General features: G+C 40.9%; 51 protein-coding genes and 1 tRNA gene (2 of these 52 cut by a window edge). 32 read left to right on the top strand and 20 right to left on the bottom strand.

Going from position 1 to position 57,671, the window contains the following annotated elements:
- Nucleotides 1-175 carry the start of a hypothetical protein gene (locus FEK29_RS05145; protein ID WP_240042665.1) on the bottom strand. The gene continues 563 nt to the left of window position 1, outside the view, so the window shows 175 of its 738 coding nt (coding positions 1-175); the start codon lies at nucleotides 173-175; the stop codon falls past the left edge of the window.
- Between the two features lie 12 nt (nucleotides 176-187).
- The gene (locus FEK29_RS05140; RefSeq protein ID WP_138257293.1) at nucleotides 188-343 is read right to left on the bottom strand and encodes a YqaE/Pmp3 family membrane protein; all 156 of its coding nucleotides are present in this window, start codon (nucleotides 341-343) and stop codon (nucleotides 188-190) included.
- Between the two features lie 187 nt (nucleotides 344-530).
- Here FEK29_RS05140 and FEK29_RS05135 point away from each other — a divergent pair, with 187 nt between their 5' ends.
- The 10 genes from FEK29_RS05135 to FEK29_RS05090 all read left to right on the top strand — a co-directional run bounded on the left by FEK29_RS05135 (nucleotide 531) and on the right by FEK29_RS05090 (nucleotide 12,037).
- Nucleotides 531-1,241 (top strand): SGNH/GDSL hydrolase family protein, encoded by a 711-nt coding sequence (locus tag FEK29_RS05135; protein ID WP_138257292.1) that lies wholly within the window; start codon nucleotides 531-533, stop codon nucleotides 1,239-1,241.
- A gap of 39 nt (nucleotides 1,242-1,280) precedes the next feature.
- Nucleotides 1,281-2,972, top strand: a complete 1,692-nt coding sequence (gene lysS / locus FEK29_RS05130) for a lysine--tRNA ligase (protein ID WP_138257291.1) — start codon at nucleotides 1,281-1,283, stop codon at nucleotides 2,970-2,972.
- A 92-nt stretch (nucleotides 2,973-3,064) separates the two neighbouring features.
- Nucleotides 3,065-4,495 carry an SLC13 family permease gene (locus FEK29_RS05125; protein WP_138257290.1) on the top strand — a complete coding sequence of 477 codons (1,431 nt, stop codon included), beginning with the start codon at nucleotides 3,065-3,067 and terminating at the stop codon, nucleotides 4,493-4,495.
- A 402-nt stretch (nucleotides 4,496-4,897) separates the two neighbouring features.
- Complete coding sequence (locus FEK29_RS05120; protein ID WP_138257289.1) at nucleotides 4,898-7,387, top strand: zinc-dependent metalloprotease; 2,490 nt, start codon at nucleotides 4,898-4,900, stop codon at nucleotides 7,385-7,387.
- Nucleotides 7,388-7,559: 172 nt separating this feature from the next.
- Entirely contained in the window at nucleotides 7,560-7,739 is a 180-nt protein-coding gene (locus FEK29_RS05115; RefSeq protein WP_138257288.1) for a hypothetical protein, read from the top strand.
- Between the two features lie 159 nt (nucleotides 7,740-7,898).
- Nucleotides 7,899-8,339: a hypothetical protein gene (locus FEK29_RS05110; RefSeq protein WP_138257287.1), complete on the top strand. Its 441-nt coding sequence runs from the start codon at nucleotides 7,899-7,901 to the stop codon at nucleotides 8,337-8,339.
- A 240-nt stretch (nucleotides 8,340-8,579) separates the two neighbouring features.
- Nucleotides 8,580-9,089, top strand: a complete 510-nt coding sequence (locus tag FEK29_RS05105) for a hypothetical protein (RefSeq protein WP_138257286.1) — start codon at nucleotides 8,580-8,582, stop codon at nucleotides 9,087-9,089.
- 24 nt (nucleotides 9,090-9,113) lie between these two features.
- On the top strand, nucleotides 9,114-10,070 hold the full coding sequence (locus FEK29_RS05100) for an NAD(P)-dependent alcohol dehydrogenase (RefSeq protein WP_240042664.1): 957 nt from the start codon (nucleotides 9,114-9,116) through the stop codon (nucleotides 10,068-10,070).
- Nucleotides 10,071-10,158: 88 nt separating this feature from the next.
- Nucleotides 10,159-11,256, top strand: coding sequence for an adenylate/guanylate cyclase domain-containing protein (locus tag FEK29_RS05095; protein ID WP_240042663.1), 1,098 nt, complete (start codon nucleotides 10,159-10,161; stop codon nucleotides 11,254-11,256).
- Nucleotides 11,257-11,266: 10 nt separating this feature from the next.
- The gene (locus tag FEK29_RS05090) at nucleotides 11,267-12,037 is read left to right on the top strand and encodes a DUF6090 family protein (protein WP_138257285.1); all 771 of its coding nucleotides are present in this window, start codon (nucleotides 11,267-11,269) and stop codon (nucleotides 12,035-12,037) included.
- Between the two features lie 4 nt (nucleotides 12,038-12,041).
- Here FEK29_RS05090 and hemL read toward each other — a convergent pair whose 3' ends face one another.
- From hemL to FEK29_RS05070, 4 genes are all read right to left on the bottom strand, one after another.
- Entirely contained in the window at nucleotides 12,042-13,325 is a 1,284-nt protein-coding gene (hemL, locus tag FEK29_RS05085) for a glutamate-1-semialdehyde 2,1-aminomutase (RefSeq protein WP_138257284.1), read from the bottom strand.
- Between the two features lie 3 nt (nucleotides 13,326-13,328).
- Nucleotides 13,329-14,174 carry a glucosaminidase domain-containing protein gene (locus FEK29_RS05080; protein ID WP_240042662.1) on the bottom strand — a complete coding sequence of 282 codons (846 nt, stop codon included), beginning with the start codon at nucleotides 14,172-14,174 and terminating at the stop codon, nucleotides 13,329-13,331.
- A gap of 86 nt (nucleotides 14,175-14,260) precedes the next feature.
- A complete protein-coding gene (locus FEK29_RS05075; protein WP_138257282.1) occupies nucleotides 14,261-15,166 on the bottom strand; it encodes a 1-aminocyclopropane-1-carboxylate deaminase/D-cysteine desulfhydrase in 906 nt (301 codons plus the stop codon).
- A 9-nt stretch (nucleotides 15,167-15,175) separates the two neighbouring features.
- A complete protein-coding gene (locus FEK29_RS05070; protein WP_138257281.1) occupies nucleotides 15,176-15,508 on the bottom strand; it encodes a hypothetical protein in 333 nt (110 codons plus the stop codon).
- 229 nt (nucleotides 15,509-15,737) lie between these two features.
- Between FEK29_RS05070 and FEK29_RS17900 the strand changes: the two genes are divergently transcribed.
- Nucleotides 15,738-15,896, top strand: a complete 159-nt coding sequence (locus FEK29_RS17900; RefSeq protein WP_161595316.1) for a DUF5522 domain-containing protein — start codon at nucleotides 15,738-15,740, stop codon at nucleotides 15,894-15,896.
- 71 nt (nucleotides 15,897-15,967) lie between these two features.
- Nucleotides 15,968-16,552, top strand: a complete 585-nt coding sequence (locus FEK29_RS05065) for a DUF4136 domain-containing protein (protein WP_138257280.1) — start codon at nucleotides 15,968-15,970, stop codon at nucleotides 16,550-16,552.
- Between the two features lie 112 nt (nucleotides 16,553-16,664).
- On the opposite strand, the gene FEK29_RS05060 is transcribed toward FEK29_RS05065, so the two are convergent.
- Nucleotides 16,665-17,129, bottom strand: a complete 465-nt coding sequence (locus FEK29_RS05060; protein ID WP_240042661.1) for an Lrp/AsnC family transcriptional regulator — start codon at nucleotides 17,127-17,129, stop codon at nucleotides 16,665-16,667.
- A 172-nt stretch (nucleotides 17,130-17,301) separates the two neighbouring features.
- Here FEK29_RS05060 and FEK29_RS05055 point away from each other — a divergent pair, with 172 nt between their 5' ends.
- Nucleotides 17,302-19,053: an aromatic amino acid hydroxylase gene (locus FEK29_RS05055; protein WP_138257278.1), complete on the top strand. Its 1,752-nt coding sequence runs from the start codon at nucleotides 17,302-17,304 to the stop codon at nucleotides 19,051-19,053.
- 147 nt (nucleotides 19,054-19,200) lie between these two features.
- Here FEK29_RS05055 and FEK29_RS05050 read toward each other — a convergent pair whose 3' ends face one another.
- From FEK29_RS05050 to alaS, 6 genes are all read right to left on the bottom strand, one after another.
- Nucleotides 19,201-20,091: a PorP/SprF family type IX secretion system membrane protein gene (locus FEK29_RS05050; protein ID WP_138257277.1), complete on the bottom strand. Its 891-nt coding sequence runs from the start codon at nucleotides 20,089-20,091 to the stop codon at nucleotides 19,201-19,203.
- Nucleotides 20,092-20,109: 18 nt separating this feature from the next.
- Nucleotides 20,110-25,215 carry a T9SS type B sorting domain-containing protein gene (locus tag FEK29_RS05045; RefSeq protein WP_161595315.1) on the bottom strand — a complete coding sequence of 1,702 codons (5,106 nt, stop codon included), beginning with the start codon at nucleotides 25,213-25,215 and terminating at the stop codon, nucleotides 20,110-20,112.
- Nucleotides 25,216-26,065: 850 nt separating this feature from the next.
- Entirely contained in the window at nucleotides 26,066-26,677 is a 612-nt protein-coding gene (locus FEK29_RS05040) for a DUF4230 domain-containing protein (RefSeq protein ID WP_138257275.1), read from the bottom strand.
- Nucleotides 26,674-27,645, bottom strand: a complete 972-nt coding sequence (locus tag FEK29_RS05035) for a GSCFA domain-containing protein (protein ID WP_138257274.1) — start codon at nucleotides 27,643-27,645, stop codon at nucleotides 26,674-26,676. The genes FEK29_RS05040 and FEK29_RS05035 overlap by 4 nt, the downstream gene beginning before the upstream one ends.
- A 77-nt stretch (nucleotides 27,646-27,722) precedes the next feature.
- On the bottom strand, nucleotides 27,723-28,580 hold the full coding sequence (locus FEK29_RS05030; protein ID WP_138257273.1) for a tetratricopeptide repeat protein: 858 nt from the start codon (nucleotides 28,578-28,580) through the stop codon (nucleotides 27,723-27,725).
- Between the two features lie 161 nt (nucleotides 28,581-28,741).
- A complete protein-coding gene (alaS, locus tag FEK29_RS05025) occupies nucleotides 28,742-31,357 on the bottom strand; it encodes an alanine--tRNA ligase (protein ID WP_138257272.1) in 2,616 nt (871 codons plus the stop codon).
- A 103-nt stretch (nucleotides 31,358-31,460) separates the two neighbouring features.
- On the opposite strand from alaS, the gene FEK29_RS05020 reads away from it, so the two are divergent.
- From FEK29_RS05020 to FEK29_RS05000, 5 genes are all read left to right on the top strand, one after another.
- Nucleotides 31,461-32,438, top strand: a complete 978-nt coding sequence (locus FEK29_RS05020; RefSeq protein WP_138257271.1) for a M23 family metallopeptidase — start codon at nucleotides 31,461-31,463, stop codon at nucleotides 32,436-32,438.
- Nucleotides 32,438-32,767, top strand: a complete 330-nt coding sequence (locus FEK29_RS05015) for a MerR family transcriptional regulator (RefSeq protein WP_125222500.1) — start codon at nucleotides 32,438-32,440, stop codon at nucleotides 32,765-32,767. The genes FEK29_RS05020 and FEK29_RS05015 overlap by 1 nt, the downstream gene beginning before the upstream one ends.
- A gap of 68 nt (nucleotides 32,768-32,835) precedes the next feature.
- A complete protein-coding gene (locus FEK29_RS05010) occupies nucleotides 32,836-33,435 on the top strand; it encodes a LemA family protein (RefSeq protein WP_138257270.1) in 600 nt (199 codons plus the stop codon).
- 6 nt (nucleotides 33,436-33,441) lie between these two features.
- Nucleotides 33,442-33,879, top strand: coding sequence for a TPM domain-containing protein (locus tag FEK29_RS05005; RefSeq protein ID WP_138257269.1), 438 nt, complete (start codon nucleotides 33,442-33,444; stop codon nucleotides 33,877-33,879).
- Complete coding sequence (locus FEK29_RS05000) at nucleotides 33,860-34,729, top strand: TPM domain-containing protein (RefSeq protein WP_138257268.1); 870 nt, start codon at nucleotides 33,860-33,862, stop codon at nucleotides 34,727-34,729. The genes FEK29_RS05005 and FEK29_RS05000 overlap by 20 nt, the downstream gene beginning before the upstream one ends.
- A 250-nt stretch (nucleotides 34,730-34,979) precedes the next feature.
- Here FEK29_RS05000 and der read toward each other — a convergent pair whose 3' ends face one another.
- From der to FEK29_RS04985, 3 genes are all read right to left on the bottom strand, one after another.
- A complete protein-coding gene (gene der / locus FEK29_RS04995) occupies nucleotides 34,980-36,284 on the bottom strand; it encodes a ribosome biogenesis GTPase Der (RefSeq protein ID WP_138257267.1) in 1,305 nt (434 codons plus the stop codon).
- A gap of 70 nt (nucleotides 36,285-36,354) precedes the next feature.
- Entirely contained in the window at nucleotides 36,355-37,239 is an 885-nt protein-coding gene (gene era / locus FEK29_RS04990) for a GTPase Era (RefSeq protein WP_138257266.1), read from the bottom strand.
- Complete coding sequence (locus FEK29_RS04985; protein ID WP_138257265.1) at nucleotides 37,226-38,590, bottom strand: alanine/glycine:cation symporter family protein; 1,365 nt, start codon at nucleotides 38,588-38,590, stop codon at nucleotides 37,226-37,228. Before FEK29_RS04985 ends, era begins: the two co-directional genes overlap by 14 nt.
- Before the next feature lie 156 nt (nucleotides 38,591-38,746).
- Here FEK29_RS04985 and FEK29_RS04980 point away from each other — a divergent pair.
- From FEK29_RS04980 to FEK29_RS04915, 14 genes are all read left to right on the top strand, one after another.
- Nucleotides 38,747-38,819 (top strand) — tRNA-Met (locus FEK29_RS04980).
- A 54-nt stretch (nucleotides 38,820-38,873) separates the two neighbouring features.
- The gene (locus FEK29_RS04975) at nucleotides 38,874-40,211 is read left to right on the top strand and encodes a tyrosine-type recombinase/integrase (RefSeq protein WP_138257264.1); all 1,338 of its coding nucleotides are present in this window, start codon (nucleotides 38,874-38,876) and stop codon (nucleotides 40,209-40,211) included.
- Nucleotides 40,212-41,174, top strand: a complete 963-nt coding sequence (locus FEK29_RS04970) for a hypothetical protein (RefSeq protein ID WP_138257263.1) — start codon at nucleotides 40,212-40,214, stop codon at nucleotides 41,172-41,174.
- A gap of 138 nt (nucleotides 41,175-41,312) precedes the next feature.
- Nucleotides 41,313-41,828: a ribbon-helix-helix protein, CopG family gene (locus FEK29_RS04965; protein ID WP_138257262.1), complete on the top strand. Its 516-nt coding sequence runs from the start codon at nucleotides 41,313-41,315 to the stop codon at nucleotides 41,826-41,828.
- On the top strand, nucleotides 41,821-42,867 hold the full coding sequence (locus tag FEK29_RS04960) for an AAA family ATPase (protein ID WP_138257261.1): 1,047 nt from the start codon (nucleotides 41,821-41,823) through the stop codon (nucleotides 42,865-42,867). The genes FEK29_RS04965 and FEK29_RS04960 overlap by 8 nt, the downstream gene beginning before the upstream one ends.
- A gap of 2 nt (nucleotides 42,868-42,869) precedes the next feature.
- On the top strand, nucleotides 42,870-43,055 hold the full coding sequence (locus tag FEK29_RS04955) for a hypothetical protein (protein ID WP_138257260.1): 186 nt from the start codon (nucleotides 42,870-42,872) through the stop codon (nucleotides 43,053-43,055).
- 53 nt (nucleotides 43,056-43,108) lie between these two features.
- Nucleotides 43,109-43,966, top strand: coding sequence for a DUF6371 domain-containing protein (locus FEK29_RS04950; RefSeq protein ID WP_138257259.1), 858 nt, complete (start codon nucleotides 43,109-43,111; stop codon nucleotides 43,964-43,966).
- A 118-nt stretch (nucleotides 43,967-44,084) separates the two neighbouring features.
- Nucleotides 44,085-45,677: a type I restriction-modification system subunit M gene (locus tag FEK29_RS04945; RefSeq protein ID WP_138257258.1), complete on the top strand. Its 1,593-nt coding sequence runs from the start codon at nucleotides 44,085-44,087 to the stop codon at nucleotides 45,675-45,677.
- 104 nt (nucleotides 45,678-45,781) lie between these two features.
- Nucleotides 45,782-46,801: a type IV toxin-antitoxin system AbiEi family antitoxin gene (locus tag FEK29_RS04940; protein WP_138257257.1), complete on the top strand. Its 1,020-nt coding sequence runs from the start codon at nucleotides 45,782-45,784 to the stop codon at nucleotides 46,799-46,801.
- The gene (locus tag FEK29_RS04935; protein ID WP_138257256.1) at nucleotides 46,776-47,633 is read left to right on the top strand and encodes a nucleotidyl transferase AbiEii/AbiGii toxin family protein; all 858 of its coding nucleotides are present in this window, start codon (nucleotides 46,776-46,778) and stop codon (nucleotides 47,631-47,633) included. Before FEK29_RS04940 ends, FEK29_RS04935 begins: the two co-directional genes overlap by 26 nt.
- 145 nt (nucleotides 47,634-47,778) lie before the next feature.
- Nucleotides 47,779-48,909 (top strand): restriction endonuclease subunit S, encoded by a 1,131-nt coding sequence (locus FEK29_RS04930; RefSeq protein WP_138257255.1) that lies wholly within the window; start codon nucleotides 47,779-47,781, stop codon nucleotides 48,907-48,909.
- Nucleotides 48,906-51,908, top strand: coding sequence for a type I restriction endonuclease subunit R (locus tag FEK29_RS04925; RefSeq protein ID WP_138257254.1), 3,003 nt, complete (start codon nucleotides 48,906-48,908; stop codon nucleotides 51,906-51,908). The genes FEK29_RS04930 and FEK29_RS04925 overlap by 4 nt, the downstream gene beginning before the upstream one ends.
- Before the next feature lie 24 nt (nucleotides 51,909-51,932).
- Nucleotides 51,933-52,088 carry a winged helix-turn-helix domain-containing protein gene (locus tag FEK29_RS04920; protein ID WP_138257253.1) on the top strand — a complete coding sequence of 52 codons (156 nt, stop codon included), beginning with the start codon at nucleotides 51,933-51,935 and terminating at the stop codon, nucleotides 52,086-52,088.
- A gap of 207 nt (nucleotides 52,089-52,295) precedes the next feature.
- Nucleotides 52,296-52,664 carry a hypothetical protein gene (locus FEK29_RS04915; protein ID WP_138257252.1) on the top strand — a complete coding sequence of 123 codons (369 nt, stop codon included), beginning with the start codon at nucleotides 52,296-52,298 and terminating at the stop codon, nucleotides 52,662-52,664.
- Nucleotides 52,665-52,763: 99 nt separating this feature from the next.
- Here FEK29_RS04915 and FEK29_RS04910 read toward each other — a convergent pair whose 3' ends face one another.
- The 4 genes in view from FEK29_RS04910 to FEK29_RS04895 are tightly spaced (at most 49 nt apart) and all read right to left on the bottom strand, a layout consistent with a single transcriptional unit that may run on beyond the window.
- Nucleotides 52,764-54,263 (bottom strand): sodium:solute symporter, encoded by a 1,500-nt coding sequence (locus FEK29_RS04910; RefSeq protein ID WP_138257251.1) that lies wholly within the window; start codon nucleotides 54,261-54,263, stop codon nucleotides 52,764-52,766.
- Nucleotides 54,264-54,312: 49 nt separating this feature from the next.
- Nucleotides 54,313-55,233, bottom strand: coding sequence for a dihydrodipicolinate synthase family protein (locus FEK29_RS04905; protein ID WP_138257250.1), 921 nt, complete (start codon nucleotides 55,231-55,233; stop codon nucleotides 54,313-54,315).
- 15 nt (nucleotides 55,234-55,248) lie between these two features.
- Nucleotides 55,249-56,418, bottom strand: coding sequence for a sialidase family protein (locus FEK29_RS04900; protein ID WP_205123389.1), 1,170 nt, complete (start codon nucleotides 56,416-56,418; stop codon nucleotides 55,249-55,251).
- Between the two features lie 19 nt (nucleotides 56,419-56,437).
- On the bottom strand, nucleotides 56,438-57,671 hold the 3' portion of the coding sequence (locus FEK29_RS04895) for a sulfatase-like hydrolase/transferase (protein ID WP_205123388.1). 158 nt of this gene lie beyond the right edge of the window; the window shows 1,234 of its 1,392 coding nt (coding positions 159-1,392); its start codon lies beyond the right edge, outside the window; its stop codon occupies nucleotides 56,438-56,440.

Here is a 57,671-nt window from a genome sequence, read left to right as displayed (position 1 = left end):
CCTCCTCCATTTTTAGGCTATCGTTATCGGGTAACATGGACATCATTTCGCTTCCATCAAAACCGATACTCATTTTCCCGGAGCCGTCCGCATTGAAATAAATTTCTTCGGTAAAATTACAGGCAACGAACAGGACCATTATCATAACTGACCACAATACCCTTCTTGCTCCCATATAAAGAAAGTTTTAGTTTGGATTGTTTAAGATAACCAATGCAGCGATAACCCCTGGTACCCAGCCACAAAAAGTTAATAACAGCACTATTAAAAAGGATCCGCAACCCTTTCCCAGAACGGCCAAGGGCGGAAAAAGAATGGCCAATAAAACCCTAATTAAACTCATTTTACTTTTTGATTTTTGATTGATGTACCTATTAGTTGCTAAATTATCAGAATTGTTACGATCGCGTACCCACCCTTTTGAATCAAAAAGGATGATACCTATTAGATTTAAATATTTGATTCCGATTTAAGTGAAACCATAACCCAAATATTTCGTAACTAGTATATTAAAAATATAAATTAGCAAAATGAATACTTTCAAGATTATAGCGCTCATTCTATTATTTTTCAATTGCACATCGAGCGAAAGTGAATTTCTTACGGGCTCCGAAGAAATACGTTCAGAGTATCAAAAAGAATTCAAATATTTGGCTTTGGGCGATAGCTATACGGTTGGAGAAAGTGTTGCGTCAAATCAAAACTTTCCTATGCAACTATCAGAAAGACTTGAAAGCGAATTAAATACAAGTGTCGAAACAAAGATAATTGCGAGAACCGGTTGGAGAACAGATGACCTTCAAAACGGTATTTCGAATACAAGAATAGACAAGCCTCAAGATCTGGTCACCCTCTTGATTGGCGTCAACAATCAATACCAAGACAAACCTTTTGAACAATACGAAAAGGAGTTTCCAGAACTGCTGGGCATTGCCCTTAACTTTGTGGAAGGTAATGCTGAAAAGGTGTTGGTCATCTCCATCCCGGATTATGCGTTTACCCCATTTGGCCAATCTAGGGATGTGGACAAAATATCAAGGGAAATTGATATGTATAACGAGTTTGCCAGGTCCATTGCAGTTGAAAATAAGGTTCGCTTTGTTGAAATTACGGATATTACCAGAATGGGCTTGGAGCAGCCCCAACTTGTGGCCAGTGACGGTCTTCATCCCTCCGGGGAGGCATATAGTAAATTTGTAGATCGCATCCTGCCTTTGGTGGAGGAACGTTTTAAAGATTAGCGCATTCTTACCTATATTTGCGCCTTTAAATAAATCGAAATGCAATTATCCGAACAAGAGGTCATTCGAAGAGAGAAATTGGGGAAATTAAGGGAATTGGGCATCAATCCATATCCCGCCGAGTTATATCCTGTTGACTCCACATCCAAGGGAATCAAAAATGACTATGAGGAAGGCAAGAAGGTGACCATTGCGGGTAGATTGATGTCGCGACGGATACAAGGAAAAGCTTCCTTTGCCGAAATTCAGGACAGTGAAGGTCGCATACAGGTCTACTTCAACAGGGATGAAATTTGTACCGGGGAGGATAAGACCCTATACAACGAGGTTTACAAGAAACTGTTGGACATAGGTGATATCATTGGTATAGAAGGGGAACTTTTTACCACCCAAGTGGGCGAGAAAACGGTCATGGTCAAGAACTTTAAAATGTTAAGCAAGGCCCTTAGACCCCTTCCCCTTCCAAAACAGGATTCCGAAGGAAAGGTGTACGACGAATTCAATGATCCCGAATTGCGCTACCGCCAGCGCTACGTGGATTTGGTCGTAAATCCCAAAGTGAAGGAAACCTTCATTAAACGGACCAAGATTACCAACAGCATTCGGGAGTTTTATAACAGTAGAGGTTATTTGGAGGTGGAAACGCCCATTTTACAACCTATACCAGGCGGTGCGGCCGCAAGGCCATTTTTGACCCACCACAATGCGCTAAACATACCTTTATATTTACGTATTGCCAACGAATTGTATTTAAAGCGACTGATCGTTGGTGGCTTTGATGGAGTGTACGAGTTTTCCAAGGATTTTAGGAACGAGGGTATGGACCGTACGCACAATCCAGAATTTACCGTGATGGAATTGTATGTGGCCTACAAGGATTACAATTGGATGATGGATACTACGGAGCAATTGCTGGAAAAAGTAGCCATGGATGCCAATGGGTCCACAAAAGTTACAGTGGGTAATCACGAAATCGAATTTAAGGCGCCGTATCCCAGAGTGCCTATTTTGGAAGCGATAAAAATCCACACAGGAGTCGATGTTTCCCAAATGGAGGAGAACGAATTGAGGGAAACTGCCAAAAAAATGGGCATTGAAGTGGATGACACCATGGGTGTTGGTAAATTGATCGATGAGATTTTTGGCGAAAAATGTGAGCACCACTATATACAGCCCACTTTTATTACGGATTATCCCAAGGAAATGAGCCCGTTGACCAAGGAGCATAGAACAAATCCTAGACTTACGGAGCGTTTTGAGCTGATGGTAAACGGTAAGGAATTGGCCAATGCCTATTCTGAGCTGAACGATCCAATCGATCAGCGCGAACGCTTTGAAGATCAATTGCGACTCTCTGAAAAAGGGGACGATGAGGCGATGTTCATTGACCAGGATTTTCTAAGGGCCTTGGAGTACGGAATGCCCCCTACTTCAGGTATTGGAATTGGTATTGATCGGTTGGTCATGTTGATGACCAATAATTCCTCCATACAAGAAGTACTGTTCTTTCCACAGATGCGGCCGGAGAAAAAAGCCGTTCAACTTTCCGATAATGAAAAGGCCATATACGATATCCTTAAAAAGGAAAAAAGTATGTCCCTGGATAGCCTAAAGACCCAATCCGGGTTAAGCAACAAGGCATGGGACAAGGGAATCAAGGGTTTGACAAGTCAAAAATTGGCGAAGGTCCAAAAGGAAAACGACGCGCTATTGGTGTCCTTAATGGAATAAGAGTTTTTATTTTATAATGTAAATTCTTCGGAACAATTATTCTTAATAATTCACATAAAAAATCATAGTTTAGACCCAACTTGAGAAAACCCATGGGACTAAGCAAAAAATGGGGGCTTTTTCTAGGCCCCCTACTTTTTCTACTTCTGATCAACCTTCCCGTTATTTTGATTTCAGAACGGGCGGATGCTGTAATAGCCGTAGCCCTTTGGATGATCGTGTGGTGGATTACCGAAGCGGTTTCCATATCCGTCACGGCACTACTCCCATTGTTATTGTTCCCTATCCTTAAAATCATACCCATGGAGGATGTTGGCGCCAATTACGGGAGTCCGATCGTATTCCTATTTTTTGGGGGATTCGTCATGGCCCTGGCCCTGGAAAAAGTAAACCTTCATAAACGCATTGCTCTTTCCATCATCCGTATCACGGGCACCACACCCAACAAAGTTATTTTAGGTTTTATGATCGCCACGGCCACCTTGAGCATGTGGATTAGCAATACGGCCACTACCGTGGTCATGTTGCCCATTGCCATGTCCGTTATACAACTATTGATAGATGATGCCGACGGATTTACAAAAAGCGACCGCAATTTTGCCCTAAGCGTGATGTTGGGTATTGCATTCTCCGCAAATGCAGGCGGCATAGCCACGGTCATTGGAACCCCACCCAATTCGGTACTCATCGGGTTGTTGGAAAATGAATACCATATTGAAATATCTTTTTTGAAATGGATGGTCATCGGGCTACCCTTTTCGGTGATTATGATAACCCTTTGCTATTTGGTTTTGGTAAAATTCATGTTCCCCAATGGGGCCCTGAAATTCAATGCCTCCAAAAGCATTATTGATCAGGAACTGAAAAAACTGGGGCCTACTTCGGCAAAGGAAAAAATGGTTTTGGTCATTTTTGGCATTACGGTTTTCCTTTGGGTTTTTAGGACCGTCATCAATTCCATTTTTCCATTTTTAGGCCTGTCCGATGCCATGATCAGTCTGTTCACCGCTATTTCACTTTTTGCGATCCCCTTCAATGTGAGAAAAGGCGATTTCATTTTGGAATGGAAGGATACCCAGAAACTGGCTTGGGGCATACTCATACTATTTGGTGGGGGATTGGCCCTGGCGGAGGCCATGTCCGTTACGGGGATTGTGGACCTTGTAGCGGGAACCATCGCCGAAAGTGAGATCAGTGCACTCTTTACTGCCGCCCTATTGATATTTTTGATGTTGTTCATGACGGAACTGATGAGCAACGTAGCCCTTGTTGCCGTCTTGGCACCTGTGGTTGCGGGCATTGCCCTTGGCTTGGGAATACCTATCGTACATTTATTGATACCCATTACCATAGCGAGCAGTTGCGCCTTCATGCTCCCCATGGCCACGCCTCCCAATGCCATCGTTTTTGCCAGTGGCTATATTAAGGTGCATGAAATGGCCAAAGCAGGCGTAATCCTTAATCTGATTGCTGTGGTACTTTTAATAGGACTGTTCCAATTTATCCTCCCTTTACTTTTCTGATTTGCAAAATAAAGTGGTGCATAGACCTGTAGAACACCACAAAAAGATAAAGCCCCTGCTGGCGCAGAGGCTTTATACCTAACTAATTCAGTCCCGATTGCTATCCGGGTAAAAATGATATTCCTACATAACAGACGCTGAAAAATCCAGAATGTTACAATTTATACCAATTCAATTTTCAAAACCATCTAAAGAAAATGAATTGTTTTCTTGGATTACGAAAAAGAAAAAGGTTGCGCAGCCGTAATTGCGGAACTTTATTATTTTGAAGTAAGGCGAGAAAAGAAACTTTTTATCTGATGGGATTGAATGTTGAATTGGTATTCGGCTTATGATTTCGTTAACAAGTCGTTAAAATAATTTTTCGGTTCTTTGAAAAATTGACCAAATTCAAAAAAATAGATGCATAAAAAATTACTTTTCCCGCTACTAGCGATAGCATGTTTATTAAGTTACCAAACTACCGAAGCCCAAATTTTCAAAAAGAAAAAAAAGAAGACAGAAACCGCTGCGGAAAAACCCAATAAGGACAAAATTCAACCGTATGACAAAGTCATCACCAAGGAGGCAAAAACTGATGCTGGGCTCTTCGATGTCCATATAGTTGACGACAAGCATTACTATGAAATCCCGGATTCACTCTTCAATAGGGAAATGTTAATGGTGAGCCGCATTTCAAAAACAGCTTCTGAAATAGGTTTTGGTGGCGGAAAGATTAATACCCAAGTCCTAAGATGGGAGAAAAAGGACAAGAAAGTACTGCTACGCGTTGTATCCCACGATGTCGTCGCGGCCGATTCCCTTCCGGTACATGAAGCCGTCGTAAATTCAAATTTTGAGCCGGTCCTTTACGCATTTGACATCAAGGCCTTTAAAAAGGATTCGCTGAGTCCGGCTACGGTCATTGAAGTGGATGATATATTCACTAAGGACACCAAAGCCTTTGGAATGCCGGAAACCTACCGAAAACGATACAAGGTTTCACGTTTGGATGATGGCAGAAGCTTTATTGAAAGCATAAAAAGTTATCCCTTGAACGTTGAGGCCAGGCATGTAAAGACCTATTTGGCCGGGGAACCGCCCAGTAATGGTAGCCTGGGATCCATATCGATAGAAATCAACAATTCCATGGTACTCTTACCAAAGGAACCAATGAAAAGACGCTATTTTGACCGAAGGGTGGGGTGGTTCGCCAGGGGCCAGGTCGATTATGGCCTGGATGCCCAGGAAAGCAAAACGATTACCTTTTTGGACCGATGGAGACTGGAAGTGAAAGATGAGGATTTGGAAAAGTTCAAAAACGGGGAACTAGTAGAACCTAAAAAGCAGATTGTCTATTATGTGGATAGGGCAACGCCCAAGCAATGGGTGCCGTACATAAAGCAAGGTATCGAAGATTGGCAAGTGGCCTTTGAGGAAGCGGGTTTCAAAAATGCCATCATTGCCAAGGACCCTCCAACTCCGGAAGAAGATCCGGAATGGTCCCCGGAGGATGTCCGTTATTCCGTGGTTCGGTATTTGGCATCCCCAATTCCCAATGCCAACGGTCCGCACGTGAGCGATCCGCGCAGTGGAGAAATATTGGAATCGGACATCAACTGGTACCACAACGTTATGAGCCTTTTACGCAACTGGTTCTTTGTACAGACAGCGGCGATAAATCCGTCCGCACAAGGAGTGCAGTTTGATGAGGAAGTGATGGGCAGGTTGATCCGTTTTGTCTCTTCGCACGAAGTGGGTCATACATTAGGTTTGCCCCATAATATGGGTAGTAGTGTTGCCTATCCTGTGGATTCATTGCGTTCGGCAAGTTTTACTAAAAAATTTGGTACGGCCCCTTCGATCATGGACTATGCCCGTTTTAATTATATCGCCCAACCCGGTGATGAGGGCGTTGCTTTGATGCCGGACATCGGTGTATATGACAAATATGCCATTAAATGGGGATACAGGCCTATTTTGGATAAATCAGCGAAAGAAGAAAAACCCATCTTGGACCAATGGATTTTAGAGCATGCGGGAGACCCACTGTACCGATTTGGCCATCAACAGGTGGGCGACATCGTAGATCCCAGCTCCCAAACGGAAGATTTGGGCGATAATGCCATAAAGGCAAGCGAATACGGCATTGCCAATTTGCAAAGAATCGTTCCTAAATTGATTGAATGGACCCAGGAAGACGGTAAAAACTACGATGACCTTGAAACCCTCTACGGACAAGTCGTTGCTCAGTACAACCGCTATATGGGCCATGTGTCGAACAACATTGGAGGGGTCTATGAATACCATAAAACCTATGATCAGCAAGGTGCCGTGTACACGCATGTAGATGCCGAACATCAGGAAAACTGTATGGAGTTTCTCCAGGAACAACTGTTCCAAACCCCGGAATGGTTATTGGATCAGGATATTTTTGGGAGAATCCAATATTCCGGTTTTGTGGAGCGTATCCGTTCGATACAGGAGCGTACCTTGAACAATATCATGAGCCTAGGAAAAATGGCGCGTTTGGTCGAAAACGAGGTGGCCAACGGTACCGAGGCCTATACTTTGGTGGAAATGATGGACGATTTAAGGAAGGGAATTTGGTCCGAATTGTCCTCCGGAAGAAAAATCGATACGTACCGAAGAAACCTTCAAAAAGCCTATGTGGATCGTTTGGCCTATTTGATGACCGCGGAGGACCAGAAAAAACTACCCGACTTTGGTGGCTATAGAAAATCGACCGCGGTGAATACGAGTCAGTCGGACATTCGTTCCGTGGCCAGGGCAGAATTGAATCTATTAAAAAGGGATGTAAGAAATGCCATTGGCAGGACTTCCGATAGAATGAGCAGGTATCATCTACAGGATGTGGAAGAGCGAATTGACCACATTTTGGACCCTGAGTAAAACATTGGGTTTTTCGCCTTCATCGACGAAATACCAAAAAATCCGACGAAATTATTCGTTTTACAACATTTAAACATTATTTGACATCAAAAAAAGCCCGTTTCACAACAATGGGCTTTTTCGTACGTTACTATTTTATAGTTTAGATCAAAATTATTAAAACCCCCAAATCATGAATAATAAAGTCAAAAGCCTAATCTACCTAAGTTGTTTTATCATTGCAGCCGTATTCTATCATTTTCAGATCAACGGGGAATCCAGTCAATTGCTCCCAAAAAATGCAGAAATGGCCAAAGCGGATATCGTTGTAGAACCGTTTACCGAAAATATGGCAACGGAAGCCGTACAATAAGAACACCTCAAAATACTATAAAAGCGCGACTTTTCCAGTCGCGCTTTTTTTATGCCCGATCTGGACCCATGTAGTTAAATTCCTCTTAAATATCTTCTCCAGTTTAAACCTTTGCCACTGCCTTAGGTCTTAATACTAAAACCCATAAAATGTAACGTGATGAGAAAATTAGTATTGGTAGCCTTTTTAATTATTGGCATTACCGCAATGGCACAGGAGAAAAATAGAAAAGAAGGCAGGAGACACATGGCCGATTTCACTCCAGAGCAAATGGCAACCTTGCAGACCAAAAGAATGACCTTGGCCTTGGACCTCACAGCAGATCAACAATCCAAGCTACAGGAAATGTTCACAAAAAATGCAGCGGAGAGAAAGGCCAAGATGGAAGCCCATAAAGTCCGAAGGGAAAGCGGGGAATCTTTATCAGACGATGAGAAGTTCGCCCTACAAAACGAACGTCTGGATAACCAGATTGCCCATAAGGAGGAAATGAAAGCGATCCTTGATGACGCACAATATGCCAAATGGGAAAAAATGCGTGCGAAAAGGGGAAAACATACAAAAGGAAAGGACCGCCAGCATAGAGCGGAAAAGAAATAGGTTGTTTAGTTAGTTGATTGTTAGGAAAAGACCTTGTTTTAATAGCAGGGTCTTTTTTTATGTGGATATTGAAAATCTATGGTTTGCGATAGTTCGAGACTGATTTAAAATCACTTTTAAAAAGAACTAGGTTTCTTATGGAAGCTAAAACTAGGTCATAGGTTTTTCAAAAATGTAACAAAATGGCTTAGTGTGCGTCCTATCGTCAATTACATTCATCAATCAACCAATCGAACAATCATGATATTCACAAGAAAAAACAAGTCCAAGATAATTCTTGGAGCACTGATTTTTACTTCTTTATGTGTGCTATGGGAACACTTGAATGGTGGTGTGATCACGCACCATATACTTGCACGGGAAGATATGCCAGGAATGTCCAATTGGTGGGGATTATTGACCCTTCCCTTATTAACGTGGATTTCCTTCTCCCTAATCCATAAACGACAGCGGCAAAATCCAGAACTCGAAAAAACCATTATCAGTAGGTTTTTTGCCGCATTCGTTTTTGGGCTGATAGCATCCATATTATGGGAATTGAATTTAGATGAAATTCTCCCATTTTACATCCTTTTGCCTCTGCCCATTGCATTCTTCATACCACTTCATCGACTGGAATATCTACTGGGTTTTGTTCTTGGCATGCTTTTCACTTTTGGTGGTATACTTCCTATTTTGGTAGGCTTGGTCTTAACATTCCTGTGTTTTTTCCTTTATAATCTTGTACGGATTCTAAAATCATTACTTTGAAAGTAGGAGCCCTAAAATATCTGTATGAACAAAAAAGACAGAATGATGAAAGCAATAATCTGCCCTAAATACGGCCCACCGGAAGTTCTGAAAATCTCGACTCTTGCCAAGCCAATCCCAAAGAAAAATGAAGTCCTGGTCAAAATAATGGCAACTACCGTTAATTCCGCCGATGTAAGGATACGGGGTTTTAAAGTTGAGGGTCTTATGAAGTTGGTCATGCGTTTGGTTCTTGGTTTAAACAAACCCAGAAAACCGATCCTCGGAACCGTTTTTTCAGGAATCATAGAGCACATTGGAACAAATGTCAATAATTTCAAGGTAGGCGATAACGTCTTTGGAATGACCGGATTAAAGTTCGGTACCAATGCCGAGTATATCGCCATCAGTGAAAAAGCCAATATAACTTGGGCCCCCATGAATGCGACGTATGAAGAGTCCGCTGCCATTATTTTTGGCGGGCAATCTGCCATTTATTTTTTGGAGAAAGCGGGCATTGCGAAGAAACCGAATGTAAAAGTACTAATATATGGAGCCACGGGTTCCGTAGGTGCGGCGGCCGTTCAAATCGCAAAATCACATAATGCCCACATTACGGCGGTGTGTAGCACCCGGGGTTCCGAACTTATGGAAAGACTCGGTATTACCAATGTTCTTTTTTATGATAAAGGGCAATTCGAAGAACATCGATCCAAGTACGATATTGTCTTCGATGCCGTGGGCAAGGCTTCAAAAAAACAGTGCAAATCCCTACTCAAAGAAGATGGGGTGTTCAAGACCGTTGAGGGTATGGAAGTGGCATCCGAATCAAAAAGGCAACTGGAAATACTTAGGGAACTATTTGAAAACGGCAGCTATGATGCAACGATAGACAAGGTGTTTCCCATGGACCAAGTGGTGTCAGCCCACCACTATGTAGATCAGGGCAGTAAAAAGGGCAATGTGGTCCTTACCATTGGTACGAACGATGCCAATTCTTAAATCATAAAATGGAGTATTCACTATTCGGAAAGAATCATTACATTGAAAGGGATAACGGTTTTACCAAACACCTCCTAAATTACCCGATTTGCTTTCTCACAAAACCAAACGAAAATTTAGCAAAATTCTATCATTTGGTATTATTTGGACCCTTTTGGGGTGGCTCTTCATGTTCATTGAACAAACTGCGATTATTGGAGCAGGTGTCACTCAAAAGGAAGCCATTAGTGTAAATTTTCAAGTTTTCCTATTTGCGACCGTCGCGGTTTTCTTGGTCGGTTGTTTTGTTGGATATCTGGAGCTGACCTTCTTGAACAAGTTGTTCATCAAAAAACCCTTCTACAAAAAGGTCTTGTTCAAGCTTGTTTTTTACCTGATCTTATTTTCCGCAATCATGATGGTACTGTATCCCATTGCCTCCAGTATCGAATTACGGATCCCCTTATTTTCAGGAGAAATTTGGCAACGCTATTTGGATTTTTTAGCAAGTACGGTGCATTTGAGCACCCTGGTCCAACTATCGGCCTCTCTATTTTTTTCCCTTATTTATGCCGAAATAAGCGATAATTTAGGGCATGGTGTCCTTCGAAACTTCATCATAGGCAAATATCATCGACCCAAGGAAGAACATCGCATTTTCCTGTTTACCGATATGAAAGACTCCACCGCCATAGCGGAACAATTGGGGACCAAAATGTACTTTTTATTTTTAAGGGAGTACTACAAATCCCTTGAAGATGCCATAATACAATTTGGAGGGGACGTTTATCAGTACATTGGCGATGAGATCGTCATCACTTGGAAATTGAACATCGGTATACAGAACAACAACTGTCTGCATACTTTTTTCGAAATGAAAAATGCCTTGCAACATAAGGCCGATTTTTTCCTGAAAACCTACGGATTTGCACCCAAATTTAAGGGAGGAATGCATTTTGGGGAGGTCACTACCGGGGAAATTGGGGCGTTAAAAAAGGAAATTGTCTTCTCTGGGGATGTTTTGAACACTTCGGCCAGAATACAATCGGCCTGCAACGCCTTTAAAACCGATTTCCTTGTTTCCGATAGTCTGATCAAAAAACTGCACATTGACGAAAATTTTGTTGTATCGGAAATTGGGGAGGTTACCTTACGGGGAAAGGATGCGTCCCTGTCCTTGGTGAAAGTTGATAGCAATAACAAATAAAACATCAGCCATGATAAAATTCTTTAGAAGAACAAGACAAAAACTATTGGCCGAAAAAAAAGTGGGTCGGTATTTAGCATATGCCTTGGGGGAGATCGTCCTGGTGGTCATTGGAATCCTGATTGCCCTTGCTATAAACAACCGAAACCAGCGGAACATTGACGCCAAAAATGAGCAAACCTATCTCTTGGGGCTACAGGAGGAATTCAATATTAGTAAAAACAAATTGACCGAACTCATAGCCGTGAACAGGGCGAATATAGAAAGTGCCGAAAAAATAATAGGGCTGATGAACCAAAAGGACTCCCTACCCTTAGAAGAGGATTTATCCCAATTGCTATTGAATACGTTCATTTCGGATGTTGCCTTTAACCCGAACAATTCCTTGTTATTGGAAATTATCAACTCCGGAAACCTAAAGAATATTTCCAATCCTGATTTAAGAATCATGCTCACAAACTGGATCGCCACCATGGAGGATATTTCCAGACAGGAAGAGGATTTGCGCCATGAACGCGAAAACCTCCTCGATATTTTTAGAACGGACCAGTTTAGCATCAAGACCGTACTGCAACAAACAGACGTCCTAACAAGTCTTAAGACACCTACAGACGGTGAGAGGGTCAGTAATTTAGGGGTGCTGTCCTCACAGGAATTCGAGAATAAGCTGCTTCTGTTTATTGTGACCTGTCATGCTACGGAAGACAACCATTATTCGCCACTGATGGGGTATATAGACGACATCTTAGAATCCATATCGTCCGAAATTCAGGAGAAATGATCAATTAATCCAATTGTAATTTTTCCACCGCCTCTATAGTTTCGTCCAAGTCCTCATAGGACAAGGCATCGTTCAGAAAATAACTTTCAAAAGCGGACGGTGGCAGATAGATCCCCTGGTCCAACATTCCATGGAAGTACTTTTTAAACGTTTCGTTGTTTCCAGTGGCCGAAGATGCAAAATCCATCACCGGGCGGTCCGTAAAATGTACCGAAATCATGCTGCCAAAACGATTGATCTGATAGGGAATTCCTTTTTTATCAAGCGCTTTGGAAAGACCGATGTGCAAATGGGCCGTTTTTTCCTGAAGGCTGGTAAATATCGCTGGATTGTTATTGAGTTCGGTCAACATGGCCAAGCCGGCACTCATGGCCAACGGATTTCCACTTAAGGTACCGGCTTGATACACCGGTCCTTCGGGGGCCAAATACCCCATGATTTTGGTACTCGCAGCAAAGGCACCAACGGGAAGTCCGCCACCAATTACCTTTCCAAAACACAAAATATCCGCCTTGATTCCCAAGGCTTCCTGGGCTCCTCCCCTTCCAAGCCTAAAACCGGTCATGACCTCATCAAAGATCAAAAGGATATCATTTTGGGTACAGAGTTCCCGCAATCCACGGATAAAACCATCGGTTGGGATAATGCAGCCCATATTTCCGGCCACGGGCTCAATGATGACCGCCGCTATTTCTCCTTTATTGGCCTCTATAAGCTGAGTAACACTTTCCAAGTCATTATATGAGGCCAATAGGGTATCCTTGGCCGTACCTTGAGTAACACCGGGACTATTAGGACTTCCAAAAGTAACCGCACCGCTCCCTGCCTGAATCAAAAAGGAATCGGAATGGCCGTGGTAGCAACCGGTGAATTTGATGATCTTGTCCTTGCCCGTATAACCCCTTGCCAAACGAACGGCGCTCATACAGGCCTCCGTTCCACTATTTACAAATCGGATTTTATCGATATTGGGAACCATGGAAACGGCCAACTTTGCCAGTTCGGTCTCAATTTCGGTAGGCATACCAAAGGAAGTCCCTTTTTTTGCCTTCTCAATAATGGCATTTAAAACAGGCTCATGCGCATGTCCCAAAATCAAGGGACCCCAAGATGCTATGTAATCTATGAGTCGGTTTCCATCTACATCGTATAAATAGGCACCTTTGGCCTCCTTCACAAAAATTGGGTCGCCGCCTACGGCCTTAAAAGCCCTTACCGGTGAATTTACACCACCAGGTATTAATTGTTTGGCCTCTGCAAAAAGGGCACTACTTCTTTTGTAAATCATATTCTATCTATTTACGGAGGTGGACTTTACCAAGAGCTTTTGGCCAATGGACAGACCGGAGTCCCTTAAATTGTTCATGCGCATCAATTCGTCCACGGAAACATAGTATCTTTTTGAAAGGGAATACAGGGTGTCCCCTTTTTTCACAATATGAACGGCTTCACCTTCGGTAAGAACCACACGATCTTCGTCCTGGCCCGTATCCAAAACACCTCCGTCATATTTATATAGCTGATGTTTTTCTATCAAATAAATCAGTTTCTGAGGATAACGCTTATCCGTTGCATAACCCGCCTTTCTAAGACCGTGGGCCCACTTGCGATAGTCCGTTACCTTATAATCAAAAAGAAACGCGTACCGACTCCGAGTGGTCAAAAATATACTATGGTCCCTGAAGGAATACATGGGATGATTGTATTTTCTAAAACATTCGCCCTTGGCATCGTCATCGTGGAAATCATAGTCTCCCTGCCATCCGGTATGGCATTTTATACCAAAATGATTGTTGGTCTTCATGGCCAATTCCCCTTTACCATAGCCACTTTCCAAGAGCCCTTGGGCCAAGGTGATGCTGGCGGGAATTCCATAGGCCTTCATTTCCAGTTGGGCGATTTCTGAAAAAGTAGCGATGTATTCATCAATAGTTTCAATCCGAAACTTTACGAACTCACCCGAATCCTCTGGCATGCTCGGGTCCCTATTTGCAGCTGCCCTTGAGGATGTTCCTTGGCCTCTTCTACTTTCGGCTTGCACCTGTTGGGTACGGTTTTTATCGGATAAAGATTTCTTGGATTTACACCCAACAACCCCAACGAGCAACAAAAAGAGTATTACAATTTTCCTTCTCAAAATAAAATTAAGTTCAATTTTTTTAGGTTTAAACATTGTTCTTCATAGAAGTAGTAAGCTTGCCGTACAAAATCCCCAAAGGAGGGTCATACATCCAACAAAGGTAAATTTTTCTTATGCAACACAAGGTTCATTCCAAAAATGCCCTGCAAGCCTCCGGTATGTATGGCCAAGATTCGCGTTCCCGGTGCAAAATTATCATTCCTTACCATATCCAACAACCCGTACATCATTTTTCCCGTATACACGGGGTCAAGGGGGATGCCCGTTTGTTGTTTAAACCGATTAATAAAATGTACCAATTCTTCATTTATCTTGGCATATCCACCAAAGTGATACGTTGGGTTCAAGCTCCAATTCTCCTTTCTGGACAGCTTTTTTAATTCGGTCGATAGAAAATCGCCCTTTAAAACAGGGAACCCCAAAACTTGCTGATTATTGCCCGACGCATTGATCAACCCCGCCATAGTACCACCTGTACCTACGCAAACACAGATAAAATCGAATTCCGTATCCGATGGATTAAGGATTTCCTCACACCCCTTTATGGCCAAGTCGTTGGTTCCCCCTTCGGGTATTGGGTAGAAATCCCCAAATTCATTTCGCAAGGAAATTAAAAACTCCAGTTCGTCTCGCTGTCTGTAAATTTCCCTGGAAACGAATTTGAAACGCATCCCATTTTCATGGGCCCGCTTTAGAGTAGGGTTTTCAAGCCACGTATGCAGAAGTTCCTCACCTCGAATGATTCCAATGGCTTCCAAATTGGCGATTTTGGCTGCTGCCGAAGTAGCAGCGATGTGATTGGAAAAAGCCCCGCCGAAGGTCACAATCTTAGTGTGTCCAGATTCTTGGGCCTTTACTATATTGTATTTGAGCTTTCTAAATTTATTTCCTGAAATGAACGGATGTATCAAATCCTCACGCTTTATGGCAAGAACAACCTGCTTTTCCCTTAGAATTGGGAGTTTTACGTATTGATTTTCAACCTGCAAATTGATGTATTACTTATAAAAAAAGTATTTCATAAAAGTATAGGGCCTTCTATTCTCCAAATAATCCGGTTTATGCTCGTTCCTATATGCTTCACGTTCAAAACTTAGATTTTGGTAGGCCTTGTAGGTATCCAAATAGTACAGTGATCGAATTGCCCATTCAAATACATATAGCACGTAAAACGGAATTATCAAAAGTTCCCGTTGTTGTCTTAAGTGAATTTTTTCATGATTGATCAAGTCCTTGTCGTTCTTGAGTGTATCATGTTTTAAAATAATGAATGGCCAAAGGGAGAGCCCCACATAGTTTTTATAAAAGAAGTGTTTAAAAACCAATATCATAGACCTAATTGTTCTATTCCAATCAAAGATACTTGTAAAAAATAAGGATTAAAAGGATGTCCTTTGATGTTGCCAACAATTGTACCGTTTTCCCAACCTATGCTAAATCTCCGTTAAACAAGGACATTTAAACCGTAAAGGTCACAGGTTATCAACAGAATTATTTTAATTTTATTCTAGATTGGACAACAAATTTGGGAGTTTTGAGGGTTGCATTTTAACGCATTTGATGAAAAAAATTATTCCGATAGAAGATGGCGATTTTTATTGGTCGGACGAAGGTTATAGGGTTTTTACACGACAGTATCACCTAAAGCGGGGCTACTGCTGCGAGAGTGGTTGCAGACACTGTCCGTATGGATACGACCCCAAAACGAACCGACAATAATCGGTTCTTCGGCATGATTTTTGAAGCTATTTTACAAAGAAATAATTCCATAAACAGATAAATCGATTGCTATGAAAAACTTAAAATTTCTATTGCTGATACTATTGGGATTGGTGTTCTTGAGCTCCTGTTCTTCGGTTCGGGTACTTTCGGACTACAACCAAGAAGCCAATTTTAACGAATATAAATCCTATGCCTTTTATAAAACAGGAATCGATAAGGCCCAAATATCCGATTTGGACAAAAAGAGAATCCTGTATGCCATTGAGGACGAAATGGCCTCAAGAGGTTTCGTAAAATCTGAAAATCCTGATTTATTGATCAGCATTTTTACAAAGGAAGAGGAACGCGTTGATGTCTACAACAACAACTTTGGTTGGGGTTGGGGCGGCGCCTGGGGCTGGGGACCTGCTTGGGCCTGGGGTCCAGGTTGGGGCTGGGGCTGGGGAGGCTGGGGCCCGAATGTTAGCACCCGGACCCAAGGTTCCCTCTACATAGACCTTATAGACACTAAAAACAGGGAACTGGTATGGCAAGGAAAAGGCGAAGGCACACTGGCCAATACGAAGAACATTGAAAAGAAAGAACAGCGCATCAAGGAGTTTGTTTCACAGATTTTGGAACAATATCCGCCCAACTCCGTGGCCGTTCGATAGGAATTATTTCTTTGGAAAATCCATGCCCTTTCCTGTAAGTGAAAGGGCTTTTTTTATGAAGTGATTTAAAATTTTTGGATTGAAGCGAAAATTGAAAAAGCTTAAACCACTTCTATAATAAAGGAAAGTGCTGACTATTCTTCGCCTCGTTCAGCACAAAGGCACTTTTTACAGCCCCGATATTCGGTAAGGTAGCAATCCTCGTTTTTGCAAAATCATAATAGGCATCCAAGCTTCTTACGGTTATCTTCAGCAAAAAATCAAATTCTCCACCCACCACATAACATTCCGTTACTTCATTAAAGAGTGAAACGTTTTCCAAAAAATCGTCCATAAGACTTCCTTTTTGGGCATCCAAGGAAACAAAACTGAAAACCGTAATGCTAGGTTCAATTTTAGAGGTATCCAACACGGCCTTGTAATTCTTTATAAAACCCTCGGATTCGAGCCTTTTTATACGCTCGTATACAGGAGTTTTTGTCATTCCCAATTGGTCGGCAATCGTTTTGGCCACGGTTTTGGCATCCTTTTCCAAGATTTTTAAAATCTGTCTGTCAATGGTATCCAGTTTTTCCATGATATTTTTTCCTTTTGTTGATGGTTCTCCATGCATCAAAAACCAACAATTTCCTATAATGATAACAAATAAAGGGAATATTCACGTAGATAATAAATTTTAACAGCTACTTAAACCTATATATACTAATTTTATTAGTACCCGGTATAAGAACTCGTTAAGATAGAATACCATGAATTACGAAAGCAATCCCATACTGGACAAACTGCCCAAACATTTAAAGCAGTACATAAAACCACAACATTATGAGCACTACACGGCCATCAATCAGGCGGTTTGGCGGTACGTAATGCGAAAGAATGTGGATTATCTCAGTACCGTTGCCCATGAATCCTACACACAAGGTTTAAAGAGAACTGGGATTTCCATAGAAAGTATTCCCAATATGTACGGCATGAACCGTATTTTAAAAGACTTGGGCTGGGCAGCGGTCGCCGTGGATGGTTTTATTCCTCCGGCAGCTTTTATGGAATTTCAGGCATATAATGTTTTGGTGATTGCTTCGGACATCCGGCAACTGGAAAACATTGAATACACCCCCGCGCCGGACATCATCCACGAAGGAGCGGGACATGCACCCATAATTGCCAATCCAGAATATGCCGCTTACCTAAGAAGATTTGGGGAAATTGGTAGCAAGGCCATCTCGAACGCCAAGGATTTTGAACTGTACCAAGCTGTTAGACGCTTGTCCATCATCAAGGAAGCCAAAGGATCGGCAAAGGAAGAAATAGAGAAAGCTGAAAAACGTGTGGACGAACTCCAACAAAATATGGGTGAACCCAGTGAAATGGCACTGATACGGAACCTGCATTGGTGGACCGTTGAATATGGCCTAATAGGTGCTCTAGAAAATCCGAAAATCTACGGGGCCGGGCTCCTATCGAGTATTGGGGAGAGTGCCTGGTGTATGACGGACAAGGTTAAAAAAGTACCTTACTCAATAGAAGCGGCACATACTCCCTTTGACATTACCCAACCACAACCACAACTTTATGTGACACCCGATTTCGCATTTTTAAGCCAAGTATTGGAAGATTTTGCCAACACGATGGCTCTTAGGACCGGAGGTCTGAGCGGAATTCAAAAGTTAATCGATTCCAAGGATTTGGGAACCATAGAGCTTAGTACGGGACTACAGGTATCCGGTAATTTTGTAAGTGTCATTTCACACAATGGCGAGCCTATTTATTTTCAGACCAAAGGAAAATCGGCCTTAGCATACAGGGAAAAGGAGTTGGTGGGTCAGGATACCATGCAGCATGAATCAGGGTTTGGATCTCCTGTTGGCAGGTTAAAAGGCATCAATATTGCCATTGAGGATATGAGCCCACGGGATTTAAAGGCCTACGCTATATATGAAGGAAATACGGTTACATTAGATTTTGAAGGCGGCATTAGTGTACATGGAAAAATCGTAACCGGCACCCGAAACCTGCAAGGACAAATTATCCTGATTACCCTTGAAAATTGTCAAGTTACGTATAACGGAAAGGTGTTGTTCGAGTCCAATGATTCTCTTTACAATATGGCCATTGGGGAAAGAATCGTTTCCGCTTTTCATGGCCCTGCGGATGTGAAAAGTTTCGACTTACTGGACCATCAATTGAGCAGTTCCATCTCCGAGACCGATAACAGCAAAGCTGATGAATTGGAAAGTCTATACCAGCAAATACGCGATTTTAGAAACGGAAAGAACACCACAATCTCCAGAAATAAGGTATTCCAGCAATTAAAGGAAAAATATCCTACTGACTGGTTGCTCTCCGTAGAACTCTATGAATTGGCGATGGGTAACCATGACCAGGGTTTTGCAAAGGAGATAAAGCAGTATTTGGAATCCATAAAAATGGAAAATCCCAAGCTGGGACATCTGATCGATGACGGCATTGCGCTGACCGACGCCCAATTCATTGAAAAATAAACTACCTCAGAACAAATTTACGAGACATTCGTAAGAAACGAACTTTTTGTTTCGAAGTAAGCTTCGGGTTATTAAACCTGTTGGCGGGGCCAATAAAAAAAGCCCTTGACCAAAGATCAAGGGCCTTTAAGGAAAACACCAAACTAATTATAACAAAAATCTCATAAAAACCTCATGTGTTCCCTGCTCAAGACCATCGATAGGTCGCTGCCAGGCGTTCTCATAGGCATAGCCCAATTGGAATCCGTTGGAAACCTTAAAGAGAAAAAGTCCGCTTATGCTTTCATTATACCGATATCCGGCACCAAGGGTAAATCTCTCTGCTAGGTCCAAAAGACCTGTAAGTTCATAGGAAAGCGGAGATGCATCTACATATCTAATCATACCCAAGGCCTGCAATTTGGTACTTCCACCCAAAAGGAAATCGTAACCACCTCCAAGATAAGCGTGCATCCTGTCGGCGCCAAGAAATGCATTTCCATTGGCTTCCTGAAGCCTATCAGGTGTCAAAATCTTTGGCGCGGAGAGAGATATAAAATACTTTTCATTTTTTAGATAGATACCAGCACCTACGTTCGGTGTAAAACGGCTTTCAAAGTTCATCAACGATCCGTCCTGACCAACGCCGTAGGTCAAAAGACCTTGGGTATTGGCATCGTAGGAGTTAGCGCTTGCCTTTAGTCCAAAATACAACTGGTTATCTTCATCAAGGTCGATGTGGTAGGAAAAGTCCACCGCCATCCATGTTTGGGTCTCAATAAAGGTTTTGTCATTTAGGATGCTAACGCCTAAACCGACCTTATTGCCCACGGGCATACCAAAAATGGCACTCTGGCTTTCTGGGGCGCCTTCGATGCCCGCCCATTGGCTCCTGAGCCCAAGAACAAACTCCACACCTTCTGAACTTCCTGCAAATGCGGGATTGTAAATGTTCATGTTATACCGATAAAAGGTGTAATTTGGATCCTGTTGACTCCAAGCCCTAACTGAAGAAAGCAGCACGAACAGGACAATAATTGAATTTATAATTCGTATCATTTTTACTTTTTTAATTTGTTAATAATTGATGAACAACCATCCTTGGATGGGTTTTGAACCATCGCCCAAGTCTATGACATACATATAGGACCCTGAAGGGAGTTTCTCACGGTTGTCCTTGTAAAAACCCTCCCAGTTATTTTTATAGGAGTGTATGGCGAATACTTCGTGTCCCCATCTGTTGAAGACTTTCACCACGTTGTTGGGGTAGTTGTCGATTCCTGGTATGATCCAAGCATCGTTGTTACCGTCGCCGTTGGGCGTAAAAGCCTGGGCAGGTACCAATAATGGTTCTTCGTCCGTTGGGAATGCGTCATCGAAATCGGAAACTTCGTCGTTCTTTTCATCTTCGTCCATGGTATCGGGAATACCATCACCATCGGTATCCAAGGGTTTACTTGACGCATCTGTTGGATCTGTTCCTTCAATAAGTTCTACCTCATCAGAATATCCATCGTCGTCATTATCTGTATCCGCATTGTCGCCAATACCGTCTCCATCGGTATCGGTATCCTCGGATGGATCTTTTGGGAAGTCATCCTCTGAATCTGGAGTACCATCATTGTCGTCATCAGGATCGTTGGTATCACCAATACCATCGTTATCGGTATCCAAATCATAAAAAGTACCATTCACAAACCCTAGGGGCAAGGAAAGGTTTCCAGCAGCATCACGGGCAATACCATAATTCTCGTTAAAGAATACCAATTCTCCCGGAATCAATGGGGTAACTTGGATATTGTAGACCAAGCCCTGGCTTACTTCCTCAAGGGCTCCAATATCGGCCATGGGCTGTCCATTTCCGTTTGGAGTTATTATGACTGGATTTGGTGCCAGGTCGTAAACTGGTTCCGAAAACTGGAGCTGCATGGTAAACGGACCAAAGTATAGGTTTTCAGCGATGGCCAAACTTGGTTCTGGCGCAGTAGTATCAATGGTCACAGTGCTCCCGTCCGTGGTTGTCGTTGAAACGATTCGTTCCCTATTTGGATTTAGCGTTACGCTCAGGGTCACGGCTCCCTCATCATCATTACCGTCCACTGTTATCCATGCTCGATAGGTGTTGATATCCACCGCTGTTGCGGCGGTTACCATTATCGTACTACCCATAAACTGGATGGCAGCTTCTTCTATTTCGCGATTGGTGACTAGTTCCACATATACCCTGTCCCCCACTTTGGCCAAATGGTCACGTGGATTGTCCGAATATAGGGTCAAGGACTCTATTTCAATTGCTTCGAGTTCATGGTTGGTGTTGACCACTTGTGCTTCCGGGTTGCCCAAATTATCTTGATAAACCAAGGTAACATTATAGGCAACACCGTTGACAAGTTCGTTATGACTTGATGATACCACTTCTGCGACCGCTGCCAAATCCTGCACATCCAGGATAAAATTGTTCTGTTGTCCAGCAATCGGATCTGCCAATTGTAGGGTAATGGGCGTGTTCGGATCTTCCACAGCATCAAAAATCAAACGGACGCTATTGGCCAGTGGGGCCTCGGGAAGCGTATAGCTGAGCATCAGTTGGTCATAACTACTTCCATTATCCGCAGGAGAAGGCATTATGGGAGGCTCCGTCTTGGTATCCTTCTGTATGGTATCCGTGGAAGCACTCCCCTGGTTTCCTGCAACATCGATCAACATAACCGATAAGGTTATGGTTCCGTCACCCAAACCGCTAAGATCAATACCAGTAACCTGTTCGGTGGCAGTAGCTATGATACCGGAACCTGTAATTGTTTCCCCACCCCCATCACTACTTATCGTATAATTGTAGCTAGAACCTACCTCTGCCATGGCAAAGGTAAATGATATAGCATCGTCATTATCTGAAATAATGGGGTCTTGATCTATGGAGACGGTATAGCCTTCGGGGGCCGTATCGTCAACATCCGTTACCGTAATGGCAATGGCCAGATGAGTCAGGTTATCGCTCATACCACCATCATCCGCAGTTACCGTAAGTTCATAGACATTATCCGAATTAACATCCATCGGGTTCTCAAAATCGGCCGCTACGTTAAAGTGCAGCACCCCGGTATTGGCATCTATGGTGAACAAAGCGGCGTCGATTCCATTGATACTATAGGTAACATGGGTATCGGCTGCTCCTCCATCCCCATCCGTAGCATCAAAGTCGGCAACGGCCGTCGTGTTCTCAACAGTGCTATAAGCTGTAGGGGTACCTATACCATACGCATATATCATGTCGTTTTGGTTGCCTACCAGATAGAATGTGGTCCCGTTGGCATTAAATGCAAGACCCGTGGACCAGCTATCCTGTCCGCCTATAGGCAATGTGCTGCCCGAGGCGGAAGCCGTTGAAAGGTCATAGGGAGTCCCTAGGTTATATTCGTGCACCGCACTACTTCCGTAACCGACCACAAATAACTTGCTGCCGTCTTCGTTGAATACAACTCCACCAGGATTGGTTTCCTCTGCCGATACATTGAGTGAGGTGGTATAACTTGCTGTTGAAACATCAAAATTGGTGGCCAAAGCATATTCGTGGACCGAATCACTGACTTCACCAACCACGTAAAGCTTACTTCCTGTGGCATTGAAGGTAAGTCCACTAGGGGAAGTTTCTTGCCCGTTGACACTCAATCTTTCACCAAATCCTTGGTCCACGGCCGTACTCAGGTCGAATGCCGTACTTAGATGGTATTCATGAACCGCATCTATACTTGAACCAGTGACAAATAAACGGGTGCCGTCAGAGCTAAAGGCAAAACCTGTTCCATTGCCTGCAACTGTCAAGCTTTGTACCACACTGGCCGTAGCTACATCATAAGGTATTGTTAAATCATATTCAAATAACTGGTCGCTGCCCGCATTGGTCATCACAAATAACTTTGTGCCAGTGGCATTAAAGGCCATATCCATCGGGGATGACATCTCGTTACTTACATCAAAGGTGGCAGTAACATCCAGATATTGCGCTATGGAAATATCATAGGCATCACCAAAACTAGGAGGATTATTCTCATAGATATCCGTCACTTGTAACCGTAACGGATGATTTGTGCTTCCATCCGAATCGGTGGCTATTACAGTCAGTTCGTACATATTATCGGCATTGGTGTCCAAAGGGTTCTCAAAATCAGGTGCGCTTTGAAACCGTAAAACCCCTGTAGCCGCATCGATACTGAATAGATCGTTATCCCCGCCACTAGCAAGGTCATAGGTAATCCCAATATCGGCAGCACCCCCGTCGCCATCATTGGCATCTGCATCAACAACTGGAGTTGTTGCATTTTCCTCAAAGGTGAGCGGGGCCACTCCCAAATCGAATTCAAATACTTGGGACTGCCCATAATTCAATACAAATAATTTATCCCTATCCGTACTGAAAAAGATATCCGTCGGCCTATTGGGCTGAGCCAGCACCAGACCGTTATTAGGTTGTAATGTTGCCGTAGTGATATCATAAGGAACACCAAGATCGTAGCCTATGATATAGTTGGCATCATTATACCCTCCTATATACATTTGGTTACCATTGGAATTGAAGGAAATACCATAAATACTCTGACTGAACCTAGCTGACAAATCGATGCTACCTAAGCTGGAAGCACTTGAAACGAGAAAGGGCGTGCTCAACTCAAACTGTAAAACGGTTTCATCATGATTGACTATGTACAATCTGGTACCGTCGGGATTAAAGTCCAATCCATATACGTATACATTTCCAAAAGTGGTAACATCGAGACTATCCATACCGATGGTCGCTGTGGATAGATCAAAAGCCTCGGCTAGATCATAGGCGTAAATTGTCCTAGTGGCGCCGCTGTAGACATATAATTTAGATCCATTATCATTAAATGCCAATCCCATGGGATATAGACCATTGCCCGAAACATCCAATTCAAAATGAAAGGATGCCGTGGTAATATCAAATGGGGTGGAGAGCACATATTCGGTAATTAGATTATCATCGAACCCCAATGAAAACATTCGTGTACCGTCCGTGGAAAATTCAAGACCTAATTTTCTAAAGGTGCTTGTATTGGCATTTAAGTTAAAACTCGCGGAACTGGTGGCCCCCGCTACATCTTCCAGGGGCTGGGGCGCAGTGAAGATAGGGGGATTGGGCGGCGCAGAAACCGTCAATTGGTATTCGGCCCCATAGCTTGTCCCTACGCCATTGGTGGCAAAAGTCCGCACGTAATAGGTACCGGGCTCCAAGGCAGGTGTATCTACTGAAAACGTACCAGCTCCACTGCCTTGGCTTACTTTGTTTTGGGCAAGGGTAGGCTCCGTAGCCGTTCCATATACCAAGCCCCTGTCCGTTACCGTACTGCCATTTTCATCGGTAACCTCACCTGCAACCGTAATCACACTTCCATTCAGCGAGGCATTCGTTGTAACCACAACAGGGTTGCCTTCAGTCACAACGGTTCCCCCTCCCTCCAGTTGAATGGAATAATTATCAAAATGTGATACGCGCTGCCCGGAAAAGCTGAAGTAACTATAGATAGCCGAAGCCGACGTAATACTGGTATTGGCCATTCCATTCAATTCAAAAATAGCATCCGCTTCCGTAGGTCGGATAAGGCTGCCATCTTGATTGGCCGACCATATCTCAACCCTAAGGTCGTACGCAGTAATGGATGACCTTTCGATAGTAAAGACAACCCTATACCAGTCATCAGGTGAACCGTTGTTCAATAGGTCATTTATGCCGCTCGACTTCACAGCGGTTATGGAACCAGAGCTTCCGCTTCCCCAGCTTCCGCTGTAATCTGTGGTACCATTATGAAATACAAAACCACCGCCATGAACGGAAATTCCAAGGGCATCATTTGGTCTGTATGGATGGGCACTACCGGGTGCCGGGGAGGCTGGCGCAAAGCCCAATCCACTGTAACCGCTATTGTAGACACTTTTCACAAAACTCTCAAAAGTATATCGGCTGCCGACCGGTCCAAGACTATAGCCATCCTTTGTAGTAAAAATCGCGTTGGTTGAAACACTCCCCACGGTTATCGAGCCAGAGTTCCCTATCCCTCCCGAAGTGGATTCGGATACGTTGGCGACATCTGGTCCAGATTCATTAAAAACTGTGTTTAGTTGACCAGCGGTATTAAAGTTATAGGTTACAGTGGTTTGTGCATTCAATGCACACGGAATCAATAAAATATAAAGTGCACTAACAGAAAAAATTATTTTTCTTCTAATTTCAAAGTTTTGTAAATCCAAAAACAATGATTCTAATACGAATGGAAATTTTTTAGATTTGGTTGTTTTTTTCATGATTTTTTAAGATTTCTTTAAGTCAATTTTACTCCTCTATAAATAGGCCAAATAGAATGACCCAAAAACGGCTCAGGCTTCTATTCTTTTAGGGGTAACATTTAGTTTTGAGAAGGGTTTATTGATAATAGTTCTTGTTAGAAAAGCCTTATGGTTGTTTTTAGTATTATCTTATCTAATGTAATCTTGGCCATAGTTAAATATTCCCATCCTGTAATCCCCTAATGGGAGTAGAGCTACAAATCCAGACAATTTTCTCCTTTCAAGTGCATATTGATTAGATTCTAGATTTTGATTGTAGTGCTGTACTGTAAGCTATAATTGAATATTTTCACCAAATAAAATAAGGTATTAAGGTTTTGGTTCATAAAATTGCAGTGGGCACTTATGTGCGTTCAAATAGCACAAAAAAAGTATTGCAAATAGAAATTGTCTTGAATGGAATAGTTTGGTCACACATAATTATTTATTAAGAATTTTCTTATTTCAAAGAGAAAGTTTCTTAAATAATCAGAAAAATAAATGTTGTATAACCGTCTTTAATAATTGTAAATAATAAATATTTGTAAGTTTTTTCTTATTTATAAATTTGATTTGTCTTCAAATATGAATGATAAGACTCCTTTTCAAGTGAAGAAAAAAACCTGAACTACTGGAACGAGCAAAGTTGCCCCATGAAGCAACCTATACTCATGGTTAGACCTATACCGAAAATTTAGGGCAATATTGAGAAGTCACTGGGAGAATCAATGTTCCTATCTCCATAAACCAAATTCCAGCCCAAACTATTGGTAAGTACATATATTTTTTGAAGCTCGCTCAACAATCTGTTTTGGGCATTGGTCTTCAAAGTAGAAGCCTCCACTTTCTTTAAAAGGGAATTACGCACATTGCGTTTAATGGTGTTATAGTCTCCTGCGTCAAAGGGATTCAGATAATCGGCAGTGACATCGTAATATTCAAAATCTGGGTTCAGCTTGATTTCGGGTTCCGGGATACTGGTTATTTTGAGGGTTTTATTGGGTTCGTCCAGCTCAAAGGTAACCTTGCTCAAGTCATAGGAGATGCTCACAGCGGCATTTACTACCACCAATGCTTTCTTATCCGCTGTAAGCAAAGGGCCAAAAAGCTCTTTTGAATCCTTGTAATTATACACTTCTGCAAAGTGACCTTCGGTAACAATGAGCTTGGAAACATTTTCAATTTGGGTTTGTATAAGCATGGAATTCTCCTCCAAAATAGCTTTGGAGGTCTTTTCGTCCTTGCAGGACCTGATGATGAAAACTACCGCCAAAGTTATCAGCACGCCGGCTAAAAAACGTTTCATGAAGAAGAATTTTCAAAATTCATAAAGGGATATCTCTGTTTAATATACGCAATTTTTTGGTCGAGGGATTTTAGGAATTTCTGATGCGCCTCCGATTTTTCATCGAAGGGTCTGTGCGCCAAGCCTTTTTGGATTTCTTCTACCTTCGCCATCGCCTCACCTACTTCCTCCGAAATCCAAACGCTTCTAAATTTCTCCCAGATATAGTCGATGGCCAACACATTGGGGTGTACCATATCCTCTTTATAAAAACGATAGTCCCTAAGTTCATCCATCATGATTTCGTAGCTGGGGAAATAAAGCCCCCTAGCCCCCAAAGGGGGAACTCCAACCGTTGCGTGTATGGCTGATATGAGTACCGATTTACTTCGTTGGTTTTTAATAAAACCATCCTTTAAATGGCGTACGGGGGAGATGGAAAATATAATCTGTGCTTCTGGGTTTACGGCTTTGATACTGTTAACGGTAGCGGTTATGGAGGTAACTATCTCATTTTCTTTCAGCAGTGTTTTTTGAAATTCGCGTTGGGGCACTTTATGGCAGTTGGCCACTAGAATATTTTTTTCTAAATGCCGATAGACCCAAGCGGTGCCCAAGGTAATCGCAATGTGGGATGCTTCACTTACGTATTTGTTGGTCTCCAATACCGCCGAATTCAAACGCTCCAAAAGTACCTCCTTGTTACTTGAACTCAGTTCCGAATGTGCCTCAAAACATTGCCAACGTCCCTGGAACTGAAAAATATCCCTTTCCGTGTATTGATATTTGTCGACCGCTTTTTTGACAAGATTTTCAATGGCCAGGGGATGAAATAAAATACCAAAGGGGTTTTGCAAAACCGGAAACTTGAAATACGCCAATTTATCCCCCATATTCTGGGAAAAACAAGACCCTAACATCAATATCTTGCTGGAATAATCTATAGGATTATTTGCTTTTGATAAAGGTATTTGTGTCTGGAGTTTCATTTTCTATAGTTTGATTTCCAATAGTTTGATCAGTATTGGAGACTCCAAAGGTTTTAAAAACCTTTGGGGTCTTTTTACTACTTATTGTTACCGGCCAAAGGACTCAGTTTATGAAAGACCTGGTAGGGATATATTACATAATATACTTGATCCTCGTTTATAGTATTTTCCCTGTTTTCCTTTGCCATTCTTAAAGCAAGTTCCGCCTCGTCTTTATTTCCCATTTTATAGTGAGAAATTCCTTTATAGTAAAGTGCATCACCAAAATTTGTATATACTTTCAAACTCGTATCAAAAAATTCTACTGCTGATTCATACTCTTTTAACTCATAGGCAGCTACCCCTAAATAAAACCAATCCAGATAATGGCATGCCTCTTCGGGAGGTTCGTTCGGAAAATCTTTAAACTGCTGGTCCCTACTTCGAATTAGAAAGTCTTTTGCTTTTATAAATTGGTTCAATTGTAGGTAGCTAATCCCAATATAGAAATTGTATGTGTGGTCCATTACATAGCGGTCACCAAATTTATTCTTAGCCTCCAAAAACTCTAGAATGGATTCCTCATACTCTTTTGAGAACAAACATTTCACGAATGCGCTGTAATCCAAATACTTGACCGAATCATATAGGACGGCCTTCGCTAAGAAAGGTTTGCCCAATGAATATTTTCTTTCCTTATATAGGGGCATTGCCTTTTGCTGCCAGATGTAGGCGGTATCTGGCTTAATCAACAAAATGGAATCAAGATATTTTTGTCTTTCTTGGGAATATACCCCTGATTGATTCGCTTTTGACCAATAGTCCTGAATTCTTAGTGAATCTTCATTAGAAATAGGTGGTGATTTCTCGTAAACGGATTTTTCTTTGTTTTTGGAAATAGGCTCTGAACAAGATGAAAGCAGCAGAAGAAAAACAATCAGAATCTCATATTTCATTTATTTATTTTTTATAGGAAGATTATACTGAGCATTCTATTATTATTTTCCAATCTTTTCCATGCCCCCAAAGGTTTTAAAAACCTTTGGGGTCTTACTATCTGGGCTTGCGACTTATAAAAAATATTCCAACTGGGACCTATTGGTTTCAGAACTTCACATTAGCCCAAGTATTCCAAAGCCTTCTCCATGGCGTCGGGAATTCCTGCCGGATTTTTCCCTCCCGCCGTTGCAAAGAAGGGCTGGCCGCCGCCACCTCCTTGAATGTATTTGCCCAATTCCCGAACAATGGTACCTGCATTCAGATTTTTGCTTGCAACCAATTCTTTGGAAATATAACAGGAAAGTAAGGCCTTTCCATCCTGCTCCGTGGCAAAAAGTAAAAATAGGTCGGATTGGTTTTGTCCCATTTCAAAACTGAGGTCCTTGATGCCCGCGGCATCCAGATCAAGCTTCTTGATTAGATATCGCACCCCGTTTTTCTCCTGTAGTTCACTCTGCAAATCGCCTTTAAGGTTTTTTGCCTTGTCTTTTAAAAGCGCAGCGATCTGCTTCCTTAAATCGGAATTCTCGTCCTGCAGACTTTTTACTGCTTTCACGGCATCCTGCGGATTTCCTAGTGCTTCGGTTATTTCGGTCAATGATTTATTGCTTTCGGCATAGAAATCCTTTACGGCGTCACTGGTAATCGCTTCTATCCTGCGTATTCCTGCGGCCACCGCTCCTTCCGACTTAATTTTAAAATGCCAGATATCAGAGGTGTTCTTCACATGGGTCCCCCCGCACAATTCAATGGATTTCCCAAAACGGATGGTACGTACAGCATCGCCATATTTTTCCCCGAACAGGGCCATCGCCCCATTTTCCAAGGCTTCCTTTATAGGTACGTTCCGCTGTTCCTCCAGCGGCAATTGGCCCGTTATCCTCGCATTGACAAAGGATTCCACAGCCTCCAATTCCTCCTTGGTCATTTTGGAAAAATGGGAGAAATCAAATCGCAGGTATTTGGAATGTACGGCGGAACCTTTCTGTTCCACATGTGTTCCCAAGATTTCGCGCAATGCCTGATGCAGCAAATGGGTCGCTGTATGATTGGCTTCGGTGCGCTGACGTTGTTTGCTGTCCACGACCGCTTTAAAGGTTCCTTCCAATTTTTTGGGAAGGTTTTTGGCAAAATGTACGATTTCGTTGTTTTCCCTTTTAGTGTCAACGATATACACTACATCGCCATCGGGGGATTCCAAATAGCCCTTGTCCCCTACTTGACCGCCACCCTCTGCGTAAAAGGGTGTCAGATTAAAGACAATTTGATACTGCAACCCTTGTTTTTTGGACTCCAACTTTCTATATTTTACTATTTTTACATCGGCCTCCAACCTATCGTACCCTACAAACTCCTGCTCAGCATCGGACTGTAAATTCTCCCAATCACCCTTAGAAGTTTCCGAAGCCGTTTTGGAACGGGTTTTCTGTTCCTGCATGGCAACATTAAAACCATCTTCGTCCAAGGAAAAACCTCTCTCACTTAAGATCAAGGCGGTAAGGTCTATTGGAAACCCATAGGTATCGTAAAGTTCAAAAGCCTTTCTACCGTCCACCGTTTTACCCTTGGTTTTTTCAATGATGGTATCCAACAGCACCAATCCCTGATCTAAGGTTTTTAAAAAACTATGTTCCTCTTCCTTGATAACATTTTCAATGAGCTGCTTTTGTTCTGACAGTTCTGGAAATGCCTCGCCCATACTTTGGGTAAGTACATTTACCAAGCGGTACATAAAATGTTCCTTGGTCCCTAAAAAGGTAAAACCGTACCGCACTGCACGGCGTAAAATACGTCTAATGACATAGCCTGCACCTGTATTGCTGGGCAATTGCCCATCGGCAATGGAAAAGGAAACCGCCCGAATATGGTCGGCAATGACTCGAATGGCAATATCCGTAGGTTCGTCCCTTCCATATTTGGCATCGGTGATAATCTCTATTTCCCGTATCAGGGGTGTAAAAACATCCGTATCGTAGTTGGATTTTTTGCCTTGCAAGGCCATACAGAGTCGCTCGAACCCCATGCCCGTATCCACATGCTTGGCCGGTAACGGTTCCAGGGAACCATCGGCCTTACGGTTGTATTGCATGAAAACCAGGTTCCAGATTTCCACGACCAAAGGGTGGTCCTTATTTACCAAACTTGCTCCGGATACTTTCTTTTTTTCTTCATCGGAACGCAGATCGACATGAATTTCGGAACATGGGCCACACGGACCTTGGTCGCCCATTTCCCAAAAGTTGTCCCTTTTATTGCCCATGATGATCCTATTGGCAGGAACAATCTTGTTCCAAATGGCATAGGCCTCAGCGTCCTTTTCCAGTCTATCGTCATCCTGGCTTCCCTCAAAAACGGAAACATACAGACTGTCCTTGTCCATTTTGAAGACTTCGGTCAACAATTCCCAGGCCCAGGTAATGGCCTCCTCCTTAAAGTAATCCCCAAAACTCCAATTGCCCAACATTTCGAACATGGTATGGTGGTAGGTATCCTTGCCCACCTCTTCCAGGTCGTTGTGTTTTCCACTCACGCGAAGGCACTTTTGCGTATCCACCACCCGGGTGTTTTTGGGTTCGTTGATTCCCAAGAAAAACTCCTTGAACTGGTTCATTCCCGCATTGGTAAAAAGGAGGGTTGGATCGTCCTTTATGACCATGGGCGCAGAGGGTACAATTTTGTGTTTTTTACCTTCAAAAAATGTTAGGAACTGGGTTCGTATATCCTTGGAATTCATCTAAAATGCTAAGCTTTTACAAATTTTAACTGTTTGTAGAAAACAATTTTTATATTTGTTTGTTATGTTAAAATAAACCACAAAAATAGGATAAAATAGCTTCATGTCTAAAGTAAAGTACTATTACGATCCAGATACGCTTTCCTACAGAAAGATCGAGCCTGAAAAATCGAAGCGATACAGAAATATCGCGTTTTTCTTTTTAGGTTCCTTCCTTTTTGGAATGCTCGGGTTGATTTTACTCTTGAACACGAATGTTATCAATACCCCTCGCGAACTTTCCTTGCAACGGGAGGTTAAGAACTACGAACTTCAGTTTGAGCTCCTGAATAAAAAAATGGAACAGATCGAAGATGTTCTGGCCAATATTGAGGATAGGGACAATAACATATACCGATTGTATTTTGAGGCGAATCCTATTCCGGAGGAGCAACGACGCGCGGGCTTTGGAGGTGTAAACCGATACAAATCCTTGGAGGGATTCAACAACTCCGAAATGGTCATCGCCACAACGCAGCGATTGGACATTATTAAAAAACAGATGGCCATCCAGTCCAAATCTTTGGACGAGATTACCAAACTAGCCGAAGAAAAGGAGAAACTATTAATGTCCATACCCGCCATACAGCCCATTAACAATGAGGACCTTACCCGTATGGCCTCTGGTTTTGGATGGCGCTCTGACCCATTTACCAAAGCCCGAAAAATGCATTACGGAATGGACTTTACGGCTCCCAAGGGGACCCCTATCTATGCGTCGGGCAATGGAGAAGTGACTCGGGCAGACAACAATTCGTCCGGGTACGGAAAGCATATCCGTATTGACCATGGCTATGGATACCTAAGTCTTTATGGGCACTTGAGCCAGTATAACGTAAAAGTTGGACAAAAGGTAAAAAGAGGGGACCTCATTGGTTTCGTTGGTAGCACCGGTCGTTCAGAAGCCCCACATCTGCATTACGAGGTTTGGAAGGACGGCGACCGTATCAACCCAATTAATTTCTACTACGGAAGCTTGTCTCCGGAGGAATTTGAAAACATGTTGAAATACGCCAACCAAGAAAACCAATCCCTGGATTAATGCAAGTAGAACTTCCTGAAAAAAGATATTACGGGATTGGCGAAGTGGCCAGGGCATTTGGTGTAAATACTTCTTTGATTCGGTTTTGGGAGAAGGAGTTTGACGTGCTACAGCCCAAAAAAAATGCCAAGGGTAACAGGAAATTCACCCCCCAGGACATTAAGAACCTGCAATTGATCTACCACTTGGTAAAGGAAAGGGGCTTCACTTTGGACGGTGCCAAAATACACCTAAAGGAAGAAAAACAAAAGACCCTGTCCAATTTTGAAATCATTCAAAAACTGGAGCGCGTAAAGGCGGAGCTAATCAAAATAAAGGAACAGCTCTAAAAGCTGTAACAAAAGCTTTCTTTGGCATACTAACTGGATAACCATTATAAACACTAATACTATTGACAATGAAAAAAGGATTAATTGCCCTAATTGTGCTTGCCGTACTTGCCTTTGGAATCTACCAATGGGCGGTTGGTTTTAACAACACGGCCATTGCACTCAAAGAAACCTCCACCAAAACGTGGGCGAACGTGGAGAGCGCCTATCAACGAAGAAACGACCTTATTGGAAATTTGGTAAAGACCGTACAGGGAGCTGCAGACTTTGAACGCGGTACCTTGACGGACGTAATCGAAGCACGTGCAAAAGCAACCTCCGTGAACATTGACCCTACCAATATTACCCCGGAACAATTGGCGAATTTCAATGAGGCACAAAGTGGACTTAGCGGTGCCTTAAGTAGATTATTGGTCACCGTGGAACGATATCCGGACCTTAAGGCCAATCAAAATTTTCTGGAGCTACAGTCCCAATTAGAAGGAACGGAAAATAGGATCAATGTGGCCAGGGACCGTTTTAACGCCACGGTTGAACCCTACAATTTGCACATCAAGAAATTTCCAAATTCGATTTTGGCAGGAATTTTCAATTTTGATGAATTGGCTTATTTCAAGGCCGAAGCAGGATCGGAACAAGCACCCGATGTGAATTTTGAATTTGAATAAAAGCCGATGTCCAAAGTAGAGGATTTTTTGACCCAGGCCGAAGAACAGGAAATTGTAGCGGCCATCTTGGAAGCGGAAAAAGATACTTCTGGAGAAATTAGGGTGCACATAGAGGCACACACAAGGGAAAACCATTACGAACGTGCCAAGGAAATTTTCCACCTATTGAAGATGGACAATACCAAGGAAGGCAACGGTGTGTTGATTTATGTTGCCGTACACGACAAAAAATTTGTCATCTGCGGGGACAAGGGCATTAACGATGTTGTTCCCAAAGGCTTCTGGGACTCTACCAAGGACATCATTGAAACACACTTTAAAAAAGGGCAATTTAAACAAGGGTTGGTTGCAGGAATTTTGGAGGCAGGAAAGGAGCTAAAAGTACATTTTCCTTGGCATGCCAATGACACAAACGAACTGAGCAATGAGGTTTCAAAAGGATAAAAAGCCTCCCCTAACCCCTCCAAAGGAGGGGAATTCCGTTACGTGCACGGGTGCGTTAAGTTTTTTAAAAAGCTTTCCCCAAAAATTACTAGCAGTCTTCTTAATTTTTGTTTCCTGTCTTGCATATGGACAGTTCGAGATACCGCCGAAACCTTCCCTGCAAACCAGTGTTTACGATTATGTAAACCTGTTGCCCGAAGGGCAAAAAAAGGCATTGGAACAGAAATTGATTCGGTATTCGGACAGTACGTCCACCCAAATTGTTATGGCCATCATTGCCAGCACCGAGGGTGAAAACATTAACTACTTGGGGGCGCAATGGGGTCAAAAATGGGGCATCGGGCAAAGTCGTAAGGATAATGGAATATTGGTCATTCTTGCGAGGGACGATCGTAAAATTGCCATAAATACTGGATATGGTGTAGAAGGCTCCCTAACGGATGCCATGTCGCGCCGTATAATTCAGAATATCATTATCCCTGAATTCAAGAAAGGAGACTATTATCAAGGACTAAATTTAGGTGCAGATGCCATTTTTCAAGTCCTCAATGGCGAGTTCAAGGAGGATAGAACTTTTGACGAAACGAAGGGACCTCCACTTTCCTCCTTTTTGCCATTCATCATTTTTCTGGTCATACTTTTCATTCTATGGAGTCGCAAAGGTGGAAATAATGGTCGTGGAGGTGGAAGGCGTGGATTAAGCCCCTGGGAAGTAATCGTATTGAGCAATATGGGAAGAAGCGGATCTTCCGGCGGTGGATTTGGTGGTGGAAGCTTTGGTGGAGGAGGTTTTGGCGGTGGATTTGGCGGCGGCGGATTTGGCGGTGGAGGAGCCTCTGGAGGTTGGTAAGTTGGTTGTTTGAATTCGCTAGACACTGTTCGCTACAGGCTGTACGCTTTGCATGAAATTGTTCACGGGTTAATGATTGATACAAAAAGGTACTTGTCCATTGTTGTGATAAACTAAATAATGCTCTATTTATTGACTACTGGACTATTGATAATGACCTATGAACAATAACTTTCAATCATTCGGTGTTTAGCTTTTAGCAAAAAAAACCTTTTCATTTTTCATTTCCTTACTCCTAACCCCTAACAAATCATTTCTTCCGCATAAAAACGGTGATTGGCACACCCGTAAAATCAAATTCTTCACGAATCTTATTTTCCAAGTACCTTTTATAGGGATCCTTCACATACTGGGGCAGATTACAAAAAAAAGCAAATTGCGGATAAGGCGTAGGTAGCTGGGTACAGAACTTGATCTTAACATACTTGCCTTTATGGGCAGGTGGCGGATAATTCTCGATCAAGGGAAGCATGACATCATTAAATTCCCGGGTCTTAATTTTTTTGCTTCGGTTCTGATATACCTCGACGGCTTTCTCTATGGCCTTAAAAATTCGTTGTTTGGTCAATACGGAAATGAACAAAATTGGGACATCCGTAAAAGGCTCAATAGCCTTTTTGATAGCTTTTGTGTATTCCTTTATCGTATTGGTTTCCTTATCGGCCACCAAGTCCCATTTATTGACCAGAATCACGATGCCCTTATTGTTCCTGGCGGCCAACCAAAATATATTTTCCACCTGACCATCAAATCCACGGGTGGCATCCAATAATAATAAACACACATCGCAATGTTCAATGGCTCTTACGGAGCGCATCACGGAATAAAATTCCAGATCTTCCTTTACCTTCGATTTCTTTCGAATACCGGCCGTATCCACCAAATTGAATTCAAACCCGAATCGGTTATACTTTGTATCGATACTGTCCCGGGTAGTTCCGGCAATATCGGTGACGATATATCGATCTTCGCCAATTAGCGCATTGATAAATGAAGATTTCCCCGCATTTGGTCTACCTACAACGGCAAATCTTGGAAGTTCACTCTCTTCCTTTACGGATTCAGGCAATTTTTCAACCAAGGCATCCAGCAATTCTCCAGTGCCGCTTCCATTAATACTGGATAATGTATAGAAGTCACCAAGCCCCAAGGAGTAAAACTCGACGGCATCCTCTTCGCGCATGGCATTGTCCACTTTATTGACGGCCAAGAAAACAGGCTTGTTTACGCGTCTCAATAATTTTGCTACATCCTCGTCCATTCCGGTCACACCGGTTTCCACGTCGACCATAAAAATGATGGCATCCGCTTCTTGTATGGCCAATTCTACCTGCTTATCGATTTCCTGCTCGAAAACATCATCGCTTCCCAGCACGTAACCCCCTGTATCAATAACAGAAAATTCCTTTCCGTTCCAATCGCTTTTCCCGTAATGACGGTCTCGGGTCACCCCGCTTACGGCATCCACGATAGCCTCCCTGCGCTGAATCAATCGGTTGAAAAAAGTCGATTTACCCACATTAGGCCTTCCCACAATAGCGACTATAGCACCCATAACTTATATTTGGGGGCAAAGGTAAGGCAAACTGTTAATATTGCTTGGTGAGGTTTTAAATATTTGGTTTCTAATTATTATAGCCAAATCTTCTTAGCTGTCTACTATCATTTCGCCAGTTTTTGTTCACTTTCACAAAAAGTTCAATATGGACCTGTTTGTCAAAGAATTTTTCCAAATCCTTACGGGCCTCCATGCCTACTTTCTTTAAGGCACTTCCTTTATGACCAATAATGATACCTTTTTGGGAATCCCTTTCTACCATGATTACCGATCGAATTCTAATAATTTCCTCGTCCTCCAAAAATTCTTCGGTTTCTACCTCTACCGCATACGGAATTTCCTTTTTGTAGTTTATAAGTATTTTTTCACGAATGGTCTCATTCACAAAAAAACGCTCAGGCTTATCGGTCAACTGGTCTTTTGGATAGTATGGGGGCGAAGCTGGCAACAATTCCAAAATCCGTTCGAATACACCTTGAACATTAAAGTTTTGAAGCGCGGAAATAGGATGGATTTCAACCGAGGGAAGTTCTTGCTGCCAATACTGTACCTGTTCCTCCAATAGTTCCTGACTCGCTTTATCGACCTTGTTCAATAGCAGTAAAACCGGTATTTTGGAATTTTTAATCTTGTTAAAAAATTGCTCATCCTTCAATGCTTTTTCACCAATTTCCACCATGTACAAAAGTAAATCGGCATCCTCAAAGGCCGATTTCACAAAATCCATCATAGAAGTCTGTAGGTCATATGCAGGCTTTATGATTCCCGGTGTATCGGAAAGAATTACCTGAAAATCGTCCCCATTAACGATACCTAAAATCCTGTGTCTGGTAGTCTGTGCCTTCGATGTAATTATAGAGAGTTTTTCCCCAACGAAAGCATTCATTAGGGTCGACTTGCCCACATTTGGATTACCAATAATATTTACAAAACCTGCCTTATGTTCGTTCATTCTTTAATTTTTCAAAATAAATCCTAGAAGCTGCATTTACCTTGGGTGCCAACAAAAGTACCGCTATCATATTGGGAATCACCATAAGGGCGTATGATAAATCAATAAGATTTTTCACCAGTTCCAAGGAGGCCACGGCCGCAAAAACGATCATGACCACAAAATAGACATTGTACAAACGACCGATTCTAGCATTGGTCAAATAGGAAAGACATTTTACCCCATAATAAGAATATGTAAAAAGGGTGGAAAGTGCAAACGCAGAAACTATGACCATTAATAGTTCATCCCCAAAACCGAAAAGGGCCTTTTGGAAGGCGTTCAAGGTCATTACGATACCGCTGCCTTCCTCCAAGTAAGCACCGCTAAGAATAATGACGACCGCCGTAAAGGTGCATACAAGAATGGTATCTATAAACGGACCCAACATGGCCACCAAACCTTCCCTAATGGGCTCATCGTTTTTGGATTGCCCATGGTACATGGGAGCACTACCCAAGCCTGCTTCATTAGAAAACATGGCCCTTCGGACCCCTATAATTACAAGTCCCCAAAAACCTCCTGTAAATACCGATTTAAAATTCCAAGCCTCTGATAGTATCATTTTTAGTGAGGGCAACACCTGTGAGGCATTCATAACCATAACAATGATTACCGCCACCAAATACACCATGACCATAAAAGGAACTATAGCGGTCGCCACTTTCGCAATCTTTTCCAACCCTCCAAAAATGACAAAGGAACTTACAATGGCAAGTACAAAACCAATAGTCAACTTCCAGTTGAATTCACTCATTTGGGCTATGGTATCCGAAGGATTCACCACGCTCATAAAAGTTTCCGTAAACTGGTTGGCCGTAAAAACACCTAAAAATCCAAAAAGACCGGCAAGTGCAAAAAATACGGCCAGCGGCTTATATTTCTTTCCCAGACCTTTTATAATGTAAAACATGGGACCTCCCTGTAATTTACCTTCGGAATCCTCTCCCCTGAACATGATGGATAAACTACAGGAATAGAATTTGATACACATACCAATTAGTGCGGTCATCCATATCCAAAATACAACGCCAGGACCCCCATCGTGAATGGCTATGGCAACCCCAGAAATATTTCCAAGACCTACAGTGGCCGCCACAGCAGCAGACAGGGCTTGAAGGGAACTTACATCCCCCTTTGCATTGACATCGTCATACTTACCCCTGGTTATGGCCAAAGCATGCCCGAAATAACGATAGGGCATCAGTTTGGAATAGAGCATTAAAAACAATCCCCCTCCAATCAATAAAACAAACATGGGCCATTCTGTTCCAGAAATTGCCTTGACCAAAAACTCGTTTAATTGCTCCATAGTTTCGAATGTAGCTATTTATGACGAAAATATCATTTTGAAATCTAAAAACGGTGTAACCTCTGACAATTAAAACTTTCTTTTTGATATTCTTCAAATCTAATCGGTTCTTATTTGGAATTTACCTGAAAACAATTGTATCTTTGTCGTCCACATCGCGGGATAGAGCAGTAGGTAGCTCGTCGGGCTCATAACCCGAAGGTCACTGGTTCGAGTCCAGTTCCCGCTACTAGACTTAATGTTATAAAAATGAACGGTTTGTGTGCTCACAAGCCGTTTTTTTATGTCCAACATTTCCCTACTTTTACTTAAAGTACACGAAAACGTACACGTTTTTAACATGAAGTTGAATTTTTCCGAGCCAAAAATCTACACCGGCGGGGTCAATATTGACGATTGGCCAAGGCTAACAAAGGAACAACGGAAAAAGGCTATGGAGAAACAATGGTATCTCTACTATCGCTACAGAAACCCGGAAACAGGAAAGCTTGTAAAACAGACCCATATAAAAGGTGGGGCTAATAGATATAAGGACAAAAGAAGTCGCTATCATATTCTAAAACAATTACAGCAAGCCCTCAGCATTGTATTACATGAGGGGTACAACCCTTATGACAAGAACAACTCTCTCATAGAATACCTTGAAGAGCGGCTTTATTCCAAGAAAACCGATTCCCTAAAAAATAAGAAGACTCCCGAGCCGGAACTTATAGTATCCAACCCTATAAGTATTCAAGAGGCTTTCGATGAAGGGCTTAGATTGAAACAAAAGATGATGGGAGATGATTCCTTTAAAAAATTTAAAAGCAGGATAAATAGGTTTTGTAAGTGGTTAGAAGGGCAAAATTTCAATTTAAGGGACTCAATTGATAAAATAGACAAGAAGATTGTAATGCAACACCTGAACGAGGTATTGCTAAATACGAGTGCAGCCAATAGAAATAATACCAGGGCGGACTTAAGAGCATTGTTCCAAACATTGGAGGACAACGATATCATCAAAGACAACTTCATAGCTAATATTAGTAAATTGAGGTCGACTCCCACCATGCACAAATCCTACAGCCCTTCTTTATTGGAAAAATTGGATGATTATTTGAAGTCTAATGATCCCATTTTAAGATTATTCATTCAATTTATTTCCTATAATTTTCTTAGGCCAGTTGAAGTGTGTAGGTTGCGAATTGAGGATATAGATTTTAAGGCTAAAAAGCTATATCTGAAAACTAAAAATCAAAAGGTGAAAATTAAAATCATTCCGGAAATATTGTTTAATAATTTACCGGACCTATCCCAAATTGATAAAAGCCATTTTCTATTTACTCCTCAAGCTATAGGAGATATTTGGGGCGCGGAGGAAGGTAGTAGAAGGGACTATTTTACAAAACGATTTAAAAAGGTGAAAGATCTGTTTAAATTGAACGAAGAATATACATTGTATAGTTATAGACATACTTACGTCTCCAAACTCTACAGGGAATTTTTAAAATCAAAGACTCCATTTGAGGCAAAAAGTGCATTGATGCTAATTACGGGCCATAAGTCCATGAAAGCCCTAGAAGCCTATCTAAGGGAGATTGATGCGGTTTTTCCCGAGGATTACTCAAAACATCTTGAATAAATGAAACATAAATATTTTGGCATCTTAAAAAAGGAAATACTTCCAAAAGACCAAAGGTTGGAGATAGAGTTCCTACAAAACCAAAATATTCTAAAGAAGAATCCTTCCCTCCTTGATAATCCAATATATGAACGTAATGAAAAAATGTGGTTCATAGATGTAAACAATAACTTTGATAACCCTTATTATGATATAGAAGAAAGTGTATTATTGGAGTATTACAACTTTTTGCTTGACGTATATAACACCAAAATAAACAAGGGTCTTATTTACTATACATTGGAGACCGAGAACGAATTGTTCGGGATATCCAGAGAGGAACAAAGAAAGATAGAATTGACTCATTTTAAAAAAATATTTGAAACCTTACCCGCTGGATTTATGAATATCAAAGTAAATACTTCAACTTCCGGCATTCAATACTCTCAAAAAATATCTAGGATTGAGCTTTTATTCAATATGAGAGAAACAATGCGTCAAGTTCAAAGACACTATAGTAAAGAAATTAAAGAATTTTTGCTTGGAAACTCCGATTATTTCAATGATGATCTAGCTAAAGACAATGAATATATTGAACTTACTGTAGACTTTGAGTCAAAGCTTAAAATTCTATTGAGTCTTAATGACAAGTATAATTTTGAGGATGATTTATTCTTCAGTCGAAATAGACAACTTTATGAGAAGTTTAAATATTACAAAGGACTTTCCTTTGACTTTGAAATATATAAATTCATACATCATACAATAAATAATATAGAAGATAATTTTTATTCCCATGTTTCTAGCCTCTACTATTTTTTAAAGGGAAAAAGGTTAATAAAGGAGAATGCAGGTGAGTTCAGGGATTTTGTAAATAGGGAATTTGATAAAGAATTAATTAGAATTAAGCCCGAAAATGAGGACAATAAAAAACATCGGTATAGACTTACTAATTTAGAAGAGGAATATACAAATTTCAAGTAGCTAGAAGGCGATATGGGCTAGTGTCCCAAAAATGGACAAAATGACCCAGAATTAACTACAAGTGTCCCAAAAATTGACCTTTTTTTTGGAATAGATAATTACTTGTTTGCACTAGGTTAATTTCAAGTGCATTCAATTATGAAAACCACCATTAATTTAAGGATTGACGAAGACCTTAAAACCTCCCTTCAAGAACTCTCCGATGACTATGGGGTTTCCCTATCAGATTACATAAGGGAAATATTGGATAATCATCTCAACGACTTTACCAGTGAGGTAGAGTCTTTTGATATAGTAGAAGACAACGAACTTCCTGTATTACATTATCCCCTACCCCCTTTTGAAAGGACTTATGAGTTCACAGTTTTGCTGGCATGGTTGTTTTACTCCCATATGCAGCCTGAGTTTCACGGTAATACAAATGTATTACATGCTTTAAAAGTCAAGGTTGAAAAGACCATTAATCAATCGAGATTTTCTAAGGAGCTACAATTAGAGTTATTAAAGGTTCTCAATGACATTAACCGCTGTTTAATTGAACCTAACGACCATCAAAAATATTTCACCTTTTCAAGGCCGGGTTCTCCCCAATCCTTGAATTACTATCTGTTGATGAACGAAATATGGAGACTTGAATTTGAAGACCATGAATAAAGTGAAAGTCAACCATATTAAAAAAGCGATAGAAGAAGATATAGTCCGTAATATTTCCATCTTGGAAACTGACGAATTATCCAAAGATTGCCTGATTGTAAAACCTGCCAACAAATGGATTGAGGAGGCAAAAAAAAGGCCCATTCCTAACATGCTTTTTAGTGAACTGTGGTATGAGGGCGAACTTAGTATTTTATATGCCGACACCAATGTTGGGAAATCAATTCTAGCGGTACAGATTGGAGAAAGTGTAAGTAGTGGTATACCCATTGATAGCTTCAAACTGGAGGCTAAGGCCCAACGTGTTCTGTACTTGGATTTTGAATTGTCCGATAAACAATTTGAAAAAAGATATTCCAATGAATTTACCAACCATTATCAATTTCATCCAAACTTTTTCCGTGCCGAAATAAATCCTTTGGCCAAGATTCCAAAAGATTTCAAAAACATGGAGGAGTATCTATGTTCTCAGCTTGGAACTTTAATAGTAAAGTACCAGGCCGAAGTAGTAATCGTCGACAACCTTACATTTCTAAATAATGACAGTGAAAAGGCAAAATATGCCTTGGAGCTCATGAAGCAATTAAAACGTATTACAAAAGAGTGCCATACATCAATTTTGGTTCTGGCCCATACACCTAAAAGGGATGAATCCAAACCTATAAGTATGAATGACCTAGCAGGAAGTAAAATGCTTATAAATTTTTGCGACAGCGCATTTGCTTTAGGTTTTAGCCAACACGAGCCTTCCCATAGATACATTAAACAAATCAAACAACGTAATACGGAACATATCTATCATGTGAACAACGTAATAATATGTTGCTTGGAAAAACAACAGAATTTTTTACAATTCAGATTTCTGTATTACGATTCAGAAATAAACCATTTAAGAAACCCAAGTAAGACGGATTTAGAGGAAAGGGATGATCAGATGAAAGGAATGATCCAAGAAGGTATGTCCAATGTAAAAATTGGTGAAGCATTAGGGATCAGTGAAGCAGCGGTTAGAAAAAGAAGAAAGATTTTGGGCATATAACAATGGTGGCATCAGATGTTTATAAAATAGCAAAACTTCTCCCCAAAAAGGAGATTATTGCGCTATTTCATATGCTCAAAAAGGATGCACAACCTGAAAACATAATCAAAAAGCCTAGAAAGAAATTACCGGATTTCTCAGTTGAGGATGCTTTGGTGTTTCTATTGGAAAACCATATTAAAAAATAGAACTCGTACCCTCGTACCATTGATATAGGTACGAGGGTACGAATTGATAAAAAATGTACACGTATTCCTTAGATAAATCCAGTAAAAAATTTCATTGCCCTAAGTGTACCGAAAAAACATTTGTACGCTTTATGGATAATGAAAGAGGTACTTATTTGGATGGTGACTTTGGAAGATGTGATCGAGAAAGTAAGTGTGGCTATTTCAATATGCCGAAGTCAACAAAAGGACATTATGAAAAACCGGCTATTTATCTACCGCCAAAGCCTTCTGTGCTGGATGAAAGTGTGATACCCAAGTATGGCAATAATTATGAATCGAATCATTTCATCACATTTTTACTCAGCAAGTTTAATGAAGAAGATGTGATTCGCGCTATAGAACAGTATTACATAGGAACCCACAATCTATGGCCAGGTTCTGCCGTGTTCTGGCAGATTGACCACAACCTGAAAATACGTACCGGTAAGGTGATGTTGTACGATTGTAATACAGGAAAACGTGTAAAAAAACCCTTTCCTCATATTAACTGGATGCACAAAGTATTACAAATCAAAAACTTTGTCTTACAGCAATGCTTATTCGGGTTACACTTGATACCCGAAAGCAACAATACCCCTGTTTGTATCGTAGAATCGGAGAAGACGGCAGTAATAATGTCCATTGTATTGCCGCAGTATATCTGGATGGCCACGGGTGCCAAAACAAATCTAAAGGAAGATTTATTGAGCCCCTTAAAAAATTCTAGAATCATTTTGTACCCAGATAATTCGGAATATAAGGATTGGAATACAAAAGCAACAATTCTAACTGATAGGGGCTTTAAAGTATCATGTAGTAACCTAATAGAAAACTACGATATGGATGAAGGTGATGACCTAGCAGATTTACTTCTTTCACTTCACATTTGATTTTAATTTTTTTTAAAAAAACTGTAAGACTTTTCTTTTTTTACACAAAATCAAAAAAGGTTTGTTATTTTGTTGTTTCATAGTATTTCCCCCAATTAAATTGTAGAGAATACCCTTTATGGCCAAAGCTGACATAGATTTTGAGAAGGAATTATGGGATGCCGCCAACGAACTTCGTGGTGCCGTTTCTGAGAACAATTACAAAAATTATATATTACCCCTCGTCTTTTTAAAGCATTTGAGCGAAAGGTTCGATGTGGTCAAGGAAGAAATCCTAGACCAACTAAACGAGCCTTCATCAGATTATTACACAACGGACGAATCCGAAAAGGCTTATGTACTTTCTGATCCTGACGAATTTCGCTCTAGAAATACTTTTGTGGTCCCGGAGGAAGCCTCTTGGCAATACTTAAAGGACAATGCGGAACAGGATAACATCAAGGTGATTATTGATGATGCCTTTGATGTAATACAAGAGTTGTTGACGTCTTACAACCCGCAACTGACCAACCTTCTACCGCGTATTTTCGTAAAAAGTGAACTTTCTGCAAAACAAACAGGTGGTATTATCAATTTGTTATCACATTCAAAGTTCTCAGAAAAGGAAAACCCGGAAAGTGATATTCTAGGCCGTATTTACGAGTATTACATTGGTCGTTTTGCCATGGCCGAAGGTTCCGGTGCCGGCCAATTCTTTACACCAGGTAGTATCGTACGTTTGTTGGTGGAATTGTTGGAACCCTACAAAGGCAGAATATTCGACCCCGCTTGCGGTAGTGGGGGTATGTTCGTCCAAAGCTTAAAATTTATAAAAGAGCATGGCGGGGCCAAAAGTGATATCTCTATTTATGGGCAGGAGATGACCGCCCAAACCCTACGGCTGTGCTTAATGAACCTATTGCTACGGGATTTGTCCTTTGATATAAAATTGGGTAATTCGCTTTTGGATGATAAGTTTCCTGATCTAAAGGCCGACTTTGTAATTGCCAATCCACCCTTTAATGTAAGCAATTGGCACCCAGAAGACCTTTCCGAGCAAGACCCACGATTATTTGGCCCAAGGGATGAATTTACGACGGATGGCAGTGCCAACTATATGTGGATGCAGACCTTTTGGAGCCATTTAAGTGACACGGGTACCGCAGGCATTGTCATGGCCAACGGTGCAATGACCAGTAACTCACGGGGTGAAAAGAACGTACGGCAACATATGGTGGATAAAGGCATGATAGACTGTATCGTACGCTTACCGGACAAGTTGTTCCTCACCACGGGAATCCCTGCCTGTTTGTTCATTCTTAGTAAAAACCGAAATGGCAAAGATGGCGAACATAGGGAACGTATGAACGAAATCCTCTTTATAGATGCCGCCAAGATGGGCACAATGGCCAGCCGTAAACTACGTGTTTTTACGGATGATGATATTACTAAAATAGCTGAAGCCTATCATGCATGGCGCTCCGTTACTTCTAGCGAAGTAGATAAGCCCTACGAAGACGTTGATGGCTTCTGTAAAGCCGTTACTTTAGAAGACGTGCAAAAACAGGATTATAAACTTACACCCGGTATTTATGTAGGTACGGAAGCCGAAGAAGATGATGGCATTCCCTTTGAAGAGAAAATGGAAAGCTTAAAGGCTACTTTATTGGAGCAGTTTGAAAAAGGAGAAACTTTGAAGAAAGAGATATTGGCGAATTTTGATAAGTTTTAATTGTATTTGTTCACCAATTTCGAATGTTCATGTTCCGTGAACAAGATAAAAAAATGAACAATATTGTAGAATATGTTATTTTTGTTCACTAAATTTGATTGTTCATGCTCCGTGAACAATTAAAAAAAATGAACATGTTGCTGGATTTTAAATACTTTATGGAGTTTATCGATAGTCTTGAATTGGATATTGAGGCAATATTTGAACAGGCACCTGAATTGAATGAATTACCAGTTTATTCCTTGAATGGGGAAAAAGTAAGTGTGTTTTTTAAAAATGAAGTGAGACCTCACAATGTACCTATCCTTTTAAATCAGTCAGCAAAACATCCTTTGTTGGTAGCAGCTAAATACATAACCCCTAAAGCCAAGAAGAGTCTAAAAGCAAATAAAATCAATTACTTGGATAGTTATGGTAATGCCTATATAGAAATACCACAGCTAAAAGTCTATACCGAGCATGGTACTGGTAAACCAGTTATTCCTGATACCACCAAAGTATTTACGCAAGCAGGGGCACAACTAATTTTTCAATTATTACACCGCCCAGAAGTAGTAAATGAGACCGTTCGTCACTTAGCACATATCAGTCAAATTTCTTTGGGTAGTGTGAGTAAAATAATGAACGGCTTATTTGATGAGGGTTTTTTAGTGCAATGGAATAATGACAAAAAATACCAACTCATTCGCAAAGAAGAATTATTGGATAGATGGATTCCCATTCTCAATGAAAAGGTACTCCCTAATTATAAGATTGGCACCTATTCTTTTTCAGGACATCTCGAGGAACAATGGAAAACCCAATTTTTACGTCCTAATGTTTGGTGGGGCGGAGAGCCAGGGGCAGCCCTATTGACTGACTATTTATATCCAGAAAAATATGCACTCTTTACCACGTTTGAAGTTAAAGAGATTATGACTGTTTTAAAACTGGTGCCCGATCCAAAAGGAAAATTAACAGTTTACCAACCTTTTTGGGGAAATCCCCATAATACGGCGATAATGGACTACAAAAATACGGTACACCCCCTCATTATATACGCCCAGCTCATACACTCTGGTGAACCAAGAAACATAGAAACTGCACAAATCATTTACAATGAGCACATCGCCCCAAAACTTTAAGGCTTATTCATTTGCACATCATGCAGAAGTCTATCAGATTTTGGAAAAAGTCTTTGCGTCTCATGGTATTCACTACTACCTCATTGGTGCAAATGCAAGAGATGTTGCATTATACAAAGCGGGTGCAAAACCAAGCAGGGCAACGGCAGATATTGATTTTGCTTTAATGGTACCAGACCATGCTAGTTTTGAATCACTCAAAACAGATTTGAAAAAACATGGTTTTGAGGATACCAAAGGGCAAATGCCCTATCGCTTGTTTCATACCAAATCAAATACGGTGATAGATCTTTTACCCTATGGCCAAATTGCGCAAGACGATACCGTATCATTTACCGAACGTCAAGTAGAGCTCTCCACAGTAGGTATGATGGAGGTTGGAACTGTGACTGAAGTATTTGAACACCCAGAAGGTTTAAGTATACCCGTGAGCCCTGCACATGGACTGGTCATCCTAAAATTAATTGCTTGGTCAGAAAAGCCTGACCGAACCAAAGATTTGGGGGACATTGCCTCCTTACTAGAGACCGCATGGCCTCTATATGAACCTGAACTTTATACAGAGGATTCAGAACATGCGGATTTGTTCGATGCAGAAAATTTTGAAATGGGAACTGCCGCTGGCCAGGTTATGGGTAGAAAAATGCAGCAGGTCCTAAAACTAAATGAGGTCTTGAAAGGTAAAATAGTGGGGATGTTGGAGGATGAATTGAAAAAACAAACAGGCCCATTGTCTATAGAAATTGCGATTAAAATGGAAAGGGATATCGATTTTGCCCAACGTATTATTAAGGCCATTAAAATGGGAATCACAGAAACAGGTAAAGCATAAAAAAACAACTAAAAAATAAAATAGAAAACAAAAAACTTATAGTATTGATTATCATTTAGTTAATTTTTTATTTGTATTGTGTAACATGAAAAAATATACAAACCACAACCGTTAATTGTTAATTGCCCATTGTCAATTGAAGAACATGCCCGAAAACTGGAAAACATATAAGCTTGGTAAAGTTGCTACTCTACAAAGAGGTTTTGATTTACCCTCAAGAAAAAGAGTTCATGGTAAATACCCAATAATCGCAGCTTCGGGTTTTACAGCATGGCATAACGAATACAAGGTAAAAGGTCCGGGAGTCATAACTGGTAGATCTGGCACCTTAGGTCAAGTTTTTTATGAAGTGGATGATTTTTGGCCTTTAAATACTTCACTTTGGGTAAAAAAATTTCATGGAAATCATCCTCATTTTATATACTACTTTCTCCAAACTTTAAACTTTAATGAGTTTAATTCAGGCACCAGTGTGCCCACGTTAAACAGAAATGATGTGCATAGTTTAGATGTAACAATCCCCGAAATCAAAGAACAAAAAGCCATCGCCAACATCCTTTCTGCCTTAGACGACAAAATAGAGAACAACCTCGCCATGAACAAAACGCTTGAAGACATGGCCATGGCAGTATACAAACATTGGTTTGTAGATTTTGGTCCCTTTCAAAATGGCAATTTTGTAGACTCTGAGTTAGGCCCAATTCCTGAGGGGTGGGAGGTGAAAACATTAAAAGACATTGCGATTCTTGGTGCGGGAGGGGATAAACCAGGGGAATATTCAAAGGAAGCAAACGAACAATATACTATTCCAATATATTCCAATGGAATAGGTAATGAAGGTTTATATGGATTCACGAATAAAGCAAAAGTGACAGAAGAAAGCGTAACAGTTTCTGCTAGAGGTACAATTGGTTTCGTGTGCTTAAGGGAGGTTCCATATGTTCCTATAGTCAGGCTTGTTTACATCATACCAGACACAAAACAAACCACCAGCAAGTATATATATCTCAATTTGAAATGTAGTAATATTAATGGAACTGGAACTACTCAACAACAGTTGACTGTACCAGATTTTAGTAAAACAGAGATAATTAAACCACCGGTAGCAATTGTAGAAAAGTTTACTTTAATCGTTGCCCGATTTTATTCTTCTATTGCAACAAACAAAACTGAAAACCAAAAGTTGACCCAACTCCGCGATACCCTACTCCCCAAACTTATTTCAGGAGAAGTGCGCCTAAAAGAATTTGAGCAACAAGTAAGTGAAGTCCAATGAGTCTTTTTAATGAACATACCGCCCAGAATGCGGCCATAGATTGGTTGAAGGATTTAGGATATGTTCATATCAATGGAACTTCCCTAGAAAGGGACCCTAAAAAAGTGGTACTGGAATCGGAATTAAAAAAATTTCTAACCCATCAATACCCAGAAGTTCCGGAGACTGCCTTAAATGAAGCTTTGGCCCAATTCACGCAATTAACGGGTATGGAAGTGCACTACCGCAATTGGGAGTTTCATAAAAAGATGACCCAAGGTATCAGTATTTCTTGGAAAGATGCTCAAGGGAACGAAAAGGCCAAACACCTCTACCCTATCGACTACAAAAATCCAGAAAACAACCGTTTCATTGTTTCGGATGAAGTCCCCATTTTGGGCAAGAATAGCCGTAGAACAGATCTGCTAATTTTCATCAACGGGCTTCCCCTCATCCTATTTGAGTTTAAAAACCCTTTTGATGCCAAGGTCAGCGTAGAGAATGCGCACAACCAGATTGAAAACTATGTGCTGGACATTCCGCAATTATTCGATTACAATGCCATTTGTATAGCGTCGGACGGTATGCGGGCATTGCATGGCATGTACAGTTCCAGCTTTGAATGGTATGCTCCATGGAAAAGTCTGGAAGGCGACGATACCCAACAAGATGAGGACCTTCAGTTGGAAACCGTACTACATGGACTTTTTCCAAAGGAAACGTTATTGAACTATTTACAGCACTTTATTTTCCACGAGGACCACAACGGAAAAATCATTAAAAAAGGAGCCAAATACCACCAATACTGGGGCATAAACAAGGCCGTTGCAAGTAGTTTGAGTAACATGAAGCCGGAAGGTGACGGTAGGCTTGGGGTCATTTGGCATACACAAGGTTCGGGAAAAAGCATCAGTATGGCCATCCTTACGGGCATCCTACGTCAAAGACCGGAACTTAAAAACCCAACGATTGTCATTCAAGTTGACCGCTCCGATTTGGACGAGCAACTGTATGACAACTTTATTTTGGCCAAGGATTTGGTAGGCAATGTACAACATGCGGAAAGTACGGATGATTTAAGGGACTTGTTAAGTACGGATGGCGGCGGTGTTATTTTTACCACTATTGAAAAGTTTCGCCTCAAAGGGACTGATAAAGGAAAGGAACTACAGCATCCCATACTTAGTGAACGATATAATCTTATCGTCATGGCCGATGAGGCCCACCGTACGCAATACGGTTTTGAAAGCGGTGGTTTTGCCCAGAATATTAGAAGAGCCTTGCCAAACGCCTCCTTTATAGGGTTTACAGGAACCCCGGTAGACAGCAAAGATGCGGATACCGAGCTGGTTTTTGGAAAGACTATACATACCTACGACATACTGCAAGCAGTAAAAGATGGTGCCACGGTTCCCATCCACTATGAGCCTAAAATGGTCCCATTGAATATTAAAGCAGAATTTACCCGTGAACTTGAGGAAGTAGAAGAAAGGGACGAAGATACCACGGTGGGCGTTTGGGCGGCCATTGAGGATGCCGCCGGTGCCGAGGATAGGGTTGAAACGGTGGCAAAGGATATACTAAAACACTTCAAAACCCGCACGGCCACTTTAGAGGGTAAGGCCATGATCGTATGTATGAGTCGCAGGAATTGCGTAAAAATGTACAACGCCCTTAGCAAATTGGAAGGTTGCCCAGAAATGGCAGTCATTATGACCAGTAACCCCGGAAAGGACCCTAAAGAATGGAATCCGCATATGCGAACAAAAAATGCCATGGAAGCCATTAAAAGTAGGTTCAGAAATCCGGAGGATCCACTTAAAATTGTCATCGTTAGGGATATGTGGTTGACCGGTTTCGATGCCCCTTGTGCGCACACCATGTATGTGGACAAAATCATGAAAGGGCATAACTTGATGCAGGCCATTGCCCGAGTAAACAGGGTGTTCGAAAACAAACCCAATGGATTGGTCGTTGATTTTATTGGCATTTCGGGATATCTGGCAGAGGCTACAAAAAAGTATACAGGTAGCGGTGGTAAGGGTAAGCCCACCATAGATATGGATGAAGCCGTAGAACTTTGTCTGGAACAATTGTCCATTGTTAAAGAACTAATTGGTGGTGTTGAATTGTCAGAAGTGATGGACTTCGACAATATTCAAAAAATGAAGTGGGCGGGGACAATCGTCAACAGTCTATTAAAAGACGATACCACCACGGAAAACTTTTTGAAACAGGAACGAAAATTAAGCGAGCTGGTGGCCATGACCAGTTCCGATGAGCGGATTTGGGAAGTTCAGGAAGAGATTGGAATCATTCAAAAGTTACGGGAACAAGTAAGAAAGATAAAATATCCTCCCGGACCGCAACGTGCCAAAAATGAGCGGATAAAAGACCTTATTAGCAAATCCTTAGCATCTCAGGCAATCGTTGACCTGGCGGCCATGTATGATTTGGATAAAATCGACATTTCAATTATCGATGATTCTTTCCAAGCCATTGTGAAGGATAAAGGGAATGAAAATATTAAAATAGAGCTATTGCGCCGGATTATCAATGACGAGTTAAAAGTGCGGATGCAGAAGAACATTAAAAAAGGGAAAAAACTCAAGAACGAACTTGAAAAGGTCTTGGGCAAATACCACAAGAACAGTTTGGATTCCATTGCCGCCATAAAACATCTCTTGGATATTGCCAATGAAATGAAGGAAGACGACAAGCGAACAAAAGAACTGGGCCTAACCGAAGACGAGCTTGCCTTTTATGATTTGCTCTCTGCTAATAGTAACATCCTAAATGAAGCTGGTCCGATACAGGATTTGGTTCATTCGGTGGTTGATTCCGTTAAGAAAAATCTCCAGTTGGATTGGACTAAAAAGGAGAATGCCAAAGCGGCCATACGTTTGGCCGTAAAAAAAGAGCTTAGGGGAAAAGTCCCCTTTTCCGAATTGGACAAACTACTCAAGGAGGTTATTGAACAAGCTGAGGGGCAATATGGTGAATGGCCTTTGAGTGGTTAGAATGTTATAAGAAATTGTTTCAATATGAATAAGTTTAAATCATCTGCAATAAAAATTTTAAAGGACTCGGGAGAACCACTGCACTATAAAGAAATAACACGCTTGGCATTAGAAGCGGGCCTTCTTGATACCAATGGAAAAACTCCGGAATCTTCTATGAATGCCCAATTAATTACATAAGTAAATAAAAATGGAGTCCATTCTGATTTCATAAAAACAGCACCGGCGACCTTTGATATTAATCCAAATAAACCAAAGAAAAAAGAGACAGTTAGCACTAAAAAAAAGAAAGAGATTTTAGAGAAAATTGGGAGCGGGTTTATAGGTAAGGGCGGGGAACATTATGTGACTTCAGAGCTATTATTCCGAGGTTATAATGCCAGTATAATGAGTGTGGATATCGGGATGGACATCATTGCCACCAAGAATAATAAATTATTTTCACTACAGGTTAAAACATCCAATCTTCTAAGCGGAAATAGCTATGTTTTCGACATGCGTAAAGTTTCACTAGAAAGGGATTATGCTGGAAATGTTTTCTATGTGTTTGTAATGATTCATTCAAATGGTCTTAGGTCAGCTTTAATTCTTACTGCGAATAAAATTGACGAGCTCATTGACTCAAATGCTATAAAAGAAATTAAATCTCATGAAAAATTTAGGGTTACACTTAAAATTAGGAAAGAAAAAATTTATATAGGTACATTGGACAATCCTATCGATTATTATTGGAATAATTGGAATATAATTAAGTAGGAAAACCTAATATTCAAGAAAAAAAGACAAGGATAGAAAGAATGTCTACCCTTGTCCGCATTAAACTAACAACTCAAACAATACAAAACTGTATTTTTTTTAAGAATTATCATCTACTGTTAAGGTTTCACCATCCTTTCTATTGAATAGAATAGAAATTAAAAACCCTACCAGAAATATTACAATAGTACCAAACACTATGGTCAAATAGGTATGGAAAGAACTTCCCAAAGAACCTTCACCAAAAAGAATATCTGAAAGACTTAACCATATAATGACTAAAATTCCTGCTACAGTACCAATAATAGCACCTTTAACATTTTTGGATTTTGAAACAACACCTAACAAAAACAATCCAAGCATACCTCCACTGAATATTGAGGCAAGGCCCCACCAAGCATCCAAAGCACTTTTTACATTTATCATTGCAATAGCAATTAATATACCCAGGATACTTATGATTGCCGATGAGATATAAAGCACTTTCATGCCTTCCTTGTCGGTAGCATTGCTTTTGAAGTATTTGTTATAGTAATCCGTTAAAAAAACGGTCGCAGAACTATTAAAACTAGTAGAAATAGTACTCATACCGGCAGCAAAAATCGATGCCACCAATAAGCCGCTAAGTCCTTCAGGAAGGGCATTCACAATGAAGTATGGAAATACTCTGTCACTTTTACTAGGGTCTTGTAATTCCAAAGGTAGATTTGCAGCACTATCGTAATAAGCAAATAAGGCTGTTCCTATAAATAGGAAAAGAGCGGAAACGGGAACATATATCAGACCTCCAACCAATGCAGAACGTTGCGCCGCCTTATCGGATTTGGAGGCCATATAACGCTGTACATAATTCTGGTCTATACCGTAGTTCTGTAGATTAATGAAAATCCCGTAGATGAGTACTACCCAAAATGTGGAATCTGTAAGTGATAAACTGAAACTGCCCAAGCTAAATTTATCATTAGCTGTCGCTAGATTGAAAACTTGAGAAGGACCTTCTGGCATATTTAATAAAATGTACACAACACAGACAATAGCTCCAACAATCAATATTATTCCTTGAATTGCATCCGTCCAAAGAACCGCTGATATTCCTCCCAACATGGAATAAATCGCTACTACTACACCTGTGATAATTATTATGGCTGGAATATCCCAGCCTGCGATAGCATTGAGTGTCAATGCCAATAGGTATAGAATTGTCCCTATTCGCATTAATTGTGTTAATAAATAACAAAGCGAAACATAGAGCCGAGCCCATGGTCCAAATCGTTGCTCCATATAAGTGTACGCTGATGGGCTATTTATCTTTCTATATAAGGGAACGAAAAACTTTACCGCTATAAGGGAAGCTATAGGTAAAGAAAGACTAAAGGCAAAGGCATTCCAATTTGATAAAAATGCATTTCCGGGGAGAGCTAGGTAACTAATGCTACTAACAAATGTCGCAAATATCGACATGGTCACCACCCATCCTGGTATATCATTGTTTCCTATAGTATAAGAAGATGAAGACTTATTATTCTTAAAAAAAGACCCTCCAAATACAGCTATACCAATGATATAGGCCAAAAAAACCATTATATCAATTGTACTCATTTGTATAAATTTTCAGGTTAATTAGTTTTTATATAGTCGATATCTCCGCCTAGAGTGGAAGCTTATTTAAATTGGCCATTATACCCTCAAGATTAGTTGAAATCTTTTCCATTTCCTTTGGCAAAAAAGGTTTAAGAGGAGAGGCCATTTGATTTTCACATAAACCCAATAGCGAAGCAGCACCCTTTACACCCTTTAAGTAACTAGAGTTATACTTACCTACTGTGTATAATAAAGTAGCTATTTCCAGAATCTGTTTTTGAAATATCTTAATTCTATCAAAGTCATGTGCTAAAGCCGCTTCGTACATTTTGACATAAAGCTTTGGGAAAAGATTTGCTCCTCCAGTAACGCCACCGCTACCACCCATTAAAACAGTCTCAGCCATTATTTCCTCGGGACCAACAAACAAGGAAAAATCCTTTCTATTTATCGAATATTTTAAAGCCTGAAAATAAACCGTGTTTGCCGAACTATCCTTGAGACCAATTATGTTTGGATGTTGTGATAATCTGACAGCTGTCTCCACTGACATGGAAATTTTAGTCATGGAGGGCATATTGTATAAAAATAATGGCAACTTAGTTTGATTTGCCAAATCCCAATAATATTCAAACAATTCTTCTTGCCCAAGGTGGAAATAAAAAGGAGGAGTGGCCACAACTGCCTCCGCACCTGATTCGTATGCTAATGATGCCAGATTTAGACTTTCTTCTATTGATGTGTCTGTAATTCCTACCAATAATGGCACCCTGCCTTCTATCCGAGTCGCAGTTTCTTTGATTAGATTTCTTCTTGACTCATAACTAAGGCTAATTGATTCCCCTGTTGTCCCAAGAATAAAAATTCCGTTGACTCCTCCTTCTATAAGGTGATTTACAATTTTACCAACTCCATCATAGTCCAATTTAGAATTGGATAAAATTGGGGTAATCATCGGAGGGATTATGCCCTTAAATTTTTCTGCCATTATAGTGTCTTACGATTAAATTTTATTCGGGTCTATGACCACATGTTTAATTGATTGTCTTAAATAGGTATAAGTAATATGAACAAAACCATCAGAGGTTTGAATAATTGCCGGATAGGAATAGCCTGCTTTGGCAGGTTTTGTTTCAAGAGTCATTACGGGTTTCCAATTATGGCCATCTTCTGATATTGCCAGATTTAACATATTCCTGTTATTTGGTTCCGCACCCTTTTTGGTTGTATGATTATAGACCAATAACTGTCTGCCATCCTTTAAAGTAACTGCATCTGTTCCTGAATTTGGATTAGGAAGGCTTGTAGCTTTCATTTCGCTCCAGGTCTTGCCATTATCCTTTGACCAGCTTTCAGAAATAACATCCTGCCTAGTTCTGCAAAGCACTTGCATTTTTCCGTTTGGATACGTTAGAATACTTGGTTGAATTGCATCAAATTCATTCCCATCATTGATTGGGCCCACTACTTCCCATGTTTTTCCTAAATCCTTGGTCATTTCAAAGTGTACCATCCACTTATCATCTCCATCACCTGATTCAAATTCCGTACTTGAAGGGCATATTATTGTTCCATCTGCTAGTTGAATCGGTTTGTTTTTTATAGGGCCAAGTAAATGACCAATTTTATCGTTAGTCCCTAATTTTGATGGTTTTGACCATGATTTACCGTCATCATTCGAAGTCATAAGCATACCCCACCATGTTCTGGGATCCGGACCTATTTTATAAAACAACATAAGGGGTCCGTTCTCTGGTTGAAACAATACCGGGTTCCAAGTAGGGTAACGAAGTGTGTCATTCTGAATACCATTTGCAACTTCTATTGGCTTTGTCCAGTTTCCATCGACCAATCTAGATATCCTAATACCTACATCTGGATTTTTCTCGTGAGTTCCTGCAAAAAAAGCACACAGTAATCCTGTTGGAGTTTCCACAATAGTAGATGCATGACATTCTGGTGTAGGTTTATCATTTAAGGAGTAAAGTAATTCCCCTTTTAGGTAAGCCCCCTCACCTTGCTCAGAAATTGGAGGAATTAAAAAACTTTTTGAATATCGAGTATCATTGGTTTTATCCCTACTCTGTTTATCCATTCTTTTTTGCTCCTTTGAACTTTCTTGGCAAGAACATACCGTAGTAAAGACTATTAATAAGAATATTAAATATTTCATTCTTTTCAATGATATTTTATTAATTGGTTAGGCGATGCATCTCCACTTCTCTACCCCACTGATTTAATTCAGTCCACATAGTATTATATCTTGTCTTTTCCATTTTTGAAAGATTTTTCTTTTCGTATGGATCATCTTTAATGTTATAAAGCATTGGCAGGGAATCAGATTCTGAATGAACCATTTCTCGGGTGACATAAGGAAAGACTAATTTCCAATCTCCATCTCTAATAGCCGCATTGTGGCTATAATAAGGAATACCCCTATTCCATTGCCAATATCTATATTGGGGAAGTTCTATTTTGAGTGAACTACCCAATAAAAGAGGCCCGATACTTCCTCCGTCAAAAGATATTGAATCTGGTATTGTTAAATTACACAAATCGATTAAGGTCGGTAGGATATCTGTAAAATGAACTATTTGCTCTTGGATACTTGGCTTAATTTTTCCCTCCCAATAGAATATTAATGGTACATGTATTCCTCCCTCATTAATTGTATATTTGGTTCCTCTTTGATTCAGATTATAACGTTCTCCTACAAGAGGATCTGGTCCATTGTCACTTGCAAATACGATTATCGTATTTTTCAAAAGACTTTTTTGTTTCAACGTTTGCATTAACTTTCCGATTCCTTTATCCATTACCTCAATCATTGCATAAATTGTTGCAGTATTTAAATCAAAACCCTTGGACAAGTAGAAATCTATTAAATCCTGGGGTGCACTTAAAGGTCGATGAGGCGTGTAATAAGCTAGATGTAAAAAAAAAGGTTCATTTTGATGCTCCTCTACAAATTCAATAGCATTTTCAGTAAGTACATCTGTTAAATATTCATTTGTAACCTCCCTGTAAATACCTTGAAAATCTAGTCGATAATTATAGTAATCCTTTGGAACATCGTAGCCTTTGAATCCAACAAACTCTTGAAATCCCCTTCTTAATGGATGATATTTTTCACCGTCTCCTATATGCCATTTACCAATTAATCCTGTAGAATAACCTTGTTCTCGAAACAAATCCCCAATGGTCCTTTCATTCAATTTAACCCTTGATAGTTCAGGGAAACGTTCCATGTTTAAAGTTACAGCACCGGTTTTATGTGGATACTTACCTGTTAATAGGGCTGCCCTCGCTGGAGTACAAACGGCTGATGCCGAATAGGCACTTGAGAAAAACATTCCAGAATCCATTAATTGGTCCAAGTGTGGAGTTTTGTTCAACCGACCGTTTAAATTCCCCAAATCCCCTAAT

Origin of the sequence: Maribacter aurantiacus (assembly GCF_005780245.1) — a bacterium.
In the GTDB taxonomy this organism is placed as follows: domain Bacteria; phylum Bacteroidota; class Bacteroidia; order Flavobacteriales; family Flavobacteriaceae; genus Maribacter; species Maribacter flavus.
This window is presented reverse-complemented; position numbering and strand designations above follow the sequence as displayed.

What these genes read in the sequence shown, in the direction of transcription:
- FEK29_RS05140 (WP_138257293.1), bottom strand. Translation starts at nt 343, where the DNA reads ATGAGTTTAATTAGGGTTTTATTGGCCATTCTTTTTCCGCCCTTGGCC.
- FEK29_RS05135 (WP_138257292.1), top strand. Translation starts at nt 531, where the DNA reads ATGAATACTTTCAAGATTATAGCGCTCATTCTATTATTTTTCAATTGC.
- lysS (WP_138257291.1), top strand. Translation starts at nt 1,281, where the DNA reads ATGCAATTATCCGAACAAGAGGTCATTCGAAGAGAGAAATTGGGGAAA.
- FEK29_RS05125 (WP_138257290.1), top strand. Translation starts at nt 3,065, where the DNA reads ATGGGACTAAGCAAAAAATGGGGGCTTTTTCTAGGCCCCCTACTTTTT.
- FEK29_RS05120 (WP_138257289.1), top strand. Translation starts at nt 4,898, where the DNA reads ATGCATAAAAAATTACTTTTCCCGCTACTAGCGATAGCATGTTTATTA.
- FEK29_RS05115 (WP_138257288.1), top strand. Translation starts at nt 7,560, where the DNA reads ATGAATAATAAAGTCAAAAGCCTAATCTACCTAAGTTGTTTTATCATT.
- FEK29_RS05110 (WP_138257287.1), top strand. Translation starts at nt 7,899, where the DNA reads ATGAGAAAATTAGTATTGGTAGCCTTTTTAATTATTGGCATTACCGCA.
- FEK29_RS05105 (WP_138257286.1), top strand. Translation starts at nt 8,580, where the DNA reads ATGATATTCACAAGAAAAAACAAGTCCAAGATAATTCTTGGAGCACTG.
- FEK29_RS05100 (WP_240042664.1), top strand. Translation starts at nt 9,114, where the DNA reads ATGAACAAAAAAGACAGAATGATGAAAGCAATAATCTGCCCTAAATAC.
- FEK29_RS05090 (WP_138257285.1), top strand. Translation starts at nt 11,267, where the DNA reads ATGATAAAATTCTTTAGAAGAACAAGACAAAAACTATTGGCCGAAAAA.
- hemL (WP_138257284.1), bottom strand. Translation starts at nt 13,325, where the DNA reads ATGATTTACAAAAGAAGTAGTGCCCTTTTTGCAGAGGCCAAACAATTA.
- FEK29_RS05070 (WP_138257281.1), bottom strand. Translation starts at nt 15,508, where the DNA reads ATGATATTGGTTTTTAAACACTTCTTTTATAAAAACTATGTGGGGCTC.
- FEK29_RS17900 (WP_161595316.1), top strand. Translation starts at nt 15,738, where the DNA reads ATGAAAAAAATTATTCCGATAGAAGATGGCGATTTTTATTGGTCGGAC.
- FEK29_RS05065 (WP_138257280.1), top strand. Translation starts at nt 15,968, where the DNA reads ATGAAAAACTTAAAATTTCTATTGCTGATACTATTGGGATTGGTGTTC.
- FEK29_RS05060 (WP_240042661.1), bottom strand. Translation starts at nt 17,129, where the DNA reads ATGGAAAAACTGGATACCATTGACAGACAGATTTTAAAAATCTTGGAA.
- FEK29_RS05055 (WP_138257278.1), top strand. Translation starts at nt 17,302, where the DNA reads ATGAATTACGAAAGCAATCCCATACTGGACAAACTGCCCAAACATTTA.
- FEK29_RS05050 (WP_138257277.1), bottom strand. Translation starts at nt 20,091, where the DNA reads ATGATACGAATTATAAATTCAATTATTGTCCTGTTCGTGCTGCTTTCT.
- FEK29_RS05040 (WP_138257275.1), bottom strand. Translation starts at nt 26,677, where the DNA reads ATGAAACGTTTTTTAGCCGGCGTGCTGATAACTTTGGCGGTAGTTTTC.
- FEK29_RS05035 (WP_138257274.1), bottom strand. Translation starts at nt 27,645, where the DNA reads ATGAAACTCCAGACACAAATACCTTTATCAAAAGCAAATAATCCTATA.
- FEK29_RS05030 (WP_138257273.1), bottom strand. Translation starts at nt 28,580, where the DNA reads ATGAAATATGAGATTCTGATTGTTTTTCTTCTGCTGCTTTCATCTTGT.
- alaS (WP_138257272.1), bottom strand. Translation starts at nt 31,357, where the DNA reads ATGAATTCCAAGGATATACGAACCCAGTTCCTAACATTTTTTGAAGGT.
- FEK29_RS05020 (WP_138257271.1), top strand. Translation starts at nt 31,461, where the DNA reads ATGTCTAAAGTAAAGTACTATTACGATCCAGATACGCTTTCCTACAGA.
- FEK29_RS05015 (WP_125222500.1), top strand. Translation starts at nt 32,438, where the DNA reads ATGCAAGTAGAACTTCCTGAAAAAAGATATTACGGGATTGGCGAAGTG.
- FEK29_RS05010 (WP_138257270.1), top strand. Translation starts at nt 32,836, where the DNA reads ATGAAAAAAGGATTAATTGCCCTAATTGTGCTTGCCGTACTTGCCTTT.
- FEK29_RS05005 (WP_138257269.1), top strand. Translation starts at nt 33,442, where the DNA reads ATGTCCAAAGTAGAGGATTTTTTGACCCAGGCCGAAGAACAGGAAATT.
- FEK29_RS05000 (WP_138257268.1), top strand. Translation starts at nt 33,860, where the DNA reads ATGAGGTTTCAAAAGGATAAAAAGCCTCCCCTAACCCCTCCAAAGGAG.
- der (WP_138257267.1), bottom strand. Translation starts at nt 36,284, where the DNA reads ATGGGTGCTATAGTCGCTATTGTGGGAAGGCCTAATGTGGGTAAATCG.
- era (WP_138257266.1), bottom strand. Translation starts at nt 37,239, where the DNA reads ATGAACGAACATAAGGCAGGTTTTGTAAATATTATTGGTAATCCAAAT.
- FEK29_RS04985 (WP_138257265.1), bottom strand. Translation starts at nt 38,590, where the DNA reads ATGGAGCAATTAAACGAGTTTTTGGTCAAGGCAATTTCTGGAACAGAA.
- FEK29_RS04975 (WP_138257264.1), top strand. Translation starts at nt 38,874, where the DNA reads ATGTCCAACATTTCCCTACTTTTACTTAAAGTACACGAAAACGTACAC.
- FEK29_RS04970 (WP_138257263.1), top strand. Translation starts at nt 40,212, where the DNA reads ATGAAACATAAATATTTTGGCATCTTAAAAAAGGAAATACTTCCAAAA.
- FEK29_RS04965 (WP_138257262.1), top strand. Translation starts at nt 41,313, where the DNA reads ATGAAAACCACCATTAATTTAAGGATTGACGAAGACCTTAAAACCTCC.
- FEK29_RS04960 (WP_138257261.1), top strand. Translation starts at nt 41,821, where the DNA reads ATGAATAAAGTGAAAGTCAACCATATTAAAAAAGCGATAGAAGAAGAT.
- FEK29_RS04955 (WP_138257260.1), top strand. Translation starts at nt 42,870, where the DNA reads ATGGTGGCATCAGATGTTTATAAAATAGCAAAACTTCTCCCCAAAAAG.
- FEK29_RS04950 (WP_138257259.1), top strand. Translation starts at nt 43,109, where the DNA reads ATGTACACGTATTCCTTAGATAAATCCAGTAAAAAATTTCATTGCCCT.
- FEK29_RS04945 (WP_138257258.1), top strand. Translation starts at nt 44,085, where the DNA reads ATGGCCAAAGCTGACATAGATTTTGAGAAGGAATTATGGGATGCCGCC.
- FEK29_RS04940 (WP_138257257.1), top strand. Translation starts at nt 45,782, where the DNA reads ATGCTCCGTGAACAATTAAAAAAAATGAACATGTTGCTGGATTTTAAA.
- FEK29_RS04935 (WP_138257256.1), top strand. Translation starts at nt 46,776, where the DNA reads ATGAGCACATCGCCCCAAAACTTTAAGGCTTATTCATTTGCACATCAT.
- FEK29_RS04930 (WP_138257255.1), top strand. Translation starts at nt 47,779, where the DNA reads ATGCCCGAAAACTGGAAAACATATAAGCTTGGTAAAGTTGCTACTCTA.
- FEK29_RS04925 (WP_138257254.1), top strand. Translation starts at nt 48,906, where the DNA reads ATGAGTCTTTTTAATGAACATACCGCCCAGAATGCGGCCATAGATTGG.
- FEK29_RS04920 (WP_138257253.1), top strand. Translation starts at nt 51,933, where the DNA reads ATGAATAAGTTTAAATCATCTGCAATAAAAATTTTAAAGGACTCGGGA.
- FEK29_RS04915 (WP_138257252.1), top strand. Translation starts at nt 52,296, where the DNA reads ATGAGTGTGGATATCGGGATGGACATCATTGCCACCAAGAATAATAAA.
- FEK29_RS04910 (WP_138257251.1), bottom strand. Translation starts at nt 54,263, where the DNA reads ATGAGTACAATTGATATAATGGTTTTTTTGGCCTATATCATTGGTATA.
- FEK29_RS04905 (WP_138257250.1), bottom strand. Translation starts at nt 55,233, where the DNA reads ATGGCAGAAAAATTTAAGGGCATAATCCCTCCGATGATTACCCCAATT.
- FEK29_RS04900 (WP_205123389.1), bottom strand. Translation starts at nt 56,418, where the DNA reads ATGAAATATTTAATATTCTTATTAATAGTCTTTACTACGGTATGTTCT.